Origin of the sequence: Umezawaea beigongshangensis, assembly GCF_016464305.1 — a bacterium.
Taxonomy (GTDB): domain Bacteria; phylum Actinomycetota; class Actinomycetes; order Mycobacteriales; family Pseudonocardiaceae; genus Umezawaea_A; species Umezawaea_A beigongshangensis.
In genome coordinates this window covers 91660-149330 of sequence record NZ_JAEIOJ010000012.1, presented here as the reverse complement: position 1 = coordinate 149330, position 57671 = coordinate 91660, and the positions used below count along the sequence as shown (strand labels likewise).

The following is a 57671-nucleotide window of genomic DNA, read 5'->3' as shown; positions in this document are numbered from 1 at the left end:
GTGCTGCCGAACGAGCAGGAGGTGCTCGACCCCGCGCTGCTGAGCGGCCTGATCAGGACGAAGTCGGTCACCCACGTCGACGGCGTGCCGTCGCAGTACGCGGTGCTGCTGGAGTCGCACCCGGAGGCGCACGAGTCGGTGCGCACGACCGTGCTGGCGGGCGAGCTGCTGCCGCCCGGCCTCGTGGCCGAGCACTTCCGCCGCGCGCCGAACTCGGCGCTGTTCAACGAGTACGGCCCGACCGAGGCGACCGTGTGGGCCTCCGTGCACCGGGTGACCGGTGCGGACGCGGAGGCGAGCAGGGTGCCGATCGGCCACCCGATCCCCAACACGCAGATCCGCTTGCTGGACAAGCAGTTCAACCCGGTGCCGCCCGGCGTTCCCGGTGAGCTCTGCATCAGTGGTGGCGGCGTCGCCCGCGGCTACGTCAACCGGCCGGCGGCCACGGCGGAGCGCTTCCTCCCCGACCCGTTCTCCGACACGCCCGGCGCCCGCCTGTACCGCACCGGCGACCTGGCGAAGTACCGGCCGGACGGCGCGATCGAGTTCCTCGGCCGCGCGGACACCCAGGTCAAGATCCGCGGTTTCCGCATCGAGCTGTCGGAGATCGAGAACGTGCTGCTGCGCCACCAGCTCGTGGCCGAAGCGGTCGTGACGGTGCGCGAGGACCAGCCGGGCGGACCGCGACTGGTCGGCTACGTGGTGCCGGTCGTCGGCCGGGTGCTGGCTCAGGAGACGCTGATCAAGCACATGCTGGGTCAGGTTCCCGACTACATGGTGCCGAGCGCGTTCGTCACGCTGGAGCGGATGCCGCTCACCCGGCACGGCAAGATCGACACGGCGGCGCTGCCGGCCCCGGAGGTGCTCGCCGCGGGCGAGTTCGTCGAGCCGCAGACCCAGCTCGAAGCGGAGATCGCGGAGACGTTCGCCGACCTGCTCGGCATTCCCAAGGTCAGCGCCACCGGCGACTTCTTCGCGCTGGGCGGCAACTCGCTGCTCGTCGCCCGTCTCAGCGCGCAGCTCTCGCGGCAGCAGGACGTCTCGCTGCCGGTGGAGCAGATCTTCCGCGTGCCGACGGTGGCCGGTGTGGCGCAGGCCATCGAGGAGAGCAGGCGCCAGCAGGACAACGTGGACAGCGAGGTCCTCTACGCGCAGCAGCTCGCGGAACTGCACGCCGAGCTCACGCTGCCGGAGGAGATCACGCCGGGCGACCTGCCGCGCGCGGACTTCCTGGCACCGCACGACGTGCTCGTCACGGGCGCGACCGGTTACCTCGGCGCGTTCCTGGCCGTGGAGCTGGTGAAGCGCACCGACGCGACCGTGCACTGCCTGGTGCGCGGGGAGAGCGAGGACGCGGCATGGGAGCGGCTGGAGGAGACGCTGCGCGGCTACCAGGCGTGGGACGAGTCCTACCGCTCGCGGATGAAGATCCTCCTCGGTGACCTGGCCCAGCCGAGGTTCGGGCTCTCCGACGAGGAGTGGGACACCTGCGCCGGGCTCCTGGACTCCGTCTACCACAGCGGCGCGGTCGTCAACTTCACCTTCCCGTACGAGGCCGCGCGGCCGGCGAACGTCGAGGGGACCAAGGAGGTGCTGCGCCTCGCCACGACGAAGACGCTGAAGGCGGTCCACTTCATCTCCAGCGTGGACGTCTTCATGGGCACCGGCGCCGAGCGGCCGTTCACCGAGGAGGACCTCGACGAGCGGCCCATCCGGATCCCGACCGGCTACCCGCGCAGCAAGTGGATCGCGGAGAAGCTCGTCCACATCGCGCGGGACCGCGGCGTGCCCACGACCGTGCACCGCCCGTGGATGATCACCGGTCACGCCGACACCGGCGCGTCGCACCACACCGACTACCTCTACGTCTACCTCAAGGGCTTCCTGGACCTCGGTGTCCTGCCGTACTACGACGACGTCATCAACGCGGTGCCGGTGGACTTCACGGTGCAGGCCTGCGTCTACACGTCGCTGCGGGAGGAGAACTTCGGCAAGACCTTCAACGTCACGAACAAGGAACCGACGACGATGCAGCAGTGCTACAAGTGGCTGCGCTCGTTCGGCTACGACCTCAACGTCGTGGACGAGGAGGACGCCCGTCAGCAGGCGCTCGCGGTGGACGAGGACCACGTCCTGTTCCCGATGACCCCGCTGCTGCGCGTCGCCACGATGCGGCACGCGGCGCTGGACCCCGAGCTGCAGAAGCGGGTCAACCCGTTGGACGAGTGCCGCGTGCTCACCGAGGCTCTCGAGGGTTCCGGCATCGAGTGCCCGCCGGTGAACGAGCAGTGGGCGCACTCGTCCTTCCGCTTCCTCGTCGACAACGGGCACCTTCCCGCCCCCGAGGACGTGGTGCCGCAAGGCACCTCCGCGTGATTCGACCGGATCGAGGATGGCATCCATGAACTCCAGGACGCGAACGAGGAACGAACAGGCGGTGGTCCGGCACGTGCGGCTCAGCCCCGAGGACGGGGCGACGCTGGACGCGCTGAGCAGGGACCTGCTGTCCGCACACGGGTCGAGCACGGCGCCGGACCTGATCGCGACGGCGCTCGAACAGACCCACCGGCTGCCGACCACCCTGGTCGAGGAGCTGCGAACCCTGCGCCTGCACGAGACGGTGCCCGCCCTGGTCGTCCACGGGCTGCCCGTGGACGACAAGCGCATCGGCCCGACCCCGCTGGACTGGCAGGACCGCAAGGAGCACGACGAGTCCGAGGTGCACGAGGTCTTCCTCGTGCTCGTCGCCGGGCTGCTCGGCGACATCTTCGGGTGGTCGACGTTGCAGAACGGCAGGCTCGTGCACGACGTGCTGCCGATGCCGACGCAGGAGAAGGAGCAGAGCGGTCACGGCACCGTCGAGCTGGCCTGGCACACCGAGGACGGGTTCCACCCGTACCGGTGCGACTACCTGCTGCTCCTCGGTCTGCGCAACCACGACGCGGTGCCCACCGTCGTCGCGGGCATCGACGGGGTGCAGCTGGACCAGAAGCACCGGTCGGTGCTGACGCAGCCGCGGTTCCTCATCCGGCCGGACAACGAGCACCTCAACCAGGCACGCGTGCTGGTCGAGGGCTCCGGCGAGGTGCACCCGATGCAGCACATGCAGGACTCCCCCGAGCCCTGCGCGGTGCTGTTCGGTCATCCCGACCAGCCCTACCTGCGCATCGACCCGGTCTTCATGTCCGCGATGCCGGGTGACGCCGAGGCGGCCGCGGCGCTCGACGCGCTGACCGGAGAGCTGCAACGGCACCTGGTCGAGGTGGCGCTCGACCCGGGTGACCTGCTGGTGGTCGACAACTACAAGGCCGTCCACGGGCGCAGCGCGTTCAGCGCCCGGTTCGACGGCACCGACCGCTGGCTGAAGAAGGCCGTCGTCACCAGGGACCTGCGTCGCTCTCGCGCCCACCGCGGCGCGGCGCACGAGCGCGTCCTGCTCTGACGGCGGTCGCTCCGAGAACGGAGGACCGGAAGGAGGGATGGCACGTGTCCGACGAGGACCACCTGGTCGAAGGTCTCTGGCTGGTGCACGGCGAGCTGGACGTCGACTCGCTGCGTGCTCGCGTGGCCGAGGAGCGGCCGCCGCTGCGGCTGGTCACGCAGGACGTGGCGCCCGGTGGCACCGAGTCGGACTGGAGCCATCTGCTGCGGCACGAGGTCGCGGCCGCCCGCGCGGACACCACGTCCGCGCGGGTGCTCCTGGCCCGCGTCGCCGAGGACCGCTTCCTCGTGGGGGTCGTCACCGCGCCGACCCTCGCGCCCGACGCGGTGCTGCGGTGGCTGCTCGACCCGACGGCGTCGTTCCCGGCCGGGGACGACGGCTGGACCGGCGCGGACGTGCCGGCCCCGCCGGTGGTCGACGTGCCCGCCGCGCTGGAGCGCGGACCGTCGTCGTCCGGATCGTCGGCCTCCGTGCACCGGCTGGCCGCAGCGGTGGTCTCCCGCCTGCGGTCGGCCGGTCTCCAGGAGACCGCCGTGCTGGCGGCCGGGGTCGCGCTGCTGCTGCACCGCTGCGGCGGGCCCGCGGCGAACGACCTGGTCGTGACCGGCCCCGAGCCGGTCGCGATCGGGTTGCGGGTGGCGGAACGGGAGCGCGGCGGCGAGTTCGTGCGCCGGGCGGAGAAGGCGATCGCGGACGGCGTGCCCGTCCACCCGCTCACGCGGGCGGTGATCGCCGTCGGCCGTTCCGCGCCGGTGGAACCCGAGCTGATCGGCGCGCATCGCGTCTCGCCCGTCCGGGTGCCAGGAGGCGGCGCGCTCCACGAACTCGTCGTGCTCCTCGACGGCGACCGGCTCCGCATCGACCACGACGCCGGGCGGTACGGGCAGGAAGCGGTCGAGACCTTCGCGGACCGGCTGGTGACCGTCCTCGACGCCCTCCTCGACGACGTGCCGGTCCGGGCGGTGACCGGGCTCACCGAGCGCGAGCGGACCGACGTGGACCGGTGGTCGCGCGGTGCGACGCACCCGGTCGAGGACACCTGCCTGCACTCGCTCGTGGCGCGGTGGTCGGCGCGGACACCCGACGCACCGGCCGTGCTGTGCGGTGACACCGTGCTGACCTACCGCGAGCTGGACGCGGGCGCCGAGCGGCTGGCGGGCGTGCTGCGCGCCCGCGGTGTGCTGCCGGGCGACCGCGTCGGGCTGCTGGCCGAGCGTGCCGCGGACTCGGTCACGGCGATGCTCGGGGTGCTCAAGGCGGGCGCGGCGTTCGTGCCGATCGATCCGGCGTTCCCACCGGACCGGGTCCGGCACGTCCTGCTCGACTCCGGTGCCGGGGTGCTGCTCGCGCACCGGCGCCCCGACCCGGTGCCGCCGGTGCCCGTGCTGAGCCTCGCGGACCAGACCGGCGCGACGGGCGTCGCGGCGGACGTGCCCACCTTCCCCGACGACACCGCCTACGTCGTCTACACCTCCGGGTCGACGGGCACGCCGAAGGGGATCGCCGTGCACCACCGGGCGATCGTCGCCTCGACGTCGGCCCGGCAGGCCGGGACCTCACCGCCGGAACGCGACCTCGTGCTGCCCGCGCTGTGCTTCGACGGCGCGTTCGGCGGCCTGTTCTGGACGCTGACCACCGGCGGCACCGCGGTGCTCCCCACCGAAGCGGAGGCCCACGATCCCGGCGCGCTCGCCGCGCTGCTCGACCGCGCGCACGTCACGCACGTCCACGCCGTGCCCTCCCAGTACGACCTGCTGCTGCGGGTCGCCGCGCCGGAGGCGCTCGCGCGACTGCGAGCGGTGTCGCTCGGCGGTGAGCCGCTACCACCGCGCCTGGTCGCCCGGCACCTGCTCGACTGCCCGGACAGCGCGCTGTTCAACGACTACGGACCCACCGAGTGCGCGGTGTGGGCGACGACGCAGCGGTGCGGTCTGGCCGAGGTCACGAGCGGCGACGTCCCCGTCGGCGGTCCCGTGGCCGGCTACCGCGCCCACGTGCTCGACCCGCTGCTGCGTCCGGTGCCCCCCGGTGTGACCGGCGAGATCTACCTCGGCGGTCCGGGCGTGGCACTGGGCTACCACGGCAACCCCTCCCTGACCGCGGAGCGGTTCCTGCCGGATCCCCTGGAGCCCGGCGCGCGCCTCTACCGCACCGGGGACCGGGGCCGGTGGTCTCCGGACGGACGGCTGCGGATCACCGGACGCGTGGACGACCAGGTGAAGGTGCGCGGGTTCCGGATCGAACTGCGCGAGGTGGCGGCCGCGGTGCGCGCCCACCCCTCGGTCGCCGACTGCGCGGTCCTGCTGCGCGGCGACGCCGGGACCGAGCAGCTCGACGCCTTCGTGGAGCCCTGCGCCGAGGTCACCGAGGCCGACCTGCGCCGCGCCGTGGCCGCGGTGCTGCCCGGCTACATGCGTCCGGACCGGTTCACCCTGCTTCCCGCGTTGCCGCGCACCCCCGGCGGCAAGCTCGACGTGCGGGCGCTGCGGGAGATCGGCTCTGGCCGGACCGGGCGTTGATACCGGAGTGAGAATCGGCTGCGCTACCTTGCGTAGCGCCGCGCGCCGCTTCCCGCAGCGACAGCCGCGGCCACAATATGCGGACACGCCACCGAGCGCACGCGAATCCGCCGGAGCAGCGCCGCTCCGATCACCACGGCACACCACACCACACAGTTGATCAAATGCCCGTTCGGGCACGCCGGGGACATCTTTCGCGACAGAACCACTCCCGAAGCGGGCACCGGTTTCTCGAAGCACAGTCGACCCGCCCCGGTCATCACCCGAGGAAGTCGGAAGCCCTCGAATCCGATGTGTCGCGGTGCGACACGAAACAGACCGGGCACTTTCAGTACTGGAGTCGCTTGTGACGACTCCACGACGAGTGCTAACGGAGAGCTATGACAGCATGACAGAGGGTCGCCCAGATGGGCGCTGTTAACCCTTGTGACGGTATGGTTGCATTCATAATTACTGCGCCTTCCGACCGAGGGACGTTCAATTGTCGTATTTTACGCCGCCCACCACGCGCTTACAGTCCACGGACACGCTCGCAACAGCACACGAAAACAGAGAGCATGACCGAGACGTATTCTTTCGCATCCTGGGACCGTTGCAGGCGACCATACGCGGCAAAATCCTCCGAATTGGCAGGAACCGGCAGCTGATCATCCTCGCCGTACTGCTCATCAACGGGAACAAAGTCGTTCCCGTGAGCACCCTGATCGACGCGGTCTGGAGCGCGGAGCCACCCGCCACCGCCGACAAGCAGATCCAGACCTGCGTGTGGCGCCTGCGCAACGCCTTCGCGTCCGCGGGCGCCCCGGCCGACCTCGTGGAGACCGAACAGGGCGGCTACCGCATCCGTCTCTCCGACGACGACCTCGACGCGCACCTGTTCGAGCGGGCGGTCCAGCGCGCGCGGGACCTGGTCGCCGCGAACGACCTGGTGGCCGCCAGCGCGGAGTACGACAAGGCGCTGTCGATGTTCCACGGACAGCCGTTCGCCGACCTCCCCAGTCCGATCGTGCAGGCCGTCGCGGCGCGGTGGAAGGAACGCAGCTTCTCGGTGCTGGAGGAACGGCTCGACGTGCAACTGGCACTCGGGCACCACGCGGAGCTGATCAGCGAGCTCAAGCCGCTGGTCGCCGAGTACCCGCTGCGAGAACGGCTCCACGCGCAGCTCATGACCGCGCTGTACCTGTCGCAACGCCGCGCCGAGGCGCTCGCGGTGTACCGCAACAGCCGGTTGGCACTGGTCAACAACCTCGGCCTGGAGCCGGGCGCCCGGCTGCAGGACCTCCACCGGCGGATCATCGCGGGCGAACCGCTCGCGCAGTCCCAGCACCACCGCGTGCGGCAGGTCTCGGCCAAGACGCCCGAGCAACTGCCCGCGGACGTCGCGGACTTCACCGGCCGGTACGAGCTGCTCGACCGGATCGGCTGGGAGCTCCGTTCCGGGGAGGGGCGCCGGGTGGTCGCGCTGGTCGGCGCCGGCGGCATCGGCAAGACCACCCTCGCCGTGCACGTGGGCCACCAGGTCCGCGAGCACTTCCCGGACGGCCAGTTGTACGCGGACCTCCGCGGCAGCACCGCCCCCGTGCCACCGGAGGAGGTCCTGTACTGGTTCCTCGACGCGCTCGGCGTGCCGGAGCAGCGGGTGCCGGACGCGCGCGCGGGCCGGGCCGCGCTGTTCCGCAGCCTCATCGCGAACAAGCGCCTGCTGATCGTGCTCGACGACGTGCCCGACGTGGCCTCGTACGAGGCGCTGCTGCCGAACGGGGAGAGCGCCGTGCTGTGCACCGCGCGGACGAGCATCCTGGAGATCCCCGGTGTTCGCGAGCACCGCGTCGGCGGTTTGGCTCCCGCGGAGGGGGTGGAGCTGCTCACGTCGCTCATCGGCGCGGAACGCGTCTCACGGGAACCGGTCTGCGCGAAGCGGATCGTCGAGCTGTGCGGCTGCTTCCCGCTCGCGATCCGGGCCTCCGCCGCTCGCCTGCGCGCGCGCCCGGCGCAGAGCCTGGCGCGCTTCCTGGACCGCCTCCGCGACGAGCGGGAGCGGGTCGCGGAGCTGTCGATCGGCGCGCTGGACCAGGGTGCGCGGCTCGCGTCGACCATCGAACAGCTGTCCCCGGCCGGCCGTGAGCTGTGGCTCGGGCTGAGCCTGTGCGACCTGCGGGTCGTCCCGGAGTTCGTCGCGTCCGCCGTCTGCCGCTCCGGCCAGGACCACCAGCGGCTGCTCGACGAACTCGTCAACCACCAGGTGATCGACGTCTGCCGCGCCGACGAGCCGACCGACGGTCTCGGGTACGTGTTCAACCCGCTGGTGCGCGTCTACGCCCGGCAGCGCGCCGCCGCCGAACTCGGCACAGCGGCGTGCGCGTGGATCGCGGACCGGATCACGCGGACCGTGCTGGGCATGGACGTGACGTGCTCGGCGCCGCGCCCCAGAACGGCACCCGACCACGTGAGGCACGCGGGACACGCGATGCCTCCCACGTCGTGAACCCGTCGGCCGAGCGGCCGGACGGTGGCGGGCCCGGAGCACGGGACCGCGGCGGGTCCGTGCCGTCCCACCTGCACCGGGAGCCGACGGCGGAGAAGCGCGGACCGCTGACCGTCGTCGCCCTCGCGCTCGCGGTGCTGTGCCTGACCGCGGTGTGGTGGACCGAGCGCCTGCCCCCGGCCGCCGGCCGGGACGCTCCGGCGGAGACGTTCTCAGCGGCACGGGCGGTCGAGCACGTGGCGCGGATCGCCGAGCGGCCCCGCCCGAGCGGCTCCGCCGCGCACGCCGAGACCAGGGAGCACCTGGTCTCGGTCCTGCGCGGACTGGGGCTGGAGACCAGGGTGCAGGACACGGCCGCCGCGACCAGCGCCCCCGAGCTCTCCCCCACCGGCACCGGTGCCGGCTACGCGGATTTGGGCCTGCACAACGTGGTGGCGCGCGTCCCCGGCACGACGAGCACGCGCCCCGTCGTGCTGGTCACCCACTACGACTCGGTGGCCACGAGTCCCGGCGCGAACGACGCGGGCGTGCCGGTCTCGGTGCTGCTGGAGACCGCCAGGGCACTGCGGTCGGGACCGGCACCGCGCAACGACGTGCTGTTCGTGTTCACCGACGCCGAGGAGAGCGGGTTGCTGGGTGCGCGGGCGCTGGTCCGCTCCCCCGAGTTCCTCCCCCGCGACGCGGTGGTGCTGAACTTCGAGGCGCGGGGCTCTCGCGGACCCAGCCTGATGTTCGAGACCGGCGGCGACGACGGGTGGTTGATCGAAGCGCTCGCCGAGCACGTCCCGCAGGCGCGCACCAGTTCGCTGTTCAACGCCGCCTACCGCTACCTGCCCAACCGCACCGACTTCACGGTGCTGAAGGAGGCGGGGCACGAGGGGATGAACATCGCCTACCTCGGCGGCTACACCCACTACCACGGGTCGAACGACACGGTCTCGCACGTCGACCCGGCGACCGTGCAGCACCAGGGCGAGTACGCGCTCGGCCTCGCGCGGTCGCTCGGAGCGGCCGATCTGGCGGACACCCCCGGCGGGAACCGCGTCTACTTCGTGGCCGCGGGTCTGCTGCTGTCCTATCCGGTGTCCGCCGCGCTGCCCGCCGCCCTAGCGGTGGCCGCGCTCGCCGCCGCCGTGTTCCTGCGGCTGCGCGGGCGAGGCGTGCTCACCGGGCGCGGGAGCGCGCGAGGACTCCTCGCCGCCCTCTGCCACCCGCTGCTCGCCGCGGGCGCCGCGTTCGGACTCGCGCCCCTCCTCGGGGCCGCGCACCCCGAGTTCGCCGACTACTACGACATCGCGGACCACGGCCCGGCACTGGCGGGGTTCGTGCTGCTCGCGATCGCGATCGGGCTCGTGCTCACGCGCGTCACCCACCGGTTCGCCGACACGCGACACCAGATCGCGGGCGCGGTCGCCCTGTGGGTGGTGCTGGCGTGCGTGACGGCGGCGCTGATCCCCGCTGGCAGTCACGTGTTCACCTGGCCCGCGGCGGGGCTCCTGCTGGCAGCCGCCGTGCTCGCCTCCGGCGTGCGGAGCCCGGTGGCGCGGGTGGCAGCGGTGGCCGCCGCCGTGGTGCCGCTGGGGCTCCTCGTCGTGCCGCTCGTCACGCTGCTGACCGATGCGCTCGGCATCGGGCTGGTCGCCGTGCCCGTGGTGCTGGTCGGTCTGATCACGCCGCTGCTGCCCGCCGTGCTCCCGACGCCGCGCCGGCGCGCGGTGCGCGTGGGAGGCGTCGGCGCCGTCGCCGCCGTCGCGGTGGGGGTGCTGGCCGCGGCGGTGCTCGCACCGTCGCCTCGCGAGCCCGGCCGACGAGCCGACGTCATGTACGTGCTCGACGCCGCGTCGCGGCAGGCCGTGTGGATGAGCGGGTCCGAGCCGGACGCGTGGAGCCGCCGGTTCATCCCGGACGACGTGGACCCGGGGGACGTCGCGGACGTGTGGCCGGGGTGGCGCGTCCCGGTCCGGCGCGGCCCGGCCTCCGCTGTGCCGCTGGAGGGCCCCGAGGTCACCACGACCACCGTGCACGACGACGGCGCGGACGGCAGGCGCGTCGCGATCACCGCCGCGTCACGGCGCGACGCGGACGAGCTGGTCTTCGTCGTGACCGGCCCGGCCGTGCGGCGGTTCGCCGTCGACGGTGTGCCGGGCGGTGCCGTGGAGGTCGCACCGGCCGGTGAGCCGTGGGAGCTGTGGGTGCGCGAGGTGCCCTCCGGCGGTGTGACCGTGGTCGTCGACCTGGCGCCGGGAGCGGGCGAGGTGCGCGTGCTCGACCGCACACCGGGACTGCCGCCACAGCTCGCGCCCGCGCCCTCGGTGCCGGGTCCGCCCGCGCTGGGGATCGCGAGCGTGAGCGACGCGACGCTGGTCGTCACCCGCCGGCCGATCAGCTGAGATCCGCTGTCACCACGACACCGCGGGAGCCGCTGACCGGCCGGCGGAACTACCCCTCGGCGCCGAGCCCGTCCGCCACCCGCTCGGCGATCGGTTCCAGCTCGGAGCACGTCTGCTGGGTCATCGCGTTGTTGCGGACGAGGCTGAGCACCACGCTCGACCCGTCGCCGGCGTCGAGGAAGACCTGGCACTCGCCGGAGTTGATGTCGCCGAGCAGCATCACGGCGTCGCGCCCGCCGAGGGTCAGGTCGGTGCGCTTGCCGTGCCCGGACACGGACTCCGACAGCGCCCGCTCGTCCAGCGTCACGGTGAACGTCACGTACTTGCGGTGGTCCGCGTCGCGGCTGCCCGCGGTGCACCGCTCGCGGTCGTCGAGCGTGCTGACCGCGGGTTGCCCGAGTTCGAGGTCGCGCGCGATCGGCCGCAGCAGTTCGCACGCGCCGTTGTCCGTCGGCACCTCCTTCTCCGGCACGGAGACGCAGCTCGTGAGGCCGAGCGCGAGCACGGAGCAGGTGAGAGCGGTGGCGGCGCGGCGGTGCGTGCGGTGACGGGTCATCGGTTCACTCCATCGTCGTCAGCTGGTGATGTCCTTGCGGGAGAAGCGGAACGCGGCGAGGGTCCCGAACACGCACGCGTACGCGATCGAGACCAGCACGCCGTCGGCGAGCGACCGCAGATCGGGCTCGGGTGACAGCAGCTCCATCCACGTCCACGTGTAGTGGCTGGGCAGGAACTCCCGCAGCGAGCCGAGCGCGGTGACCTGGTCGAGGATCTGACCGAACATCGAGGCGAGCACCGCGCCGCCGACCGCTCCGAGCGGCACGTCCGTCGACGCCGTCAGCAGCAGCGAGAGCCCGGCGAGCCAGGACAGCTGCACGACCACGTACAGCTCCGCGAGCGCCAGCACCACGAGGGCCTCGCCGAACGGGAGCGTGTAGCCGGTGGGCGTGGTCATGTTCCCCGCGCCGATCGACAGCGCACCGGCCGCCACCGCCACCAGCGGCACCAGGGTGACCACGACCGCCGAGAGCAGCGCCGACACCGCGGCCTTGCGCCACAGCAGTCGCAGCCGGGGAACCGGGATCGCCAGCAGGTACTTCAGGTTCGCGTACGCCGCTTCGCTCGCGACGCCGTCCGCGACGAGCAGGGCCACCAGCACGCCGTTGAGGTAGGTGCCCGCGACGAACATCACGTACATCACGAAGTTCGGCGTGCTCTCCGCGGCGAGCGCCTCGTAGTCCGGTGTCGGGCCCTTCGCGGGAGGGTCGCCGACGCCGAACGACACGATCAGCACCACCGGCAGGAGCACCGCGCACGCCGCGACCAGCGCCGTGCGCCCGCGCAGCAGCTGCCTGCGCAGCTCCACCGAGATCCGCAGGGACCGGGACGGCCGGAAACCGGGGGCGGCGCCGTCGCCCGTCTCCTCCGGCCGTCCGCCGGAGCCACGCACCACGGTCATCGCACCTCACCGACCAGTCGCAGGAACGCGTCTTCGAGCCGTCGTCGCGGCACCGCGTGCCGCACCGAGATCCCGGCGCGCACCAGCTCGGCGAGCGCCGTCGCGGCACCGATCCCCGCCAGATCGGCGTGCACCAGGCCGTCCCGGACGTCCACGTCGGACACACCGGTCAGCGCGCGGAGCACCGCACCCGCCTCCTCCGGCCGGTCCACGGCGAAGGTGAGCTCGTCACCGGACGCCGCCAGTTCGACCACCGGGCCGTCCGCGACGAGCACGCCGCGGTGCACGATCGCGATGTGGGTGCAGGTGGCCTCGACCTCGGCGAGCAGGTGGCTGGAGACCAGGACCGCGCGGCCGGTCGCCGCGTAGCGGCGCAGCACCTCGCGCAGGCGGCGGATCTGCGGCGGGTCGAGCCCGTTGGTGGGTTCGTCGAGCACCAGCAGGTCCGGCAGGCCCAGCATCGCCCTGGCGATGGCGAGCCGCTGCCGCATGCCCTGGCTGTAGGTCCGCACGGGCCGGTCCACGGCGTCGCCCAGGGCGGCGATCTCCAGCGCCTCCGCCAGGTGCGCGTCGGCGGCCGGACGGCCGGTGGCCGCCCAGTGCAGCTCCAGGTTGGTCCGCCCGGTCAGGTGCGGCAGGAAGCCCGCGGCCTCGACGAAGCACCCGACGCGCGACAGCACCGGTGCGCCGGGGGTCACCCGCACGCCGAACACGCGGATCTCCCCCCCGTCCGGGGTGATCAACCCCATCAACATGCGCAGCGTCGTGGTCTTGCCCGCGCCGTTGGGGCCGAGCAGGCCGAAGACCTGACCCCGTTCCACCCGCAACGACAAGCCGTCCACCGCGGTCGTGCCGTCCGGCAGCACGCGCACCAGCCCGTCGACGACGAGCGGCGTGTCCCGCAGAGACGGATCGACGTCCCGGCCGCGTCGCTGCCGTGCCGCCAGCAGCGCGAGGAGCGCCGCGGCGACCGCCGGCACGAGCACGATGCCGAGCAGCTGGCCGATCGGCCACGCCGAGGCCGTCGGCACGGCGGGGACGCTCGGCACGGACAGCGCGCCGACGACGCCGACCCGGTAGACGGCGGGGTCCGCCACCGTCGCGCGGAAGCCCTGGTCGGTGGTGCCGACGACGAGTCGCAGCCGGTGCCCGGACTCGACCGGGTGCACCACACCGGGCAGCGCCACCACGACCTCCACCGGCGTGCCGTCCTCGGGCAGCGGCGGCAGCCGGACCGGTGCGACCGCGCTGCCGGGCAACGTCTTCGTGCCGTCCGGACCCACGTCGTACAGCTTCGCGAACAGCACGCCGTCCCCCGGCGCGCCCACCGAGGACACCCGCAACCGGACCGTCGTGGCACCGGTGACGAGCAGCTGGTCGGAGAGCGGGGCGGAGTCGAAGGCGGCCGACTGCCCGGCCGGGTCCAGGCTCTCGGGCGGCAGCAGCGCGGTCGCGCCGCTCACGAGCGCGTTCAGCCCGGGGATGCCGCTGATCGCGGCGGGCAGACCACCGGGGGGCTTGGCGATCACCCGCTCGCTCCCGGACAGCGGGACCTCCCGGCGTGACACGCGGTCGGTGCGCAGGCCGGGGTAGTCCGCGGCGCGGACGGTCCGCACCGACACCGCGCCCTCCGGCCGGACCGCGCCCTGCACGTCGTACTCGAACGCGCCGAACGGGTTCTCCTCCGCGCCCGTGAGCCGGAACCGCAGCCACCGCGAGATCGTGGCGCGCAGGTCGGGTCCGGGCATCCCGGCGTCGTGGCCGCCCGCGAACCAGACGACCTGGACGTCGCCACCCGCCGAGGCGATCCGCCGGGCGGTCGCGTCGGCCTGGTCCAGCCCGAACAGCGTGTCCTGCTCGCCCTGGACCAGCAGCGTCGGCGCGGTGATCGACCCGGCGACCGACGCCGGCGACAGGCGGTGCAGCAGCGCCGCCGTCGCTGCGGTCGTCGTCCCGGTGGTCACCACGTCGACGTAGATCCGGCAGACCTCTTCGGTGAAGCGGCCGCACACCGCCTCCACGTCCTCGTCGAGACCGCCGCTCGTCCCGCTGTAGGAACCGGGGTCCGCGGACAGCCTGTGGTCGAGCCCGGCGGAGAAGAACAGCCCGGACCACCCGCTCTTGAACACGCCGGTGCCACCGGACCCCGCGGCCGGGGTCCGCGCCTCGGCGTCACCGCCGCGCGCCGCGTTCGGGACGAGGCTCTCGCCGAGGTCGTGGTAGGTGGCGACGGGCACGACGGCGTCGACCCTGCGGTCGGTGCCCGCGAGCATCAGCGACAGCGCCCCGCCGTAGGAGGCTCCGACCGCGGCCACCCTCGGGTCGCCGTCGCCGTCGAGCCGCACCTCCGGCCGCGCGGCCAGCCGGTCGAGCAGGTGGCGCGCGTCGGCCACCTCCCGGTCGGGGTCGTTCAGCCCGATCCGGCCGGAGCTGCCGCCGAAACCGCGCGGGGAGAACGTCTGCACGACGAAGCCGTCGGCCGCCAGCTCGCGCGCCTGCTCGTCGACGCTGTCCTTGTCCGCGCCGAACCCCGGTGCGAGCAGCACCGCCGGGGCGGGGGTGCGCAGCGGCAGGTACAGGCTGGTGTCGATGTCGACCTGCTCGGCCGATCCGGGCCGTTCCGGGACCCGGTGGGTGTGCTCCTCCACCCTCGTCCCGGGTGTGCTCTCCGTCGTCACGAACGCGACGCTCGCTCCGGCGAGCAGCACGACCGCCGCCAGCGCGGCGGACCGGACCCCGCGCCGGGCCAGGACCGTCCGTGTTCGTCCTTGCGCAACCATGTGGTCACCGCGTCCCGTCGCCGTTTCCCGTGGTGCCGTCAGTTCTGGAGGATCGCGCAGGCCCAGTGCATCCCCCGGCCGTTGGCCGCGAGCGCCACGAGGTCACCGGGCGCGAGTTCGCCGGACTCGTGCAGCTCGGCGAGGCACAGCAGGTGGTCCGCCGCGCCGAAGTGCCCGTGCCGCGCCGCCGTGCGCGCGTTGGTCCGCTCCAGCGGGACACCGATCAGCTCCGCCTGCTGGGCGAGCACCCTGGCGTTGTCGTTGAGCAGCACCAGCCGCGCCAGGTCCTCCTCCACGCAGCCCGCGTACCGGCAGGCGCGGTGCACGGCGCGTGCGGTGCGGTCGTCGATCTCCTCGGAGTACGCGGTGACCCGCTCCGCGTCGTGGTCGAAGTGGGCGACGACGTCCCACGCGTCCCGGACCGAGGGCGCCGCGGCCCCCGGCGTGAACGGGTGCCGCGCGCCCCCGGCGTCCATCCGGAAGAAGTCGGCGTAGCGGCCGTCGGTCTCGGCGTAGGACGCCCGCCAGCGCAACGACTGCGCACCGCGGACCGCGACCGCGGCCGCGGCCCCGTCGGAGAACAGCAACGAGTGCGTCGCCAGCCGGTTCCAGTAGGCGTCGACGGTCCGGTTGGCGCCGATCACGAGCGCGACGTCGTAGTCGGGGTGGGTGGCGAACCGCCCGGCCAGCGTGTCCAGCGCGGAGACCCCGCCGACGCAGCCCTGGTCCACCAGCACCGCCTCCGCACGACCGAGGCCCAGTGCCCGCTGCACCCACGCGGCCGCGTCCCAGTACAGGTAGTCGGGCAGGTCGGTGATCGCGAGCACGAGCAGGTCGACCTCGTGCGGGGAGATCCCGACGAGCGCCTTCGTCCCCGCCTCCACGGCGAGGTCGGCCACGCTCACGTCGCGCGCCGCCCGGTGCACGCGCTCGTAGCCGTAGCCGAGCACGCGCTCGACGTCCTCGGTGTACTCGGTGACGACGTCCGCCACCGCCACCGCGTCGCCGACGGCGACACCGAAACCGGTCAATCCGTAGTCCACTGGTGCTCCTCGCGGTCAGTCGCGGTGGTCGTGATCGGCTGGCGTCACTCGGAGGAGGTCGTCGAGCTGGTGCGGGTCGCACAGGCTGTCCGCGACCGCGCGCAGGAACGCGACGGCCTCCCTGCCGTTGACCACGCGGTGGTCGTGGGCCAGGCCCAGCGTGACGACCGTGGTGACCACCGGTGCGCCGTCCACCGGCAGCACGCGGGCAATCGGGCCGCTCACCGAGACCATGCACAGCTGCGGCCACAGCACGATCGGCGAGACGACGAGCACGCCGGGTTCGAGGTTGAGCGAGACGCCGATCGTTCCGCCGTCGAGTTCGCGCGCGGTGAACTCGCCGCGCAACGCCTTGAGCCGGAAGTCCATCAGGTCGTCGGCGAGTTCCTCGACGGACCGGTTCGCGCAGTCGCGCAGGACCGGGGTGTAGAGGCCGGTGCCGGTGTCCACCGTGACGGCGACGTCCGCGGTGTCGGCCAGCGCGACCGTCCGTTCGTCGACGAGCGTGCCGAACAGCGTCGGGAACGCCGGACGCGCCGCCGCGACCGCCTTCACCACCGCCTCGGCCAGACCGATCTCGCCCCCGGTCTCCTCCGACAGCGCGCGCAGGCGCTCGATCGCGTGGTCGACCCCGACCTCCAGCGCGGCGAACGCGGCGGGCACCTCGCGGTGGGCGCGGGTGACGACGGCGGCGATGCCCTGCTGCACGCGGTCGAGGACCCTGGTCCTGCTCCGCTCCGCCACCGGAGCCGGGGCCGGAGCAGGTGCCGTCTGCGCGGCGGGGGGCACCGGAGCCGCGGGGGGCGCGGCGGTGGCCGCCGGGGCGGTGGGCACGAGGTGGGCCAGCACCGCGCCCACCGGGACCTCCGTGCCCGCGGCGACGCTCGCGCGCACGTACCCGGACGCGGGGGCGGCGATCTCCTCGACCGCCTTGGAGGTCTCCAGCTCCACCAGGGGCGCGCCCTCCGCGACCCGCTCCCCCTCCGCCACCAGCCACTCCAGCAGCACGTACGTCTCGTCGTTGTTGTTGAGCTTGGGTGCGGTGACCGGCACGCCGACCGCTTCCGCCTCGGGGGCCGCGTCGGGAACGGCGCCGGGAACGACGTCGGGGACCGCGTCGGAGACGACGCCGGGGACCGTGCCGACCGCCGCCGCGACCTCCTCGGCGATCCGCTGCGCCCCGAGCAGCACGCGAGCCTCCAGGTGCGGCGCGGTGGGCACGATCGAGTCCGCCGACGACAGCATCAGCACCGGCGCCCGCAGGTCCTGCCAGCACGAGCGGTGCACGTGGGCGGCGACCTCCGCGCCCCACGTGCCGCCCTCCGTGCTCTCCTCCGCCACCGCGACCAGGCGCGCGCCCGCGATCAGCGGCAGCACCTCGTCCAGGTCGAGCGGGTAGAGCCTGCCGGGCACCAGGAGGTGGACCGCGATCCCGCGGTCCCGCAACAGGCCGGCCGCTTCGACCGCGCGGTGCGCGACGCCGCCGGGGCACAGCAGCACCACGTCCGCGGGTGAGCCGTCGGCCGGGGCCACGTGCGCCCAGCCGGGTGCGGCGCCCACGACGGTGTACCGGAGGTGCTCGTCCACGACGCCGTCGGTGAACGACCGCCGCGTGTAGAGCACCTTGTCCTCGAACAGCACCGACGGGCCGTGGTCCAGCGCGTGCGACAGCAGGAGGTACGGGTCGTGGAAGGGCGTGGTCTCGTACAGCGACAGGTTCGGGATGCCGACGAAGTGCTTCTGCACGCTCTGGCTGTGCGTCGGCCCGTAGCCGCGCCCGCCGCCGACCGGGCAGCGCACCACCACGGGCATCGGCACGCGGTGGCCGTACATGGTCACCGACTTCGAGACCAGGTTGAGCAGCTGGTCGAACGCGAGCGCGGCGAAGTCGCCGAACATCATCTCGACGACGACCTGATCACCGGACAGCGCGAGCCCCGCGGCCACCCCCGTGATGCCCGCCTCGCTCAGCGGGGTGGTCAGCACCCGGTCGGGGTGGGCCGTCGACAGTCCCCTGGTCACCTTGAACGCGCCGCCGTAGGGGTCCAGCACGTCCTCACCGAGCAGGTGCAGCGCTGGCCGCTCCGCGAACAGCCGGTGCAACGCCCCGTTGAGCCCCTCCACGACCCTCGGTGCAAGCGCTCTCACGACGTCAGCCCCTTCTCCGCCAGCACTTCCCGCAGCGCGCGCACCGACCGGCACGTCCGCGCCTCTCCGGCGGTCAGCCTGATCCCGTACGTCCGCTCCACTCCCGCGACGATCTGCAGGTGCCGCAGACTGGTCCACTGCGCGGACGTCGCGGTGCCGGTGTCGTCGCCGACGTCCGAGACGGGCACCTGCAGGACCGCGGCCACCAGCTCCACCAGCTCGCCCCGCGGCGACGGCTCACCCACCGGACACCACCGGCCGGGGCAGTCGTCCACCCGCTGGCTCCCACTCCGCCGGGGGTCGCGCGTCGACCTCCTCGGCCACGCGCTGCACCTCCGCGCGCACCCGCTCGTCGAGTCGCGAGAACTCCTCCCCCATGCGGGCGGACAGCTCGGCGTGCCAGTCGAGCGCCCACAGCGGCTCGACCTCCTCGGCGGTCCTGGTGTCGTCGCCCTTGCTGTGCGGGCCGAGCCGCCGCGTCGTGAACTGCAGCACGGCCGGGCGGTGCTCCTCGCGCACCCGCCGCACCACGGGAGCGGCCAGCTCCCGGATCTCCGTCAGGTCGTGCCCGGTGATCTCCAGGAAGTCGACGCCGAACGCGGCGGCGCGATCGGCGATCGAACCGGCCATCTGCAGGCGGGTCGGCGTGGACTGGGCGATCCCGTTGTGCTCGACCACCACCAGCACCGGCACCCGCCACAGCGCGGCCATGTTCAGCGCCTCGTACACCGCGCCCTCGCCCCAGGTGCCGTCGCCGACGTAGGCGACCGCGATGCGGCCGGAGCCGGTTCGCTTGTGGTGCAGGCCGATGCCGACCGCGACCGGCAAGCTCTGTCCCTGGACGCCGGTGGAGAGGAACCCGTCCCGGTGCAGGTGCTGGCTGCCGCCGACGCCCGAGCACACCGCGCCCGCGCGCCCCATGATCTCGGCGAGCAGTCCGGCCGGGTCGCGGAACCGGGCGAGGTAGTGACCGTGACCGCGGTGGTTGCTGAGCACGAAGTCGTCGGCGATCAGGGGTTCGAGCGCGACGGGAACGTACTCCTGACCGAGGCACGTGTGCGTCGTCCCGTTCAAGCGCCCCTCGCCGAACATGCGCAGGAGGAGGGTCTCGAAGTGGCGGATGGTCAGCAGCACCTCCACGTCCGAGGTCTCCGGCGGCGCGTTCGTGTCCCCTTGTACGGCTGTCATCGCGTCTGCTCCACGGTCATGACGTCACGACTCCTGACGGGCGTGGTGTGCACTCCCGAGTCACGTTAGGACGAAGCGCTACCAAGTCGATCGCCGTACCGGTATCAGCGGAGCGTCCTCCCTCTCCCCCGGCTCTCGCCCCGATCTCACGGGCTTGCCCCGGCGTCGACCGGGCCGTTCACTCGTGCGGGGCGCCCCTTCCGGTCGAGTTCGAGGGATGTCCACGTCCTCACCGCACCGAATTCGGTCCTCGGCGCGCGGCACCACCGTTCAGGGCGCCGCCGCGAGCCGCCGAGCCGAGCTGATCCGAGGAAGTGATGACATGTCGCCGTCTCCGCAGGTGCTCGTCGTGGGCGCGGGTCCCGCCGGTCTCTCGCTCGCGGCCGAACTGGCCGAATTCGGCATCTCCTGTCGCGTGGTGGAGAAGCGGACCCAGCGGCAGACCCTGTCCAGGGCGTGCACCGTCGAGCCCCGCACCCTGGAGCTGCTCGACATGCGGGGACGGGCCGCGGGAGTGCTCGCCAGGGGCCGCCGCTGCCAGCACCCCCCGCTCGGCAACGACCGCACCCTCGACTACGGGCTCCTCGACACCCCGTTCCCGTTCAGCCTGTCGATCCCCCAGGCCTGGACGGTGGACGCCCTGCGGGTGTCCGCCGAGGCGGCGGGCGCGGTGATCAGCCCCGGTGTCGAGATGACCGCGCTGCGACAGGACGAGTCGGGCGTGGACGTCGACCTGCGCGGGCCGGACGGTTCGAGCACCGTCCGCGTTCAGTACGTGGTCGGCTGCGACGGCGTGAACAGCGCGGTGCGGGACGCCGTGGGCGTCGACTTCGACGGCTGGAACTACGACGACTCGCTGATGATGGGCGACGTGAGGCTGGCGAACCCGCCGGGCGACGCGGAGTACGCGCGGATCACCCGGCGCGGCATGGTCGGCGTGTTCCCGTTCCAGGACGGCACGTGCCGGGTGATCGTGCTCGACCGGGAGAAGTTCCGCGTCCCCGCGGACACGCCGCTGACGCTCGACGACCTGAGCGAGAGCAGCGCCGCGATCCTCGGCACGGACATCGGCATCCAGGACCCGGTGTGGCTGTCCCGCTTCCGCAGTTCGCAACGTCACGCCAAGCGGTACCGCGTCGGACGGGTGCTGCTGGCGGGGGACGCGGCCCACACGCACATCCCGTCGGGTGGTCAGGGACTCCAGACCGCCGTCCAGGACGCGTTCAACCTCGGCTGGAAGCTGCGTGCGGTGCTCGCCGGGTGGGCGCCCGACGGTCTGCTCGACACCTACGAGGCCGAGCGGTACCCGATCGCGCGGGAGACCCTCCGCAAGACCGACCTCGCGTTCCGGTTCGAGACCTCCGACAGCCTGCCCGCCCGGCTGGTGCGCAAGGTCGTGATGGGGTCCATGCGGATCACGCCGCTGCACCGGCTCAACCTGGAGCACCTGTCCGGGATCACGCTGCGCTACCCCGCAGACGGCGGCGGCAGGTGGACCGGTCGCCGGGTGCCCGACCGCCCGCTGGTGGCCGGCGGGAGTGGTGCCACCCGGCTGTACGAGCTGTTCCGCGACGGCGGCTTCGTCCTGCTGGGCCCCGGCCCCGAGCCCGCGCACGCGGCGGCCTGGTCCAGCAGGCTGCGCACCGGCACGCTCGCCGAGCCGATCGGCAGGGGCTGGCCGCCCCACGTGCTGGTGCGCCCGGACGGCTACGTGGCCTGGGCGGGCACCGCGGTCGACGACGGTCTCACCGAGGCGCTGCACCGCTGGTGCGGAGAACCGGACCAGGTCGCGCGCTGAGCCCCGCGCGGCCCGCTCGGTGAGACGCCGAGCGGGCCGCGCGAGCGGTCATCCGGCGACCGGCTCGCCCAGCAGCGGCTCCCCGGCGGCGTACCTGCGGAAGTACGTGGCGGTCGGCGTGTCCGCGGCGGCCACGTCGTCCGGGCTGCCCTCCGCCACCACCGAACCGCCGTGGCGGCCCGCGCCGGGTCCGAGGTCGACGACCCAGTCCGCGGTCGCGGCGACCGGGACGTCGTGCTCGGAGATCACGACGGTGTTGCCGGAGTCGAGCAGCACGTCGAACGCGTCCACCATCCGCTGGATGTCCGAGGGGTGCAGGCCGGACACCGGCTCGTCGAGGATCACCAGGCCGGTCTTGCGGCTGCCGGTGCCCCGCTGGATCGCCGCGGCGAGCTTGAGCCGCTGCGCCTCGCCGCCGGACAGCTCGGTCGCGCTCTGACCGAGCTTCAGGTAGCCCAGCCCGACGCGGTCGAGCGCCGCGAACGTCGCGGCCAACTGCTTCGGCTCGGAGAACCGCTCCACCGCCTCGGCGACGGTCAGTTCGAGCACCTGGTCGATCGACAGGCCGTCGTGGGTGATGTCGAGGACCTCCGGCTTGTACCGCCTGCCGTCGCACTGGTCGCAGACCACCCACACGTCCGGCATGAAGTGCATGTCGACGAGCTTGCGGCCGTGCCCGCCGCACTCCTCGCACCGGCCGCCCGCGGTGTTGAACGAGAACCACGACGCGGTGAGGCCGCGTTCGCGGGCCACGGCGGTGTCGGCGAACAGTCCTCGGACGATGTCGAACGCCTTGCTGTAGGTGGCCGGGTTGGACCGCGGCGTCCGCCCGATCGGCTCCTGGTCGACGATCGAGACCCAGCTGAACGCGTCCACACCGCTCACCCGCTCGACCTGCTCGGCCGCGGTGCCCGCCAGCACCGCCTCCACACCGGTGCCGAGCGCGCTGAGCAGACTGCTCTTGCCGCTGCCGCTCACCCCGGTGATGCACGTCAGGCGCCCGACCGGGAACCGGACCTCGGACGCGGTCACGTTGTGCGCGCGCACCCCGTGCAGCGTCAACCAGCCGGAACCCCGTCCGACCGGACGACGAGCCCGTCGCACGCGTGGACCACTGCCCGCCAGGTACTTGCCGGTGAGCGAGTCCGGGTGCGCGGCGACGTCGGCGGGCTTGCCGGTGACGACCACCTCGCCGCCGTCCCGCCCGGCCCCCGGCCCCATGTCGACCACCCAGTCGGCCCTGGCGATCAGCTCCGGGTCGTGCTCGACCAGCAGCACCGTGTTCCCGGCCGCGCGCAGCTCCAGCGCGATGTCGAGCAGGTGCGCCTTGTCCGCCGGGTGCAGCCCGGTGCCCGGTTCGTCCAGGACGAAGGTGATCCCGCTGAGCTCGGTGGTCAGCTGCGCCGCGAGGCGCGTGCGCTGCAACTCTCCGCCGGACAGCGACGTGGCGGGGCGGGAGAACTGGATGTGCGCGAGACCGAGCCGGTCGAGCAGCGTCAGCTTGCGGTTCAGGTCCAGCAGCAGCGGCTCACCCACTTCGCGCTGCGCGTCGCCCAGCTCGCCGAGCACGACGTCCACCCAGGAACGCACCTCGTGGATGTCGAGCTCGACCAGCTCGGGATAGGTCCGGCCGCCGAGCGCGATGGTCCGCGCGGCCTCGCCGTAGCCGGTCCCGCCGCAGCTGCGGCACGGCGACTTGCGCATGTAGGGCAGGTAGCGCTGCTTCGCGCTCGGGGTGCTCGCGTTGGCGAACACCCGTTCCACCTCGGCCAGCGCGCCGCGAAGCGGTTCGGAGTTGGTGTAGGTCCAGGTCGCGGACTCGTTCTTGTTGGGCATGTCGATCGTGGCCTCGATCGCCTCGTCGCCCGTCCCGTAGAACACCTCGTGCCGGAACTGCTCGGGCAGTTCCCGCCACGGCTTGGAGAGGTCGACGCCCCGCTTCTCGGCGAGCGCCGGCACGAACGCGTGCTCGCCGGAGCGCCACTTGCTGTACCAGGGAGACGCGCCGCCGAACAGCGGCAGCGCGGGGTCGACGACGACGAGGTCCTCCTGCGCCTGCCAGCGTCCGCCGACGCCGTGGCACACCGGGCAGTGTCCCTCGGGCGAGTCGCGGTCGAAGTGCGCCGTGCTGAGGTGCTGGTTCTGCGCGTGGTCGGCCGCGAGACCGGGCAGGCGCGAGAACAGCAGCCCGAGGTGCCCGTCGACGCCGGTGACCGTCGCGACGGTGGAGCGCGGGTTGCGGTTGAGCCGCCGCTGGTCCACCGCGAGCGTCGGACCGAGCCCGAGGACCCGGTCGACCTTCGGCCGGTTCCTCTGCGGGATGTACTGCCGGACGAACGGCGACAGGCCCTCCAGGTACCGCAACTGGGCTTCGCTGTGGATGGTGTCGATCGCCAGCGACGTCTTCCCGCTCCCGCTCACCCCCGTGAAGGCGACGACGTGCCCCTTGGGAATCCGGACGGAGACGTTCCGCAGGTTGTTCGTCCGGGCCCCGTGCACCTCGATCTCCGAAGCGTCGCCTGTCAAGGTCGTCATCACTCCTCACAAAGTCGAAAACTGGTGTTGTCGCGCGTGCTCCGACGCCCGCGGGCCACGACCCTCGGCAGACCGCGGCGACGGGGCCTCCGACCAGGAGGCACCGTCGCCGGTCCGACGTCCCCTCTCCTCGCGGAGCGCGCACGGGACGCCCCGTGCGGCGGTCCGGCCAGGATCAGGAGCGGGCTGCCGCGCCCAGGGTCGCGGTGAGCACGAGGTAGCCGTTGTCCGGGCTGGCCGCGGCGCGGCGCATGAGGTCGATGTACTGGTCGACCGGTTCCGGACCGCTCAACCGCGACAGCTCGTCGCGCCGCGCCGCCACGGCGTCGGCCATGATCACGCCGGTGCGCGCCACCCTGTCGCTGATGTCGCGGATCTCGACGTCGACGAAACCGTTGGCGGCCAGCAGTTCGGAGTACTCGTCGGCGGTGGCGAACGCGCTCACGTGGTAGGCCGCGCAGATCTCGTCGAGGACCCGGCGGCCCTCGGGACCGACCGGTGGGATCTCGACGGTGTCGGCGATCGCCAGCCGGCCGCCGGGACGCAGCACCCTGGCCGCTTCGGCGATCGCCTTGCCGCGGTCCGGCATGTGGAGCATCGACTCGATCGCGTAAGCGGCGTCGAACGAGTCGTCGGCGAACGGCATCGCCATCGCGTCGGCGTACTGGAAGACCGCCACGTCCGCCCGGCCTGCTTCGGCGGCGCGCTGGGCGGCCTGCTCCACCTCGACCTCGCTGATGGCGATGCCGGTGACGCGCACGGACCTGGTCGCGACGAGCTGGAGGGCCGGCTTGCCCACGCCGCAACCGATGTCGAGCACCTCGGCGCCGGGCGCCGGGTCGAGCGCGGTGATCAGCAGGTCGGTCAGCCGGGCCGTGGCGGTCTCGACGGTGCTGTCGTCGGCGTCGTCCTCCCAGTAGCCGTAGTGCAGGTTCTCCCCCCACGCCTTGTTGAGGACCTGGCCGAGACCTTCGTAGAACCCCGCAACGTCGTTCGTGCCGGAGGCCTGCTCGGTAGCCATCACGTCTCCCTGTCAGATGTCCGCGGCCACCCGCGACCCCGGTCCTCGAGACCGGCCCGGACCACCAGGATCATCCACTGTGGACAACACAGGAACATCGAGCCCAGATGGTTCCGGGGTGAAGCGCCGGGCCGGACGGTGGTCACAATCTTGGTCAACTTTTTTCTATCGGCGACCGGCTGGAGTGTCAAGGGGCCGGGCACGGACCCCCCGAACAGCGGAACGGCGACGTCCGATCGGAGCCGTGCACCCTACCACGTCGCACTGGAACGCCCGCACGAACGACCGCGACCCCACCACCACCGTCCTCACAGGACCGTCCGACGGACCCGTCGCAGGTCAGACCGACAGGATGATCATCTGAAAGCCCCTCACGCCCGACCACGACCGGTCCTGGCTAGAGTTGCCCGATGCGCGAGACCCCCGAAGAACTCCACCAGCTCCAGGCTCTGCTCGACGCTTCCCTGTCCAGCTCCAACTCCCACCTCCGCTCCCTGCTCACCGAGCGCACGATGACCGCGGAGCAGCTCACCGGGGTCCTGGACGGCATGTGCACGCTCGCCCTGTCCACCGTGACGGCGAAGGGCGAGCCACGCATCAGCGGTGTGGACGGGCACTTCCTGCACGGCACGTGGTACTTCGGCACGGCGCGCGACGCCGGCAAGGCCCGCCACCTCGCCGCTCGCCCGGCCGCCAGTGCCGCGCACATGCGCGGTGAGGACCTGGGCGTGTTCACGCACGGCACAGCGGTCCCCCTCAACCCCGAGGGCGCAGAGCCGGACGCGGACTGGCCAGAACTGCTCGCGTACCTCAAGGACCACTACGGCGAGAACGCCTTCGAGTGGGACACGGACGTGATCTACTACCGGCTGCGCCCGCACTGGATGACGGTCTTCGCCCCCGACGTCGCGAAGCTCGTCGCCGGATGACCGTCGGCTCGTCGCGCGGCTGACGTCACCGTCCGAGTCGGAGGCCGTGACCGGCGCCGTCGACCCGCACGCGCCCACCGGCGTCGAGCACCGGCTCGTGAGGTTCTGCCCGTCCGGACGGGCACCGGTGCACCGAACCCCCCTCTGATCGCCCGATCTCCTGCTGCGGTCGAGTGGTGACGGACTTCGAGCTCCCGCTGTACGGGCCGACACCGAACGCGGCGACCTCGCTCCCCGAGTCGCCTTCTCGGGTCAGCGTCCCGTCCGTTCGCCGTCACCTGCTCTTCCGGGAGCACCGTCGTGTCCGGTGGCCACGACACCGGGCCTGAGCGCTGTCGAGCTTGCGCACCTGCACGCCTCGTTCCCGGACACCGCGAGCAGGGCCGGGCTGCTCGCCGAGATCGACCCGCTCGCCCGCGACGGCCGCACAGCGTTCGACGTGCTCACGATCCAGTTCCTCGGCCACCAGACGCTCCGCCGGAGGAGCAGCGAGGACCAGGCAGTCGTGCACCTGTGCGAGACCTCGCGCGAACTCCTCCGGTACCACCAGGCGCATCGTGGGGACCTGCTCTCGCTCGGGGGGCGTCGGACAAGGTGCGGACCGGGCCGGTCCGCGTGCTGTTCGAGCTGCGGCCGATCTCGGCCGTGTCCGGGCTCCGGCTGACCGGCGGGCGGGCGTCGTGGTCGCGGAGCGGGAGGACGACCGCCTGGTCGCGTCGCGTGTCGCCGCGCGGCGGTCAGCAGGGCTGCGCTGACCGGTCCGCCGTCGCCCGGTCAGCGCAGCTGATCGGCGATCTGCTCCATGCCCCGCCTGATCAGCTGTCCGTACGCGTCGTCGCCCAGCGCGCCGATCGTGGCCCGCGCCCGGTCGAGGTGCTCACGCGCTCGGTCGAGGTCGCCCAGCTCGCGGTAGCACTCGCTCAGGTTCAGGTGCAGCGACGGGTACAGGCCGGCCACCAGGGGCGTCACCCCGGCCTGCGCCATCCGCGCATCGGTCAGCAGATCGGCGGCCGCCAGTGCTCGCTGGTCCCAGACCAGCTCGCCCCCCACGTCGTCCTGCAGGTCGGCCATCGCGTGCGCGAGCGTGCACCGGTGCAGGGGATCCCCCCGCTCGCCGCCGATCTCGTCCCAGATCTCCGCGAGCAGGAGGCGAGCGGCTTCCCGATCGCCTCCGTGGCCGAGCTGCACCGCTCCGCCTATCCGGACGATCGTCGGATCTGCGATCATCGCCAGCTCCTTCCCCACCCCGACCGTACGCCGTTCCTCTCCGAGGAGGACGTCGTCGATCCGAGCGCCGAGCGGAGGGCACGCCGTGCGGTGCGCGGACCTCGCTCCCCGGTCGTCACCGTTGGTGTGAACCCCCGATCCGGCCGTCACGTTCACCGGCCTCCGGACGATCGTGCAGGTGCAACCCCGGAGAGGAAGGGTCGGCGTCATGAGTCGAACCGGTGCGGACGTGCACGAGCCCAGCAGCGACGCCCCACCGGTGGTCGCCGAGGTCGACCGGATCGCGGCGCACGCCGACCCCGTCGTCCGCAACCTGCAGATCACCCACTGCTACCACCGGCTGTCGCGGGCGCTGGCCGCTCGCACCGGCGGGGCCTCGAACTGGTGCACCTTCGCGGTGTGGGCGTCCAAGCAGGTGGGGCAGACCATCCGCCAGGAGGACCTGGCACGCGCGGTGGGGCGCCTGCTGAAGTCCTCGCCCGAGGCGGCCGCCGGGATCGACCTGGTGGTGCGCAGCCTGCGGCGGGCCGTTCCCCGGAAGACCCTGGACAGCGCTCACCAGCTGGTGCGCCAGGCCGTGGTGACGACCGCGCGGCTCGACGACGTCAGCGCCGCGTCGGCACGGGGCAACCTCAAGGTCTTCGAGGAGATCGCGCGCGAGTTCGCCCGCTTCCTCGCCGAGTTCGCCGACGACCCGGCCGCCGACGACCAACGACGGATCGAGGAGTTCTGCGACGCGCTGCGACCCGGTGAGCCGCCCGAGGGCCAGCGCTACCTCCGGCAGGCCTTCCCCCGGTACCACCGGGCGATGACCACCGCCGACCCCGAGCGGCGCGCCGAACTGCTGCTCCTGGCGAACGTCGAGATCGGCCTGCACGAGCAGACCCGGCTGCAACCCGAGATCACCGCCGCGCTGGAGGCCCCGGTGGTCGACCCCCGCGAACTCGAACGCCGGCTGTTCGAGCTGATCCTGCCGGGCAACCGGGTGGTCCGGTCGCTGCGCCTGGCGCTGCTGACCGTGCTGGGCAGGCGAACCGCCGTGCGCATCGCCGGCGAGCAGCTGGCCGACCACGCGCGCGTGCTGGTCCGGCGTGCGGTCACCGAGCACCTGATGACCCTGGCGCTGCCCGGTGGTGAACTGCTCGACCTGGGCGACGACCTGCCCGCGACGTTCCCACCGCTGCTCGCGGAGCTGTCCGACCCGGAACTGCTGGCACTGCTCGCGATCGTCGATCCGACCGGGAACAGCGTGCTCGGCACGGCCGCGCGCGACTGGGCCGACCTGCCCGACCGGATGCACTACATCGCGGACATGTTCCGCTGCCACGCCCAGCGCGGCGACCTGCTCGATCCGCCGTTCACCCCCGAGCAGGTCGAGGCGCTGGTCGACGGGCGCCGCCCGACCGGCGAACTCTGACCCGGAGACCCCTCTCTGGTCCCAAAGGACCAGTGCGGTCCCGACCTTCGGTGGTGGCGCGGCGACCGCGTTCGCCGTGAGGCTCGTCCTCCCGTCCCCACACGCGAGGAGTGTCATGCGCCGATCCACCACGACGGGCGTGGTGACGACGTTGTTGCTGTCCGTCCTCACCACTCCCGGCACAGCGCTCGCCGAGCCCGCCGGGAACCCGCTCGATCCCTACCTGGGTCAGCAGCTCAGCTGGGGCGAGTGCCTGTTCACCCAGTCCCCGGACGCGCGGCCCGCGCAGTGCGCGCTGGTGCGCGTGCCGCGCGACTGGGCCGATCCGGCCTCCGGCACGGACCTGCAGGTCTCCATCAGCCGGGTCCCGGCCACCGGTGAGCGCACCGGCGTGCTGCTGACCAACCCCGGCGGTCCCGGCGGCCAGGGCACCTCCCTGGCCGGAGCCCTGGCCGCGCTGCAACCCGCCCTCAACGAGCAGTACGACATCATCGGCATGGACCCCCGCGGCACCGGCCAGGAAGGCGGCACCACCCCCCAACAGCTCGGCCTGATCTGCTCGGTGCCCACCAGCGAACTCACCACCAGGACCGACCTCGACGCGCGCGACCGGTCCGCCGACAGCATCGCCGAACACCAGAAGAACCCCCGCGCCATCGCCGAGGCCTGCCAGAGCGACGCGCTGACCCCGTTCATCACCACCTGGCAGACCGCCCACGACATGGACCTCGTCCGCCACCTGCTCGGCCAGGAGAAGCTGCACTACCTCGGCTACTCCTACGGCAGCTGGCTCGGCGCCAAGTACGCCTCGCTGTTCCCGGAGAACACCGGGAAGGTCGTGCTCGACTCCAGCGTGAACTGGCAGGGCAGGCTCCAGGCGGCCTTCGAGGACTTCCCTCGCATCGGCCAGCGGCAGTTCGAGGACGTGTTCCTCCCCTGGGCGGTCCGGCAGTACCCCGATCTCCTCGGCCCCACCGCGGAACGGGCGGCGGAGCTGTGGGAGCAGAGCCGCGTCTACTTCCGCGACAACGGTGTCGCACCCGACACCTGGGACTCGCTGTTCGTCGGCATGGGCAGCGAGTTCCGCTTCCTGCTGGCGGGTGGTTTCTTCGCCGCGGCGGTGCGCGAGATGAACGGCGTGCCGGAGGCGGCGGCCGCGTCGCCGGAGGTGCGGGAGCGGACGGACGCCGTCTCCCGCGAGGTCTTCGGGGTTCCCGTCGCAGACCTGACCGCGGCGCGAGTCGGCACGGCTCTCGCGGAGGACCACACGAAGGTGGCCGGCACCAGGCTCGCCGTCGCGTGCGGGGACCAGCGGACCCGGCCGGCCGCGTGGTACCGCGCCCTCAGCGAGACCCAGGGCCGCCGCTACCCGTTGTTCGGCTGGCTGTACGGACTCAGCGAACCCTGCGGGTTCTGGTCCGACGCACCGCGCCAGCACCTGCCGAACCTGCCCGCGGAGATCGCCGGACAGGTCCTGGTCGTGCAGGGCGAGTTCGACCCGCAGACCGGCTACGAATCGGCTCGCTCGGCCGTGCGGGCCGCGCCGGGAGTGTCGCTGGTGGCCGTGGACGACGCGGCGTTCCACGGTCAGTACGCCCTGGAGGGCAATCCGTGCGTCGACGGCGCGGTGAACGTGTTCCTGCTGCGCAACTCCAGGCCGGGCGACATCACCTGCCCCGGCACGCCGCTGCTGGGTGAGGACGTCGTCCACCCGGTGGACGGTCCCGTGCGCGGTCAGCAGACCATGAGCACCGCCGAGGTCCAGCCGTCGTCCCCGCTGCGCGAGGCGGTCCGGAACAGGATCGTCGAGGCCAACGCGCGCTGAGCGCGGGCCGCCGGGGACGGGCCGGGGCAGCATCCCGGTCCGTCCCCGGCGGCGTGGTGGCCCGTCGTCGCCGGTGCCGTGCGGGCCGCAACTACCACCGAATGTTTCGTTGAAGTTTCGTCCGGTGACAGTTACGCTGACGACTGGCCTGGGAGCGCTCCCAGGTTCCGCCGCCGCTCAACGATCTGAAGAGTGGAGGTTCACCCATGCGCATGCGCAGCACCTCCGGGTCCGTCACCACACGACGGGGCCTCATCGCGCTGGTCGTCAGCGTGTTGGCCAGCATGTTCGTCCTGGTCCCGACGGCTTCGGCGCACGGCACCATCGTCAGTCCCGCCACCCGCGCCTACCAGTGCTGGCAGTCCTGGGGCAGTCAGCACACGAACCCCGCGATGCAGCAGCAGGACCCCATGTGCTGGCAGGCCTTCCAGGCCAACGCCGACACCATGTGGAACTGGATGAGCGCGCTGCGGGACGGCCTGGGCGGGAACTTCCAGGGAGCGACCCCCGACGGGCAGCTCTGCAGCAACGCCCTCTCGCGCAACAACTCCCTGAACACCCCCGGCAAGTGGAGGACCACCAACGTCGGCAGCAACTTCTCCATCCAGCTGCACGACCAGGCCAGCCACGGCGCTGACTACTTCCGGGTCTACATCAGCAAGAACGGGTTCGACCCGGCCACCCAGCGCCTGGGTTGGGGCAACCTCGACTTCATCACGCAGACCGGCAGGTACGCCCCGGCCAAGGACATCACGTTCAACGTCCAGACCAACGGCTCCTACAGGGGACACCACGTCCTGTTCACCATCTGGCAGGCCTCGCACCTGGACCAGGCGTACATGTGGTGCAGCGACGTGAACTTCGGCTAGAAATCCGATCGACCCGAATCCGCGAGCGCATCGGCCCGGCGCCAGCACCGGCGCCGGGCCGATGCGCGGCGGGAGACCGCGATCGACACCGGAGAGCCACGACCAGCCCGGCGTCCGCACATCGCGACCTGGGCCAGCTCCACCACGACGACGGTGGCGCGGTGATCCCGGCCGAACGGCGCCAGAGATTCGGGCACGGCGCCGAGATCGGCGGTCCGCCCCTCGCCGGACCTGCGAGCGGCACCGGCGAACCAGCCCGCTGACGCGGCCACCCTGCTGTCCGCCGGGGAGCGCCACACCGTGCGCCTGCCCGCCCGTGCTCCAGCCGACGACGACCGCGTCGGAGACGCCGAGCTCCCGCACGAAGCCGGTGAGCACGGCCGCGTGTCCCGGCAACGAGTGGTCGGCCGGGTCCGTCGATCTGCACGCTCAACTGCTTCACGCAACGCCCCTCGGTTCCGCCGACTGTTCCCCCGGCCGCCACCCGGACGCGGCCTGCGGGCTCCCATCTGCACCAGGTGCGCCGATCCCGGCCCACGACGCGCGCCGAGCGCGTCCGAACTCCGGCCGGTCGCGGCACGGCTGGACCGACCGGCCCGCCGGTCGCGCAGCGCCGCGCGGTCGAGCTTTCCGCTGGCGGTGAGCGGAAGCGCGTCGAGCGCCGTGACGATCGCCGGAACGGGGTGCGCGGGCAGCCGTTCGGCGAGCGCGGGTCGCGGGTTCACCGCCCGAGGTGCACGTCCGCGCACCCGTGCTCACGACCGGCATCACCCGGCGGACGGTCCGGTCCACCGCTGGACGTCGCCGTCGGAGCGGCGCCGCTCGCGGTAGCGTCCCGGTGAGGTGCCGTGCTCCCGCTTGAAGGCGTTGGCGAAGGCGAACGGCGAGGAGTAGCCGCAGCGCTCGGCGATCGACGCCAGCGGCAGCTCCGTCTCCCGCAGGAGCCCGGTGCCGAGGGTGAGTCGCCAGCGGGTCAGGTAGGTCAGCGGCGGCTGCCCCACCAGCGCGGTGAACCTGCGGGAGAAGGCGGCCCTGGACAGCCCGGCCCGCGCCCCCAGCTCCTCGACCGTCCACCGCCGGGCCGGGTCCTCGTGCACGCAGCGCAGGGCGGTGCCGACCACCGGGTCCGCGAGCGCGGCGCACCAGCCCGGCGCACCGCTGTCGGCCTGAGCCGTCAGGTGCTCCCGCAGCAGGAACAGCAGGAGCACGTCCAGCAGCGCCGGGACGGCGGCGTCCGCGCCGAGGCCGGGGTCGTGCAGCTCACCGCCGAGCAGGGAGACCACACCGGCCAGCGCCGGGTGTCCGCACAGACGCACCGACAGGTGGATCACCTCCGGCAGCTCTGCCAGCAGCGGGTGCGTGTGACCTCCGCCGAGCTGGTACGCCCCGCACAGCAGTTCCACGGGCCGGTCCGCGTCCCCGTCGAGGTCGGTGAGCGCGTGCCCGGCGCCGCGCGGCGTGAGCACCACGTCACCGGGCCCGAGGACGAACGGGGCGGCACCGGGCACGACCACCCGGCAGCCGCCCGCGAGCACCAGGTGGAAGCCGATCCCGGAGAACGCCGCGAACTCGGTGCGCCAGGTGCCGCGCCGGTCCTCCCTGTTGGCGAACGGTCGGCCGACGCGGAGAGCGCTGACCACGTCGCTGAGCACGTCCATGCCACAACCGTACCTCCAGCGAGACGATCGATTATCCATCGAGCACGATCGACCATCGAACGTGCTCGTGAAGCGGCATAACGTGCAGGACATGGAAACGATGACCCTGGGCGAGGTGGAGATCACCCGCGTCCTGGAGTGGGCTGGTCCGATCGCGCCGATGTCCGTGCTGTTCCCCGACCTGGACCAGCACCCCTGGCGCGAGAGCGACGAGCGGCCGGGACCGCAGTTCTGGCACCGGGCCACCGACGACTACCTGGCGGCGGTGCAGACGTGGGTGCTGCGCAGCGAGGGCAAGGTCGTCCTCGTCGACACCGGCGTGGGCAACAACAAGGAGCGGTCCTACATGCCGGCGTGGACACACCGCGACGGCGACTTCCTGGACCAGCTGGCCGCGGCGGGGGTGCGTCCCGAGGACGTCGACCTCGTGATCAACACCCACGCCCACGCCGACCACGTCGGCTGGAACACCCGCCTCGTCGACCGCACCTGGGTGCCGACCTTCCCCAACGCCACCTACCTGATCGCCGAACCCGACTTCACCTACTGGAACCCCCGCAACAACATCCCCAAGCGCGGGTCCGTCAACGGCGTCAGCGCGCACCTGGCCAACGGCTCCCTCTTCGAGGACAGCATCGACCCCGTGCACCGGGCGGGCCAGACCCTGCTGTGGACGGGCACCACCCACCGGATCGACCGCAACCTCACCCTCGAACTCGCCCCCGGCCACACCCCCGGCTCCACCGTCGTGCGCCTGGGATCGGGCACCGACCGCGCTCTGTTCGTCGGCGACCTGGTGCACACACCGGCGCAGTTCACCCACCCGTGGTGCGACACCTGTCTCAGCGAGGACCAGGCCGCGGCCACCAGGTCGCGGACGCGCATCCTGGAGGAGGCGGCCGACCGCAGAGCTCTCGTGCTGCCCGCCCACTTCCCCGGTCACGGCGCGGCCGAGATCACCCGCTCCGGCAGCGCCTTCGCCGTGCGCCGCTGGGCGCCGTTCACCGACGTCTCCCCGGAGGTCGACCCCGCAGCGGCTCCGAGCGCGTGAACCGGTGCGGGCGGCCGAGTCGCCGACGCCCCGGCGCGACCCGCGTACCCCTTCCACGACCGCAGGAGGAGCACGAGCCCGAACGGGCGGTCCGCCGGACGGGCGGTGATCGTCACCGGTGACGGTTCGGGCCTCGGGGGCAGCCGCGGCTGCCCCCGAGGGGGTGCGGGTCCGGCGCGGAGACCCGGTCCGCGATCCGGCCGCGAGCGCGGTGCGGACGTCCGCGGACGCGCGCACCGCGCGCTCCCCGTCGTCCGGGTGATCCTGCGCCGCGGCCGGGTCGGAGTCCGCGACGGCGTGGTAGACGTCGTGGATGGTCTTCGACGCGACGGTGCAGGAGATGGTGCGGGCGAACCGGGCGAACTGGGACGCCCGCACCCCCGTGCACGTGGCCAGCGAGTTCTACGGCATCGGCACCCGCGACGCGCGGGAGTGGTTCGCCGACTTCGAGTGGGACGACCTCGGCGAGCTGGCCGGGCGCGACCTCATCCACCTCCAGTGCCACCTCGGGGTCGAGACGATCGCCTTCCCGCGTGCCGGAGCGCGGACGGTCGGGCTGGACTTCTCCGGCGCCGCCGTCACCTGGGCCAGGCGCATCGCGCGCGAGGCCGGGGTCGACGTCGAGTACGTGCAGGCCGACGTGCACGACGCGGTCGAGGCGGTGGACGGCCGCACGTTCGACGTGGTCTACACCGGCAAGGGCGCCCTCTGCTACCTGCCGGACCTCTCCCGCTGGGCGGCGGTGGTCGAGGCCCTGCTCAAGCCCGGCGGCGTCCTCTACCTCTGCGAGTTCCACCCGCTGCTCAACGCCCTCGGCCCCAAGCCCGACGGCGGCGCGGAACTCCTGCTGCGGCACGACTACCTGCCGGGACGCGGACCCGTCGAGCGCGACAGCACCCACACCTACACCGACGGTCCGGCGCTGGCCCGCGACACGACGGCCTACGAGTGGGCCCACGGTCTCGGCGAGGTCGTCACCGCGCTCGTCGGTGCTGGCTTCACCGTCGACCGGCTCACCGAGACCGAGCTGATCCCGTGGCAGCGGTGGCCGCACGCCGTGCGCGCGGACAACGGCTGGTGGCGTCTCCCCGACGACGCGCCCCGCGTCCCCCTGCTCTACGGCCTGCGCGCCACGCGCACCTGACACCGGTCCTCGGCGGGCACGGCGGGACCGATCGCCGGCCCGTTCACACCGGGTCGGCGACCGCGTCCAGCTCGGCTTCCAGCAGCGCGCGGACGGCTCGCGGCGGGAGCCGGTCCCGGAAGGCCGCCGCCTGCAACGTCAGGCCGTCGACGAAGACGTGCAGGCGACCGGCCCGCCGTTCCAGCAGCGGGTCCTGGAGCTCGTCGCCGATCGCCCCCGGCGGTGCGACCCCGCAGCGGTGGGCCACGGCGAGACGGCAGACGTGGCGCTCGCCCGACCACGCGGTCCGGCGCACCTCCGCCAGCGTGCCGTCCACGCGGGAGCGCATCAGGCAGGCGAGCCAGACGTCGACCTCCACGCGGCGTTCCGCGTCCAGCGGCAGCAGTTCCTCCAGCAGGCGCTGAGCCCGCTCGGGACCGGGCAGGTCGGCTTCGAGGTGGGCGGTGAGGCGGGCGGTCACGGCGGAGGCCACCTCCTGCGCGGCGAACAGGACGAGTCCGCGCTGGCTGTCGAAGTAGTGGCGCAGCCCGCCGACCGACACCCCGGCCTCGTCGGCCACCCGCCGGACCGTGGCGCCCTCGATGCCCTCCCGGTCGATCACGGCCCAGACCGCGCGCGCCAGTGCCGCGCGCCGCTGGGCGTGGTCCACGAGCTTCGGCACGGACTTTTTATAGCACGGACGTGCGGTTTCTATTACAGTACAACTGTGCTGAATAAGATGGGTGGACCGGGGATCGGTGTGCTCGCCGCGGGAGCGACGATCATCGCCGGATCGGTGCTGCTGCTGGTGCTGACCGGGAACACCTCCGTCAGGTACTCCGCCGACCACGGCGACACCGTCGCGGTGTGGACGCGGTGGGTGCCCGCCCTCGTCGGCGTCCTGGCCGTCCGGCTCGTCCCGGCCCGGTCCCCCGCCACCGTTCCGGCGACCCGCGGGATCCGGGTCGAGGCCGGCGTTCTCCTCGTGGCCGCGCTGGTGTTCGCGCTGACGCTGCGCCTGGCGGGCGGCGGCGAACCGGCACACGTGCTGCTGAAGGCGTCGCTGCTGCTGGCGGTGCCGCTCGTGCTGTTCCGGGTCCGGCGCGGATCGCCCGCGATCGCGCTCGACGGCCACGCGCAGCTGGCTCCGGTCGTTCCCGTGGCGGCGTGGCTGCTGCTGAGCTGCGCAGGGCCGTTCGCCCTGCGGCCGAGCGACTACGCGGACACCGTCGACGCCGCCACGCTGATCGCGACCGTGGTCGTGGTGTTCCTGGTGAACGCCCTGCTGGAGGAGGTGTTCTACCGGCGGTGGTCGCAGACGCGGTGGGAGGCGGTCCTGGGCCGCTGGCCCGCGATCGTGCTCGCGTCGCTGCTGTGGGCGGCGTGGCACGTCGCGATCCAGGGCGTCGGCGATCTGCCGGTGGACCTCGCGTCGGCGTTCGCGAACCAGGGCGTCCAGGGGCTGTTCCTCGGCTACCTGTGGAGCCGGTACCGGCTGATGTGGCCGCTCCTCGTCGTCCACGGGGCGATCAACGCCCTTCCGCTCTTCCTCTGAGCCCCGCACGAGGGCGCGCGACGGCGTGCCCGCCGCGCACTACCCTGCGTGGATGCCGGGTGTGATCGATCGGCCGCGGTCCCGCTCGCGGTGGCCGCAGGCCGCGCTCTGGGTGGCGTTGACGGTTCCTCTCGCACTGGAGGCGGCGCGACTCGACCACGCGGCCGTCCGCTGGGCGGAGCTGGTCGGCGGCGGTCTGGTGCTGGGCGCGGCCGTGGTGTTCTTCGACCGGTTCCCGGTCGCGACGCTGTGCCTGCTCGTCGCGGCGGCGGCGGTACCGGCGCTGGTGCTGACGCCGACGGTCACCGATCCGGCCGGGGTGTGGCCCTTCCTCGCGGCCGCGGTCTTCGGGTTCCGCGCCGGGCGGCGGCTGGACGACACGCGCTCGGTGCTGTCCTCGCTGGCCGCGGTGGTGCTGGCCGGACTGCCGGTCAGCGTGCTGGTGGACGGTTCGGCGCGGGGTGGCTTCGGGCTGCTGTTCGGTCTCTACGACTGGTTCCTGCTGGTGCTGGTCCTGCTGATCGTGGTCCTGGTGCCGTGGCTGGTCGGGCGGTACCGGCGGCAGCGGGCCGAGCTCGCCGCGGCCGGGTGGGAGCGCGCCGCACTGCTGGAACGCCAGCAGCGGCTGGAGGTCGAGCGAGCGCGACTGCGGGAACGGGCCAGGATCGCGCGGGACGTGCACGACTCGCTCGGCCACGAGTGGGGGCTCATCGCGCTGCGCGCTGCCGCGTTCGAGGTGAGCGCGGACCTGCCGGAGCGGCACCGTGCGGCGGCGGGTGAGCTGCGTGCCGGTGTGGCGGAGGCGACCGAGCGGTTGCGGGAGTTCATCGGGGTGCTGCACCCCGACGGCGAGCCCTCGCCGCGGGAGCGGACCGACGTCGCCGGTCTGGTCGAGCGCGCCGCTGGCGCGGGCGTGGACGTCGTGCTGGAACCGTCGGAACCACCGGTGGAGCCGTTGCCCGCGCCGGTGGAGCGGGCGGCGCACCGGGTGGTCCAGGAGGGCCTGACCAACGCCGCCAGGCACGCTCCCGGCGCGGCGGTCACCGTCCGGCTCGAACACCGGACGGGCAGCACGGTGGTGACCGTCGCGAACGGACCGGCGAGCGAGCGGCCGGGTGCCGCCACCGGTGGTGGCCACGGGCTGGTGGGACTGGCCGAGCGCGTCCGGCTGCTCGGCGGCGCGCTGGAGGCCGGTCCGCGAGACGGCGGGTTCGCCCTGGTCGCCACGCTCCCGCACGACGCTCCCCCGGCCGACCCGCCAGCGGACCCGAACGGGAGCGGTGGCGAGTCGGACCGCGCCCGTGCCCGCACTCGCGGCGAGGCGCGGCACCGTCTCGCCCGCGCGGTGCGGGCGCCAGCGCTGGCGGGTCTCGTGGTCGCCGTGCTCACGACGGCGCTCTACGCCCTGGTCGGTGCGAACAACAGCCTCGCCCCGGCGGTGTTCGAGCGGATCCCGGTCGGCGCGTCCCGCACGGAGGTCGAGGCGCAGCTGCCCCCGTTCCAGATCCTGGGTGATCCGGAACGTATGCTCCCCGCGCCGCCGCGTGGCGCGCGGTGCCGGTACCACTGGTCCGACGTGCAGAGCGACGAGCAGCTCTTCTTCCGGCTGTGCTTCGCGGCCGACCGGTTGGTGGTCAAGGAGATCGTCCCGCGCAGCGCGATCTCGGCCGGGGCCGAGTGAGGGGGATCCGTGATCCGTGTGGTGCTGGCCGACGACGAGCCGCTGATCAGGGCCGGTGTCCGGGCCGTGCTCGCCGCGGAGCCGGACTTCGACGTGGTCGCCGAGGCCTGCGACGGGCACGAGGTGGTGGCACTGACCCGTGCGCACCGGCCCGACGTCGTGCTGCTGGACATCGTGATGCCCCGGCTGGACGGACTGTCGGCGGCCGCCGAGATCCACCGCACCGTGCCGGGCACCGGCCTGATCGTGCTGACGACGTTCTCGGAGGACGAGCACATCGTGCGCGCGTTCGACGGTGGCGCCAGCGGCTACCTGCTCAAGACCGGTGATCCGCAGGAGCTGTTCACCGCCATCAGGGCCGTGGCCGGTGGCGCGGCGTACCTGTCGCCGAAGATCGCGCAGTGGGCCATCCGGCGGCTCGACACCGGCGTCGGCCGGACGTCCGGCGCGGCGCGGGCCCGCGAACTGGTCGACGGTCTCACCGCCCGCGAGCGCGAGGTGCTGGCGCTGGTCGGCAGCGGGTTGTCCAACGCGGAGATAGCGAGGCGGCTGCACGTGGTCGAGGGCACCGTGAAGACGTTCGTCAGCTCGATCCTGCGTGGACTGGCGGTGCCGAACCGGGTGCGGGCGGCGATCATCGCCCACGAGGCGGGCCTGGTCGAGCGCGGCTGAGGCGACCACGACCTTCGTCTGGTCCGTCTGGTGTCGTTCGACAGATGTGCGGCGCGGTCGCGATCACGATCCTGGTGGCATGACGCAGAAGAACTGGCGCAGAGCCCTCGTCCCGGCACTGTGCGCGGGAGTGCTGGCGGTGACCGCCCCGGCGGGCACCGCCGCCGCGAACCCGGCCTCGCACCCGTCCTTGCCCGTCGAACTCGGCCTGCCCCGGCCGACCGGACCCCACCCGGTGGGCACGACCGACCTGCACCTCGTCGACCACGACCGCACCGACCCCTGGGCGTCACCACCGGGCCGACCGCGCGAGCTGATGATCTCCCTGTGGTACCCCGCGCGACCGACGTCCCACCGACCCGCCCGGCACCTCACCCCGGGGACGGCGGCGTTCTACGACCGGGCCTCCGGATCGGTCGGCCTGAACCCCGGCGTCGCCGACTTCGCCGGTACGCGGACCTCCGCCAGGAGCCGTGCCGCCGCGCTGCCCGGCGCGCGGCCGGTGGTGCTCTACTCACCGGGCGGCGGGCAGTCGCGGGCGTTCGGCACCACGCTCGTGGAGGACCTGGCCAGCCGCGGCTTCGTCGTGGTCACCGTGGACCACACCTTCGCCGGTCCGGTGGAGTTCCCCGACCGGGTGGAACTTCCGGCCAGCGGCGTCGACATGGCGCAGATGATGCGAGAACGGGTGCGGGACACCGCTTTCGTGCTCGACCAGCTCGGCGTGATCGCCGCCGGTGGCGATCCGGACGCGGCCGGTCGGCCCCTCCCCGCCGGGATCGGGTCCGGGCTCGACCTGTCGCGGGTCGGGATGTTCGGTCACTCCATGGGCGGCTTCACCACCGCCGAGGCCGTGCTGAGCGACCGCCGGATCGACGCGGGCGCCAACCTCGACGGCAGCATGGACCCCCGGTACGGCCGGGCGAGCACCCGCGGAGCCGACCGCCCCTTCCTCCTCGTGGGAGGTGGGACCAGCGGGGCCGAGGCCCGTCCCCACGACCACCTGCACGCGCCGGACTGGGCCTCGTTCTGGGCCAACTCCACCGCCTGGAAGCGGGACCTCCACCTGCCCGCCGCCGAACACGCGAGCTTCACCGACGCGCAGGTGCTGCTGCCGCAGATCGACCGGGTGGAACCGCTGCCAGCCGAGAAGGTGGCGGCGGCGATCGGGACCGTGGACCCCGGTCGAAGCCTGGCCGCGCAGCGGGACCACCTCGCCGCGTTCTTCGGACTGCACCTGCTCGGACGGCAGACGGACCTGTTCGACGGCAGCTCCCCGGCGCACCCCGACGTGCGACTCGTCCCGTGACCACCCGAGGAGCCCGGCCCGTCGAGCGCGGCCGAACTGGCCGCGCCCGGCTGGCCCGTCGACGGCGGCGGCCGGGCGGGTCGGCCGGGATCAGCGCGCCGGACCCCGGTAGGCGACGGCGAGCCGGCCCGCGTCGTCGCGGCCGACGTCGGCGTCCACCTCGAACACCTCCCGCAGCAGCACGGGGGTCAGCACGCGGTCGGCCGGGCCGTCCGCGACGACGGCACCGCGCTGGAGCAGCACGAGGCGGTCGCAGTAGCGCGCAGCCAGGGCGAGGTCGTGCAGGGCGACGACCACGGTCTGCTGCGTGGTGGCGACCAGTTCCAGCAGTTCGAGCTGGTGCCGCACGTCGAGGTGGTTGGTGGGCTCGTCGAGCAGCAGGCCCCACGTGCGCTGGGCCAGCGCACGTGCCAGGTGCGTGCGCTGGCGTTCACCGCCGGAGAGCTGCTTCCACGGCCGGTCGGCCAGCAGTGCCAGGTCGAGCCGGTCGAGCGCGGCGGCGACGATCGCGCGGTCGGTGGCCGTCGGGCCCCGCCACGGTGAACCGTGGGCGGTCCGGCCGAGCGCGACCACCTCGCCGACGGTGAGGTCGCTGTCGGTGTCGGCGGTCTGCTCGACGAACGCCACGTGCCGCGCCCTGGCGCGGGCCGACCACCGGGCGACGTCGGCGTCGTCGTAGCGGACCTCTCCCCCGGTCGGCGCGCGCAACCCCGCCAGGCACCGCAGCAGCGAGGACTTGCCCGATCCGTTGGGGCCGATGAGACCGACCGTCTCACCGGGCTCGACCACCAGGTCCACCTCGCGCACGATCGCGCGGTCCGGCACGCCCCAGGACAGGCGCCGCGCTTCGATCCTCACAGCTCTCCCCGCTTGCGCAGGATCACCAGGAACAGCGGGACGCCGAGCAGCGCGGTGAACACGCCGACCGGCACCTCCAGCGGTGCGAACGCCACGCGGGCCAGGGCGTCGGTCCACACCAGGAACGTCGCGCCCACCACCGCCGAGAGCGGCAGCAGGACCCGGTGCAGCGGGCCGACGAGGAGCCGCACGCCGTGCGGCACGATGAGTCCCACGAAGCCGATGGCGCCCACCGCCGCGACCGCGACCGCGGTCAGCAGGGACGTGGTGACCAGCAGGACCGTCCGCACGGTGCGCACGTCGATGCCGAGCGAGGTGGCCGTGTCGGCGCCGAAGGCGAGCCCGTCGAGCGCCGAGGAGCACAGCCAGACGACCAGCAGGCCGGCGGCGGCGGAGATCCCGCACAGCACGACCGACTGCCAGCGGGCCGGCGCCATCGAGCCGAGCAGCCAGTGCGTCAGCGCGCGGGTGCTGTCGGCGTCCCCGGAGGACATCAGGATCAGCGAGGTCAGCGCGGTGAAGAGCTGTCCCACGACGACTCCGGTCAGCACGATGCGCACCGAGTCCAGGCCGCGGCGGCGCAGCAGGAGCACCAGCAGCGCGAGGGACACGAGCGCGCCGAGGAACGCTCCGCCGGTCATCCCCAGCTGGGAGCCCGCGAACCCGAGGAGCACCACGACCACCGCGCCGGTGGACGCGCCGGAGGACACGCCCAGCAGGTAGGGATCGGCCAGCGCGTTGCGCGTCACGCTCTGCAGGGCCGCGCCGCAGACCGCCAGGGCGGCCCCGACCAGCGCGGCCAGCAGCACCCTGGGCACGCGCAGGTCCCAGATCAGCGAGTCGGTCAGCCGGGGCAGCGGCTGCACGGGCAGGCCGAGCCGCGCGCCGACCGAGCGGCCGATCTCGTCCCACCCCGTGCCGCCGCCGAGGCCGACGCGCACGGCGGCGACCAGCGACGCCACCAGGACGAGCAGGCACAGCAGCAGCACGACCACGCGGCGTCCGCCGCCGGGACGCGGCGGAGCGGAGGAGGACGGCGCGACGACGGGGTCGACCGCCGGGTCGAGGAGCGCGGTCGGATCAGCCACGGGCGGTGAGTTCGTCGAGCTCGCTCGCGAAGGTGCGCAGGGCGTTCACCGTGCGCACGGAGGGGTCCATCTCGATGCCGGACAGCTCGACGACCTTCCCGTCGCGCAGCGCCGCGAGCTGCGACACCGCCGGGTGCTCGCGCATCATCGCCAGCTTCTCCGCCGCGCTGTCACCGGGGTTGCCGCGCTCGGACAGGTCGCCGACCACGACGACGTCCGGCTCGCGCGCGGCGACCTCGTCCCACGACACCTCCGGCCACTCCTGCTCCACGTCGTCGAAGACGTTGACCACACCGGTCAGTTCGCTCATGTGGCTGGGCATCCCGCCCCTGCCCGCCACGTACGGGACGCCGTTGAAGACGGAGTACACCCAGACGACCTTCAGCCCCTCCGGACGCTTCTCCCCGGCGGCGCGCACCTCCTCCACGACCGCGCGCTGCTCGGACACCAGCTGGTCGGCGCGCTCGGCGACGCCCAGCACCTCGCCCAGGTCCTCGAAGTCGCGGAACATCCGGTCGAAGGGCTCGGTCCTGCCGTCGGGGCAGTTGACCGCGCTGACGAACGTGGGCACGCCGAGCTGCTCCAGCTCGTCGCGCGTACCGGCCCGGTCGGCGGTGAACAGCTCCTTGAACGAGGCCACCACCAGGTCGGGGTTGGCGGCGCGCAGCGGTTCGGCGGTGAGGACCTTCGGCGAGAGCACCGGGATCTTCGCGTACGCCTCGGCGTACTGCGGCGAGACCTTCGTCTTGAGGTTGGCCGTGCCCACCACCCGGTCCCCCGCACCCAGCGCCAGCAGGGTCTCGGTGGACGACTGGTCCAGTGCTACCACCCGTTGCGGCACGCCGTCGAAGGTCAGTCGCTTGCCGCAGCTGTCGACGGCGACCGCGCCGGGCGGGACGGCCGCGCTCGTGGTGTTCCGCGCCGGGGCGCACGCGGCGGCCAGGACCACCGCGACGACCACCGACACCAGACGGGTAGTACGCGGCATGGCCCCTCCACTGCTCGACGACGCCATCGCTACCCTAAACGACAATCATTACCGATGAAAGACGCTCTTGCGACGAGGAGTCCACGTGGTGCACGACGTCGTGCTGGCCGAGCAGCAGTCGGCATCGGTCTTCCGAGACCCCGCCTTCCTCCGGCTCTGGACGGGTACCACCGCGTCGGGCATCGCCACCTGGGCGTTGCCGTTCGTCCTGGGCCTGGCGGTGCTCGAACGGTCGATCACCCCGGTCGAGCTGGGCGTCGTGCTGGCCGCCCGCACCGTCGGCTTCCTCGCCGCCGTGCCCGTGGCCGGGGTCCTGGCCGACCGGCACGACCGGCGCCGGGTCGTGCTGTGGGCGGGGCTGGTGGCCGGGGCCGCGGCACCGGTGATCGCCCTGGGCGTGGGCCGGTCGGTCGTGGTGATGGCCGCCGCCGCCGCGGTCGTCGGCGCCGGGCAGGGCGCGTGCCGACCAGCGTTCCAGGCGCTGACCGCCGAGGTCGTGGCCGAGGACCAGCGGCAGCAGGCCAACGCGGCGCTGACCCTCGCCGTGCGGGTCACCACCCTCGTGGCTCCCGGCCTCACCGCGCTGCTCGCCGTCGTCGTGGACACCCCGGCACTGCTGATCGCCACCGGTGCGCTGTGGCTGGTCGCCGCACTCGTCCCGCCGCCCGGAGCCAGCAGGGGCCCGGTGGCGAGCGGCACCGGAGCGCACTTCGCCGCGGACTTCGTCGACGGCGTCCGGGAGGCGCGCAGGCACCCGTGGTTCCTCGCCGGTCTCGGCGCGCTCACCGCGGTGATCGCCACCGGCTACTCCGCCACCGGCGTGGTCCTGCCCCTGGTCAGCCGGGACCGCTACGGCACCGAGGCGGTGCTCGCCGCCGCCCTCACCGCCTACACCGTCGGCGCGCTCGCCGGGGCCGTCCTCGTCGCCCGCTGGAAGCCCCGCGCGCAGGGGTGGGCCGCGTTCGCCGGTCTGGCCTGCTACGGGTTCGCACCGCTGAGCCTGCTGCTGCCCGTACCGGCCGCGGCGGTGGTGGCCGCCTACGTCCTGGCGGGCGTGGGCATCGAGCTGTTCAACGTCCCGTGGTTCACGGCCACCCAGCGCGAGGTGGACCCCCGGATGCTGGCACGGGTCTCCTCGCTGGACTTCCTGCTGTCCTACGGCCTCGCCCCGGTCGGCCTGGCCGTGATCGCCCCGGCGATCTCGCACTTCGGCCCGGAACCGGTGCTGGCCGCGTGCGCGCTCGTCTGCTTCGCCGCGCCGGCCGCCGCCGCGCTCGTGCCGTCCTCGCGCGAGTTCCGGGCCGCCCGGTGACCGGCATCGTCCCCGAGCGCGTCGCCGCCACCGACCCCGCCGCCCGGCGAGCGCTGACCGACACCGGCGCGGTGGTGCTCACGGGCCTGCCCGCCGTGCCCGACTCGCTCGCGGTGGCCGCCGCCCTGCTGTTCGGCTCGGGACTGCGGGAGCTGTACCCGCACCGGACGAGACGCTCGACGGACGGGGGCCTGGTACCGCTGCACGCCGACAGCTTCGACGTCGTGGTCGACGTCGCGGGCACCCCCACCCGGCGCCGTCACCCCGACGAGGACCACGTCCTGATCGGGCTCGCCCAGCAGGCGCCCACGGGTGGCGAGTCGTTCGCCCTCGACGCCCACGAGTTCACCGACTCCCTGCCCGCGGACCTGAGGGCGTTCCTGTCCGGCACGGACGTGGACCTCTACGGGCGGTGGGCCGGAACCCGCGGGCTGCCGGCCGCGCCCAGGGTCGGCAGGCACGTCGAGCACACCCGCAGCGGCAGGCGCATCACCCGTCGCACCGACGGCGCCGTTCCGCTGCACCGGGACCCCGACACCGAGCACATCACCGCCATGCTGTCCCGCTTCGACGACGAGATCGCCCGCGTCCACCCCGTCCTGCCCAGGTTCGCGCTGGACGTGGGCGACGTCCTGGTGCTGGACAACTACCGCTGCTGGCACGGCAGGGACCCCCACAGCGGTGAGCGCACCGTCCACATCCAGACCCTGCGCACGGCCGACGCGGGCTGATCGAGCACCCGGAGGCGTCGCGAGCGCGAGCACCGCTCGCGGGAACCAGGCGGCGACAGCGGCCCCTCGCCGGGCTCGTCGGCGCCAGGCTCGTCAGCGCCGGGCTCGTCGGCGCCGGACTCGTCAGCGCGGAACACCCGCGGACAGGGTGCGGGAGGACGGGTGCAGTGCGGCCGCGGCGGGGGCGGCGAAGCAGACCAGCGCGCACGTCAGCAGCACGGCCGGCGCCCCGAACCACTCGATGGCCGGAGCCATCACCGCCAGACCGAGCGGAGCGAGACCGTAGGACGACAGGAAGTCCAGGGACGACACGCGAGCGATCTTGTCCGGCGCCACCTCGCGCTGGATCGCGGTGAACCACGGCACGTTGAACACCTCGATGCCGACACCCGCCACCGCGTAGGCCGCGACGACCACGGCGGGAGAGGTGGGGAGCACCAGGCTCAGCGGCGCCACCCCGTAGGCGGCCAGGCCCGCCAGCGCCGCCCACCCCTGCGCCGCGGGCGTCCAGCGGCTCATCAGCAACGCCCCGGCCAGCGCACCCACGGTGTAGCCGGTGGTGGCCGCCGCGAGCACGAACTCCGAGCCGTAGTCGTCCCGGCTGATCAGCGGCAGGGCCACACCGGTCGCCGAGTAGCCGGTGGCGATCACCGCGGTGAGCGCGCCCAGTCCCGCGAGGAACCACGGGTGCCTGCTCGCCTCGCGCAGCCCGTCGCGGAAGTCCCCCACGAGGTCGAGACGGGTCTCGCCGCGCGGTGGTGAGGCACGGCCCGCCGGGGGCAGGAGCCCGGCGATCAGCCACAGCGCCCCGGTGCCGATCAGCAGGGCCCACACCCCCGTCAGCACGACCAGCAGGGCGGTGATGCCCGGTGCCACCAGCGAGGTGACGCGCACGGCCACCGTCATCGCCGCGTTGGCCCGCTGCCGGTCGGAGATCGCGACGACCTCGGCGGTGAGCGCCTGGAAGGCCGGGCGGCACGCGCCCTGGCCCGCGCCGACGACGACGGCCGCGGCCGCCATCACCGCGGTGGAGCGTCCCAGTCCCAGTGCGATCACCGGCGCAGCGCCCGCAGCCGCGAGACCGGCCCAGAACACGACCCCGCGCCGGGAGAAGCGGTCGGCCAGCACGCCCGCCGCGGGCACGGCCAGCAGGAACCCGACGGTGCGGGCGGCCAGGACCACACCGAGCCCGGCCGGGGTGAGCGTGCGCTCCAGGACGGCGAGTCCCAGGACGAACGGCAGGCTCCACGTGGCGAGCCCGGACGCGGTGGCACCGCACCACAGCCGCAGGAACCGGCCGTCCAGCAGCAGGGACCGCCGCGGCGGAGCGGTCCCGGTCGGGTTCTCGGTCTCGGACGCCGTCACGTCGGCTCCTCGTGGGTCGCGGTGCACCAGCAGTGGACCGGACCACACTCTAGCGAAAACGGTTGTCGTTACGCGCTCGCACGTCCGAGCGCTTCTCCACCTCGACCGGTCACCGTCGGTCAACAACGACGAGGAGCGCGATAGCCCGATCGGAGGTACGGGGAAATGATTTTCATTGTTTAGTGTGGCTGTGCGGAGGGTGGTCCTCCGCGGTACGAAGCGCAGGAGAACACGTGGACACCACCTCGACCGGCGCCGATCTGCTCCGGGAACTGCCCGACCTGCTACCAGCAGAGCACATCGTCAGCATCAACACGCCCAAGGAGGACATCCGCTCCACCCGCGCCTACGAGTGGAACGGATGGCGGTTCCGCGTTCCTCCGGGGGTGTTCACCCCCGGGGCCACCAGCAGGATGGTCCACGAACGACTGCTCGACAACAGGATCGCCGTGCGCGGCCTGACCTACGCCGCGATGGGGGTCGGACTGGGCGCGGAGGTCGTGGCGGCGGGCGTCGCGGGCGCGGCCCGGATCTACGCCTTGGACGTCCACGAGCCCAGCGTCCGCGCGGCGCGGCAGCACTTCGAGGAGTTCGTCGGCACCGACGGGGTGCTCGTCCCCGTCGTGGGCGACCTGTTCGACGGACTCCCCGACGACACCCGCGTGGACGTGGTCACCTTCAACCCCCCGGCCGTGAGCCAGCGGGTCAGCGACGACCCCGACGTCGTGCGCAACATCTGCGAAGGAGCGGGGATCGTCACCCGGTTCTTCGACCAGATCGTCGACCGCGACCTGCTCTCCCCCGGTGGCAGGGTCTACGTCGCACTGTCCAACACCGCCGACCTGCGCGGGATCGTCGCCCACGCCATCGACCGCGGGCTGCTGCCGGCCGTCGAGCACCGCCACGACTGGCACGACGGCGTGGTCACCCACGTCTTCCGCTTCACCGGGGGGAACCCCGCATGAGCGTCGCCCCCGCGCCCGTCCGCACCGTCGACGACCTCGTCGCGCAGGTCCTGAGCGGTCACCGCGGTCCCGACCCCGCGACGCTCACCGCCACCAGCGTGTTCTGGGTCCACCACGGCACCCGTCTGGCGGGCGGGAACACCACCTACCGCAACCAGTACCTGCTGGTGCGGGTCGGCTCCGCGTTCGGCGCCTGCGCGTTCGAACACGGCGAGTTCACGCCGGAGGTGTGCGCCGAGGCGTCGGGCCAGCCGCTGAAGCGACTGCTGGAGGACTCCCGCCTGCCGCTGCGCGTCGCGGCGCTCGACGCCTACCTCGGTTCCACCGCTCCGCACCGCGACTCCACCGCGGAAGCGGTCGCGCTGCCCACCGGCACTCCCGAGGTCCGGGCGCGAGCCAGGGACGCCGCCATCGCGGGCCTGCTCGACGTGCCGGCCGGGGCGAAGGTCGCGCTGATCGGCGTGGTCAACCCGCTGGTCGCCGCCATCCGCGACCGCGGGGCCGAGTGCCTGCCCTGCGACTACAACCTGACCGCCACGCAGTGGGGCGATCCGGTGACCCGCGCCATGGACGAGGTGCTCGACGTCGCCGACGCCGTCGTGGCCACCGGGATGACCCTGAGCAACGGCACCTTCGACGAGATCCTGCGCCGGTGCCGGGAGAGGGACGTCCCGCTGGTGGTCTACGCCCAGACCGGCAGCGCGGTCGCCAGGGAGTTCCTCGGCGGCGGCGTCACCGCGCTCTCGGCGGAACCCTTCCCCTTCTCGCAGTTCAGCGCGGAGCCCACCTTCCTCTACCGGTACCGGGCGAACCCGGTCCGATGAGGACGACACCACTCACGCGGGAGTTCACGACGATCGTGCACGACCGACCGCCGCTCGCCGGTGATCCCCTGCCGGTCGTGGGCAGGGGGCGCGCGTCCTGTCACCACGGCGAACTGCTCCAGGGCTGCTTCCCCGACGGCGGGGGCGGACGCCGCAACGGTCTGGTCACCCTCCCCGTCGCCGAGCCCGCCACCCTGGCCGAGTTCCGGTGCGACCCCTCGCTGGAGCCCTTCGACGTCCGCGTGACGCCGCCGGACCGCGTCAACACCGCGCGCGCGGCGGCGCTCGCCGTCGCCGAGTGCGCCCACCGGACGGGACGGCGGCCGGTGGGGGGCCGGGTCCTGCTGCGCGGCGGAGCCCCGGTCGGTGTCGGCATGGGCTCCTCCACCAGCGATCTCATCGCGGCGGTGCGCGCGGTCGCCGACAGCTACGGCACCACCCTGTCCCCGCGGACCATCGCGGACGTCGCGGTCCGGGTGGAGACCGCCAGCGACCCCCTCATGCTCGACGACCGCCCCCTGCTGTTCGCCCAGCGCGAGGGAGCCGTCATCGAGGTGCTCGGCGACCGGTTGCCGCCGATGGTGGTGGTGGGGTGCTCGACCGGGGGCGGCGCACCGGTCGACACGGCCTCGCTGCCCGCCGACGACTACGACGACGAGGAGCTGGCGGCGTTCGCACGGCTGCGCGAGGACGTCCGGCACGCGATCGGGCGTCGCGACCCCGTGCTGCTCGGCCGGGTCTGCACCCGCAGCGCCCTGCTCAACCAGCGACGCCTGCCGAAGACCGAACTGCCCCTGCTCGTCGAGGTGGCCGAGCGCACCGGCGCGGTCGGCGTGCAGATCGCCCACAGCGGCAACGTCGCCGGCGTGCTCTTCGCCGCCGACCGCGCCGGGGCAGAGCAGCGAGCCGAGATCTGCGCCCGCCTGCTGAGCAGCGCCGGCATCCCGATCACCAGCGCGTTCACCACCCCGGACCGCTGACCGACCACCACAGCGCGCGGAGGAGGAGAACCGTGTACGACCACGTATCGGCGGCCGTGGGAGCCCCCGACCTGATCGCGGTGGACGAGGGCGTGGTGTGCCTGAGGTTCGAGACGATGAAGGTCGTCTCGGCGCTCGCCGCGGTCGAGCACCTGCTCGACCGCGGTCTCGTGCGGCCCGGCGACACCCTGGTGGACAGCTCCAGCGGGATCTACGCCTACGCCCTCGCCCTGGCCTGCCACCGGTTCGGCATGAGGTGCCACATCGTCGGCTCCACCACGGTGGACGCCACGCTGCGGAGCCAGCTGGCGATCCTGGGCGCGGAGCTGGAGCAGATGGCACCGTCTGCCAACCTGAAGCTCGACCAGGACCGCAGGGTGCGCCGCATCGGTGAGATCCTCGCCGAGCACCCCGAGTACCACTGGATGCGGCAGTACCACGACGACATCCACTACCTGGGCTACCGACCGATCGCCGACCGCATCGCCGCGGAGCTGGGCGGCGGGATCACCCTCGTGGGCGGGGTCGGGTCTGGCGCGTCCACCGGGGCGCTGGCCACCTACCTGCGCCGCGCCGCGCCGGACACCGCGCTGGTGGGGGTGCAGCCCTTCGGCAGCATCACCTTCGGCAGCGAGCACGTGCACGACCCCGAGATCATCATCGCGGGCATCGGCAGTTCCATCGTCTTCGACAACGTCGCTCACGAGCTGTACGACACGGTCCACTGGACCTCCTTCGACACCGCCATGTCGGGCACGGTCGACCTGCTGCGGCGGCACGCCCTGTTCGCGGGTCTGTCCACCGGCGCGGCCTACGCCTGCGCCCGCTGGGAACGGGCGCTCGATCCCACGCGGACGGTGGTCTTCATCGCGCCGGACACCGGGCACCGCTACGCGGAGTCGGTCTTCGCCCGGCACTCGCGGGCCGCGCCGCTGGAATCGCTGGAGCCGATCCAGGTCTCCACGACCGACGAGCTGGCACTGCCGTGGTGCCGGATGGACTGGAAGCGCGCTCCCGCCCCCACCGGCCGCCGTTAGCGGAGGGTCGGCGAGAGGTCCGTGCGCGGTTCCCCTGCGAACCGCACACGGACCTCCGCGTGCTCAGCGCGGCAGGCCGCGCAGGTACTCGGCGAACCCCTCCAGGCCGTCGACGTTGCGCGGGCCGCTGATGCCCTCGTTGTAGTCCAGCACGTAGAACCGGTCGTTCACCACGGCGGGCAGCGTCGCGGTGGTGGGCGAGGACTTCAAGAAGTCGATCTTCTCCTGGGCGGGCCGGTCACCGTAGTCGAGGATCACCACCACCTCCGGCTCCCGCTCCACGACCGCCTCCCAGCCGACCTTGCTCCAGCGCGCGTCGAGGTCGGCGAAGATGTTGCGCCCACCGGCGAAGGCGATGATGTCGTTGGGAGGGACCTGGCTGCCCGCGGTGAAGGGCTGGTCGGTGCCGGAGTCGTAGAGGAAGACCCGCAGCGGCTCTCCTCGCGGTGCCCGCTCCTTCACCGCCTGCACCCTGGCCCTGAGCCCGTCGACGACCTCGGCGGCCCGGTCCTCGACGCGGAAGATCTTCCCCAGCCGTTCCAGGTCGGTGTAGAGCGCCTCGAAGGGCGTCTTGCGCTCGGGGAAGTTCGGGTAGTTGAAGCAGGACTCGGTGTGCATGAAGCTCTGCACGCCCAGGCCGTCGAGGATCTCCGGCGTGATGCCGCGCTGGTCGCTGAAGCCGGAGTTCCAGCCCGCGACCACGAAGTCGGACTTCGCGTCGACGACGAGCTCGCGGTTGAGCAGGTCGTCGCTGAGGAACTCGACCTTCGCGTACTCGGCCGCCCACGGCGACTCGGTGACCGGCGGGTTGGCCGGCGGCATGACGTAGCCGTGCACGTGCTCGGTCAGGCCGAGGGAGAACAGCTTGTCGGCGCTGCCGCCCTCGTAGGCCACGGCCCGTCGCGGTACGCGGTACTCGATCCGCTCGCCGCAGCGGTCGACCACGGCGGTGTCCGTCTGCTCCCGGGAGCCGGTGACCTGCGCGCCGCAGCTGGACAGCAGCACCGCCACGGCCGCGACCGCGACCGCGGTGGTGGGCCGCCGGCCGGAAGTCGGTGATCTCATCGTGCGTCTTCCCCCTCGACGTGGTCCGTGAGCGTGTACAAGATCTGCGGCACCCCGTCCAGCGGGTGCTCGACGACCGAGGCGCGGACGCCGAAGACGTCGCGCAGCAGGTCTTCGGTCAGCACCTCGGCCGGTGTCCCCGAGGCCACCAGCGCGCCGTGCGAGAGCACGCAGAGCTGGTCGCAGGCGGCCGCGGCCAGGTTGAGGTCGTGCAGCACCACCAGGACGGTCAGTCCCGAGTTCCGCAGCAACCGCAGCAGGTCGACCTGGTGGCGCACGTCGAGGTGGTTGGTGGGCTCGTCGAGCACCAGCACCGCGGGTTCCTGCGCCAGGGCCCTGGCGATGAGCACGCGCTGCCGCTCACCGCCCGACAGCGACAGCACGCTGCGGTGCGCCAGGTGCGCCACACCGACCTGGCCCATGGCGCGGTCGCACAGCGCGACCTCCCGCGCGCTCAGCGGCGAGTTCCCCCTCAGGTGCGGGGAGCGCCCGAGCGCGACGACCTCCGCCACGGTGAAGTCCAGCTCACCGGAGCTGTTCTGGGTGAGCGCGGCCACCAGGCGCGCGCTCTCGCGCGCCGACATCGGCCCGAGGTCCGCGCCGCCGACCCGCACCACGCCGGCGCGGGGGCGCAGCGCCCGGTAGACGCACCGCAGCACGGTGGACTTGCCGGAACCGTTGGGCCCCACCAGTCCGACCACCGTGCCGGTGCCCGCCCGCAGCGAGACCCGCTCGACGATCGCGCGTCCCGCCAGCTCCACCGACAGCCCGTCGACCTCCAGCTCCACGGTCACCGCCCCCCGAACAGGTAGCCGCGGCGGCGCATCAGCGTGATGAACACCGGGACGCCGACCAGTGCGGTGATCACTCCGAGGGGGAGTTCTCGCGGCGCGACCACGACCCGCGACACCAGGTCGACCCAGACCACGAACACCGCGCCGAACAGCGGCGCGATCACCAGAACCCTCGCGTGACCCGCGCCCACCACGATGCGCACCAGGTGCGGCACGACCAGGCCGACGAACCCGATCGCGCCACTGGTGGCCACCATCGCCCCGGTCGCCACGGCGGTGATCACGAACAACCGCCCGCGCAGCCGATCGGCGTCCACACCCAGGCTCGCGGCGCTCTCGTCGCCGAAGGACAGCACGTCCAGCCCGCGCGCGGTCCACCGCAGCGCCACCACGGCCAGGACCACCACCGCGGTCACCACCGGCAGCGAGCCCCAGGTCGCCGCGCCGAAGCTGCCCATGGTCCAGTACAGGACGGTGCTGGTGGCCTCGCTGTCGGGAGCGAAGTACACGATGACGCTCATCAGCGCCTCGAAGCCGAACGCCAGCGCCACACCGGTCAGCACCAGTCGCAGCGGGGTGACCCCGTTCGCCGAGCGAGCCGCGAGGTAGACCAGGGCCGACGCGACGAGCGCGCCGGCGAAGGCGCCGACCGACACCGCGTAGACGCCGAAGCCCGCCAGGCCGCCGAACACGGTGACCGACACCGCGCCGACCGACGCGCCCGAGGACACGCCGAGGATGAAGGGGTCGGCCAGGGCGTTGCGCACCATGGCCTGCACCGCGACGCCGACCGCGCTCAGCCCGGCGCCGACGACGGCCGCCAGCACGACCCTGGGCGTGCGCACCTGCCACACGATCTGGTATTGCGTCACCTCCTCGACGGAGATGGTTCCTCCGGTCAGGGCCGCCCAGAGGAACCGCGCGGTGGCGCTGAAGGGGATGACCGCCGAACCGAGGCTGATCGCGGCCAGCACCGAGACCAGCAGCGCCACCACCAGGAACGCGGTGGCGGCGGCGATCACCGGGCGGCCGTGCGCGGTCCTCCGTCGCCGGGACGCGTCGTCGGGGACCGGCGCGGGCGGAACCGACCGAGCCCCACCGGAAACGGCATCGGTTTTCATTGGCAAGAACTTAGCACGATCGAGTGGCACTGCGGCCGGACGATCACACGGCCCGAACCGCTGTCCGAGAAGGTGTCCGGCGGCGAGCACCGGGGCTGGACGCCCGCCGTGCCGTGGCGGCGGCGCACCGGACCGCGACCACCGGCAACGGCCCGACCACCCGGTCGCGGCCGGGCACCGCAACGACCTCGCCCGGTCCGGCCACGTCGTCGACCCCCGGTGCGGCAGGACGTCCCCGCCGAGGTGGACCGCCGCGCGGGCAGCGGAGTCCGCGTGCGGATCGCGGGGCCGTCCACACCTCCGCGCGGATCGACTCGCGGACACCGGCGGACCGCGGCAGGCCCGAGCCCGCCGGAACCGGTGAGACCGTCAGAACCGCTGCCGGGCAGCGCTCACCGGCGTCCGGTCACCCGGCCCGCTCGACGTCCGCGTCGACGCGGGCCGGTCACTTCGGCGACGCGGGCCCTCGGCGGTGCCGCGGGGCCCGCGACCGCGGAGCCGTTCCCCGGACGGCTCCGGCGCGGTCGCGGCGGGCGTCGAGCAGCCACCCCGCCGGGGTGGCTCAGTGCTCGTCGTAGTGCTCGTCGTGGACGGCGTGCCGGTGACCGTCGTGCACGTAGTCGACGTGGTCACCGTGCGGGACCGCCACGTGGCCGCACCCCTCGCCGTGCGCGTGACCGTGCTCGTCGTGGGCACCGTGACCGGCGGGCTCGCACTCGTCGAAGTGCCCGTCGTGCGCCCGGTGCAGGTGACCGTCGTGCACGTAGTCGACGTGCTCCTCGTGCGGGAAGGCCACGTGGCCGCACCCCTCGCCGTGCACGTGCTCGTGGACGTCGTGCTCGAGATGTGCAGTGGTCATGGACGAACCGCCTTTCGGTGTCTCCGGGACCTGGTCGGCACCGGATGCGCAGCGCCCGTGTCCGAGCGCACCAACATATTAGCTCATGCGCATGTATGACACCCATCGGGCGCTCACCCGAACGGATGCCCACCCTCCACCGGTCGCGGATGTGCGCGGATCGACGAGGACGACCACCACCGGACCCGGCCGCGAACGCACGAGGGCCCCGCCGACGTGATCGTCGGCGGGGCCCCGGTGGACCTGCGGGTCAGTGGTGGGCGCGCTTGCCCCTGCTCGTGACCAGGTGGTAGATGCCGAGCACGATCAGGGCGCCGAGGATGGCCAGCAGCCACGTGCTCAGGTCGAAGAAGGTGCCGATGTCGGTGCCGAAGATCGCACGACCGATGAACCCGCCCAGCACGGCGCCCACGATGCCCAGCAGGATCGTGACGATGATGCCGCCGGGGTCCTTGCCCGGCATGATCGCCTTCGCGATGGCGCCGGCGATGAGGCCCAGAACGATCCAACCCAGAATGCCCACGGGGCTTCCTCTCCTCGTGTCGCACCGGCCCTCCCGGCGCGACGATGTTCGCTCAACACCGGGATGCCCATCTCCGGTTGATCTCACACCTGTCTCACAAAAATTTTGCTATGAGCGCCCCCACACCTCGTCGGCCGGGAACGATCGGCGGAGGAAGCCCTGCTGGAGAAGGCGGGCGGGATGCCGGACCCTGGGTTGGAGGAGCCCCGCACCCCGCCCGGACCGGTGGTGCGAGGAAGGGCCACGCACGGCCGGTCAGCTGCGACGAACCGCAGCTTCACCCTCCACCCTAGGGAACCGGCAGGTTCCACGCACGGCGACCGAGATCGGCACGAACCGGACCCGATCACCGTCGCCGGGTGCGCTCCTGCGCCGAGCGCACCGAGCGCACCCGGCGTTCCGGCTATCCGCTGACCGAGGCCGAGAAGTTCTGGACCGCCAGGCCCGTACCGCCGTTCCACGGCTCGAACCCGGCCTGCACGCTGGTCAGGTACCAGGAGTTGGTGATCGCTCCGCGGGCGATCACGTCGTTGACGAAGTCGAGCACGTTGAACGACCACGACGTGATGGGCGAGGGCGCGACGTAGGAGATCACGTTGTTGCCCCCGTTGTTGCCGCGCCAGACCTCCCAGGTCCGGCCCCCGACCGTGGTGGTGCCCACGGCGCTGCCGATGGGCTGGATCGGCCCCTGGCGGTTGAACCAGATCATGATCTCCATCTGGTTCACGCCGTTGGTCTTCGGCGTGGGGTCGAGCCAGATGTCGTAGGAGGCGTTGTAGGTGCCGCCGACGTACTGGTAGGTGATCGACGACGTCGCGCTGCGGATCCGACTGACCTGCATCGGCAGGGTGCTGCCGGGTGAGCAGTTGGAGTAGTGACAGCCGAGGAACACCGACGGGTACGACAGGGGTGCGCCGTTGGTGGGCGCCGATCCCTGCTGCGTGGCGATCCGGAAGCCGGTCGAGGTGACGTCGATGCACTGGGCCGCCGAGGACCCCCACCTGTTGTTCTGGACCACGTAACGGCCCTGGACGGTGGTCGATCCGTACTGCTCGCAGATCGTCGCATCGGCGTGGGCCTGGCCCGCTGAACCGACGAGCGATCCGGCGGCCAGCAGTGCCGCTGACGCGATGGCACGAACGGTGCTGTGCATGGAACTCCTCTCACAGGGTCCACGGCGGCGGACGTACATCTGGGAGCGCTCCCAGTATCGCGGTGGTACCCGCTCGCCGTCCACGCCACACCCGGAAGTTCCCCACCGGGCCGCGCGACGTCCCGCCGTCGGCGCGGACAGCGGGGACGAGGGGCGGTCCGCGTCCGGACCGGCTGGTCACGTTCCCCCGGCCGGGACGTGTTCCGCCCCGCCCGTGATCACCCCGCGGTCCGGGAGGTCACCCGCCGTCCCGCCACGACGCCGCGCGCGATCTCCAGCACGCCCTCGCGCACTCGCGCAGCGCCCTGACCGCAGCGGTGCACGAGGTGGTGCAGCACGTCGCCGCGCAGCTGGGCGAGCAGCACGTGGGCCAGGAAGTCGGCGTCCGGGCCCGCCCCGGCCTCCACCAGCAGCGCCGCGAGCGTGGCGTGCGAGTCGAGGTAGCCCGAGTCGCACGACGTGGCGTTCGCCGACTCGCGCTCCAGGGCGACGATCAGCGGCAGCGACGACATCACGTGGTCGAACAGCGTGCCCACGAAGGTGACCACCCGCTCCCCCGCCGGCAGGTGGTCGGCCTCGGCGAGTTCGCGGGACTCCTCCCGCCACAGCACCGCGCCCTGTTCGGCGACCGCGCGGACCAGGCCCTCGCGATCGCCGAACCTGCGGAAGACCGTGCCCTTGCCGACTCCGGCCTCCGCGGCGACCTCGTCCATCGCGAAGTCGAGGCCGCGCTCGGTGATCAGCCGAGCGGCGACGGCCAGGATCGCGGCGTGGTTCCGCGCGGCGTCCTTGCGCATCCCCGACCTCCTCGTTTGACAAAAACGGACTGACGGTCCGTATATTAGCGCACAGCAAACGGACCGTCAGTCCGTTTCTTCCCCTGGAGGTTGTCGTGCGTGCAGTGCGGTTCCACGAGTTCGGCCCGGCGGACGTGCTGAAGGTCGAAGAGGTCCCGGAGCCGGTGGCGGGACCGGGCCAGGTGCTGGTCCGGGTCACGGCGGTCGGCGTGAACTACGGCGAGACCACCATCCGCTCCGGCGCGATCCAGCGGGTCACGCCCTGGAACAGCTTCCCGCCCGGCGTGCTCGGCGGCGAGGTCGTCGGCGTGACCGAGGACGGCCGACGACTGATCGGGTTCGCCCTGGCCGAGGGCTACGCCGAGCGCGCCGCGCTCCCCGAGGACTCCCCCGAGGTGCCCGAGCACCTGTCCGACCACGAGGCGCTCGCCCTGTTCCTCCAGGGCACCAGCGCCGTCGCGGCCCTCGCCACGTCCCGGCTCGTGCAGGGCGAACGGGTCCTCGTCGAGGCCGCGACCGGCGGGGTGGGCAACCTGCTGGTCCAGCTCGCCGCGCAGCGCGGCGCGACCGTCGTGGCCGCGACGCGCGGCGAGGCGAAGCTGGCCGTGGCGAAGGAGCTGGGCGCGCACGAGGTCGTGGACTACGGAACGCCCGGCTGGTCCGCCGGGGTCGACCCGGTCGACGTGGTGTTCTCGTCGGTGGGCGGCTCGGTGACCGAGGAGTCGTTCGAGCTGCTGCGCGACCGGGTCGGCCGGTTCGTGATCTTCGGCTTCGCCAGCGGCGAGCCGGTCGGCATCACCGCCGCCGACGTGTTCCGCAAGGCGGTGACCGTGTCGGGCTACGGCGTCCCGGTCTCCCCGGAGAACATCCGGACCGCGTTCACCTCGGGCTTGCGTCCGGTCCTGGGCCCCGTCCTCCCCCTGACGGAGGCCGCCCGCGCCCACGAACTGCTGGAGTCCCGCACCACCACGGGCAAGCTGATCCTGGTGCCGTGAGGCCGTCGCGTCGCCGGCCCCCGCCCGCCCGGGGACCCCGCCCGGGACGCGCGCCGCCGATCGGCCGGCCCCCCAGGGACCCCACCCGGGCG

At 73.0% G+C, this 57671-nt stretch carries 46 protein-coding genes (1 of these 46 running past the window's edge); 23 read left to right on the top strand and 23 right to left on the bottom strand.

From position 1 onward, the window contains the following. From IMZ35_RS25360 to IMZ35_RS25340, 5 genes are all read left to right on the top strand, one after another. Nucleotides 1-2376: the 3' portion of a non-ribosomal peptide synthetase family protein gene (locus tag IMZ35_RS25360; RefSeq protein ID WP_199443697.1), read on the top strand. It extends 2082 nt beyond the left edge of the window; 2376 of the gene's 4458 nt are visible here — the last part of the coding sequence; its start codon lies beyond the left edge, outside the window; its stop codon occupies nt 2374-2376. A gap of 25 nt (nt 2377-2401) precedes the next feature. After that, nucleotides 2402-3442, top strand: coding sequence for a guanitoxin biosynthesis L-enduracididine beta-hydroxylase GntD (gntD, locus tag IMZ35_RS25355; protein WP_199443696.1), 1041 nt, complete (start codon nt 2402-2404; stop codon nt 3440-3442). A 44-nt stretch (nt 3443-3486) separates the two neighbouring features. Further along, nucleotides 3487-5961, top strand: coding sequence for an amino acid adenylation domain-containing protein (locus tag IMZ35_RS25350; RefSeq protein ID WP_199443695.1), 2475 nt, complete (start codon nt 3487-3489; stop codon nt 5959-5961). Between the two features lie 481 nt (nt 5962-6442). Continuing rightward, a complete protein-coding gene (locus IMZ35_RS25345; RefSeq protein WP_307868755.1) occupies nt 6443-8446 on the top strand; it encodes an AfsR/SARP family transcriptional regulator in 2004 nt (667 codons plus the stop codon). Nucleotides 8447-8505: 59 nt separating this feature from the next. Continuing rightward, nucleotides 8506-10836 (top strand): M28 family peptidase, encoded by a 2331-nt coding sequence (locus tag IMZ35_RS25340; RefSeq protein WP_199443693.1) that lies wholly within the window; start codon nt 8506-8508, stop codon nt 10834-10836. Between the two features lie 49 nt (nt 10837-10885). On the opposite strand, the gene IMZ35_RS25335 is transcribed toward IMZ35_RS25340, so the two are convergent. The 7 genes from IMZ35_RS25335 to IMZ35_RS25305 are packed head-to-tail and all read right to left on the bottom strand — an operon-like array spanning nt 10886 to nt 19454. Next, entirely contained in the window at nt 10886-11392 is a 507-nt protein-coding gene (locus IMZ35_RS25335) for a hypothetical protein (protein WP_199443692.1), read from the bottom strand. Between the two features lie 18 nt (nt 11393-11410). Beyond that, on the bottom strand, nt 11411-12295 hold the full coding sequence (locus IMZ35_RS25330; RefSeq protein ID WP_199443691.1) for an ABC transporter permease: 885 nt from the start codon (nt 12293-12295) through the stop codon (nt 11411-11413). Beyond that, nucleotides 12292-15075, bottom strand: coding sequence for an alpha/beta fold hydrolase (locus IMZ35_RS25325; protein ID WP_199443690.1), 2784 nt, complete (start codon nt 15073-15075; stop codon nt 12292-12294). The genes IMZ35_RS25330 and IMZ35_RS25325 overlap by 4 nt, the downstream gene beginning before the upstream one ends. Nucleotides 15076-15113: 38 nt before the next feature. Beyond that, a complete protein-coding gene (locus IMZ35_RS25320; RefSeq protein ID WP_199443689.1) occupies nt 15114-16118 on the bottom strand; it encodes a 3-oxoacyl-ACP synthase III family protein in 1005 nt (334 codons plus the stop codon). A gap of 15 nt (nt 16119-16133) precedes the next feature. Further along, on the bottom strand, nt 16134-18266 hold the full coding sequence (locus tag IMZ35_RS31955; RefSeq protein ID WP_199443688.1) for a 2-oxo acid dehydrogenase subunit E2: 2133 nt from the start codon (nt 18264-18266) through the stop codon (nt 16134-16136). Then, nucleotides 18263-18511, bottom strand: coding sequence for an acyl carrier protein (locus IMZ35_RS25310; RefSeq protein WP_199443687.1), 249 nt, complete (start codon nt 18509-18511; stop codon nt 18263-18265). Before IMZ35_RS25310 ends, IMZ35_RS31955 begins: the two co-directional genes overlap by 4 nt. Further along, the gene (locus IMZ35_RS25305) at nt 18504-19454 is read right to left on the bottom strand and encodes a thiamine pyrophosphate-dependent dehydrogenase E1 component subunit alpha (RefSeq protein WP_199443686.1); all 951 of its coding nucleotides are present in this window, start codon (nt 19452-19454) and stop codon (nt 18504-18506) included. Before IMZ35_RS25305 ends, IMZ35_RS25310 begins: the two co-directional genes overlap by 8 nt. Nucleotides 19455-19776: 322 nt before the next feature. Between IMZ35_RS25305 and IMZ35_RS25300 the strand changes: the two genes are divergently transcribed. Next, nucleotides 19777-21252, top strand: a complete 1476-nt coding sequence (locus tag IMZ35_RS25300; protein ID WP_199443685.1) for an FAD-dependent monooxygenase — start codon at nt 19777-19779, stop codon at nt 21250-21252. Nucleotides 21253-21300: 48 nt separating this feature from the next. Here IMZ35_RS25300 and IMZ35_RS25295 read toward each other — a convergent pair whose 3' ends face one another. Next, nucleotides 21301-23787: an excinuclease ABC subunit UvrA gene (locus tag IMZ35_RS25295; protein WP_199443684.1), complete on the bottom strand. Its 2487-nt coding sequence runs from the start codon at nt 23785-23787 to the stop codon at nt 21301-21303. Nucleotides 23788-23962: 175 nt separating this feature from the next. After that, nucleotides 23963-24808 (bottom strand): methyltransferase domain-containing protein, encoded by an 846-nt coding sequence (locus tag IMZ35_RS25290; RefSeq protein WP_199443683.1) that lies wholly within the window; start codon nt 24806-24808, stop codon nt 23963-23965. 410 nt (nt 24809-25218) lie between these two features. Here IMZ35_RS25290 and IMZ35_RS25285 point away from each other — a divergent pair, with 410 nt between their 5' ends. Further along, a complete protein-coding gene (locus IMZ35_RS25285; RefSeq protein ID WP_199443682.1) occupies nt 25219-25737 on the top strand; it encodes a pyridoxamine 5'-phosphate oxidase family protein in 519 nt (172 codons plus the stop codon). A gap of 774 nt (nt 25738-26511) precedes the next feature. On the opposite strand, the gene IMZ35_RS25280 is transcribed toward IMZ35_RS25285, so the two are convergent. Beyond that, the gene (locus IMZ35_RS25280; RefSeq protein WP_199443681.1) at nt 26512-26964 is read right to left on the bottom strand and encodes a hypothetical protein; all 453 of its coding nucleotides are present in this window, start codon (nt 26962-26964) and stop codon (nt 26512-26514) included. 208 nt (nt 26965-27172) lie between these two features. On the opposite strand from IMZ35_RS25280, the gene IMZ35_RS25275 reads away from it, so the two are divergent. The 3 genes from IMZ35_RS25275 to IMZ35_RS25265 all read left to right on the top strand — a co-directional run bounded on the left by IMZ35_RS25275 (nt 27173) and on the right by IMZ35_RS25265 (nt 31075). After that, complete coding sequence (locus tag IMZ35_RS25275; protein WP_199443680.1) at nt 27173-28381, top strand: hypothetical protein; 1209 nt, start codon at nt 27173-27175, stop codon at nt 28379-28381. Between the two features lie 115 nt (nt 28382-28496). Next, a complete protein-coding gene (locus IMZ35_RS25270) occupies nt 28497-30206 on the top strand; it encodes an alpha/beta hydrolase (protein ID WP_199443679.1) in 1710 nt (569 codons plus the stop codon). Nucleotides 30207-30412: 206 nt separating this feature from the next. Next, the gene (locus IMZ35_RS25265; RefSeq protein WP_199443678.1) at nt 30413-31075 is read left to right on the top strand and encodes a lytic polysaccharide monooxygenase auxiliary activity family 9 protein; all 663 of its coding nucleotides are present in this window, start codon (nt 30413-30415) and stop codon (nt 31073-31075) included. 767 nt (nt 31076-31842) lie between these two features. On the opposite strand, the gene IMZ35_RS25260 is transcribed toward IMZ35_RS25265, so the two are convergent. Continuing rightward, nucleotides 31843-32733, bottom strand: a complete 891-nt coding sequence (locus tag IMZ35_RS25260) for an AraC family transcriptional regulator (protein ID WP_199443677.1) — start codon at nt 32731-32733, stop codon at nt 31843-31845. 91 nt (nt 32734-32824) lie between these two features. Here IMZ35_RS25260 and IMZ35_RS25255 point away from each other — a divergent pair, with 91 nt between their 5' ends. Further along, a complete protein-coding gene (locus IMZ35_RS25255; protein WP_199443676.1) occupies nt 32825-33784 on the top strand; it encodes an MBL fold metallo-hydrolase in 960 nt (319 codons plus the stop codon). A 313-nt stretch (nt 33785-34097) separates the two neighbouring features. Then, on the top strand, nt 34098-34928 hold the full coding sequence (locus tag IMZ35_RS25250; RefSeq protein ID WP_199443675.1) for a class I SAM-dependent methyltransferase: 831 nt from the start codon (nt 34098-34100) through the stop codon (nt 34926-34928). A gap of 43 nt (nt 34929-34971) precedes the next feature. On the opposite strand, the gene IMZ35_RS25245 is transcribed toward IMZ35_RS25250, so the two are convergent. Beyond that, nucleotides 34972-35589, bottom strand: a complete 618-nt coding sequence (locus tag IMZ35_RS25245; protein ID WP_199443674.1) for a TetR/AcrR family transcriptional regulator — start codon at nt 35587-35589, stop codon at nt 34972-34974. A gap of 45 nt (nt 35590-35634) precedes the next feature. On the opposite strand from IMZ35_RS25245, the gene IMZ35_RS25240 reads away from it, so the two are divergent. The 4 genes from IMZ35_RS25240 to IMZ35_RS25225 all read left to right on the top strand — a co-directional run bounded on the left by IMZ35_RS25240 (nt 35635) and on the right by IMZ35_RS25225 (nt 40124). Then, nucleotides 35635-36462, top strand: a complete 828-nt coding sequence (locus tag IMZ35_RS25240; RefSeq protein ID WP_307868752.1) for a CPBP family intramembrane glutamic endopeptidase — start codon at nt 35635-35637, stop codon at nt 36460-36462. A gap of 52 nt (nt 36463-36514) precedes the next feature. After that, the gene (locus IMZ35_RS25235) at nt 36515-38143 is read left to right on the top strand and encodes a sensor histidine kinase (protein ID WP_199443673.1); all 1629 of its coding nucleotides are present in this window, start codon (nt 36515-36517) and stop codon (nt 38141-38143) included. A gap of 9 nt (nt 38144-38152) precedes the next feature. Further along, complete coding sequence (locus tag IMZ35_RS25230; protein ID WP_199443672.1) at nt 38153-38815, top strand: response regulator; 663 nt, start codon at nt 38153-38155, stop codon at nt 38813-38815. Between the two features lie 79 nt (nt 38816-38894). Further along, a complete protein-coding gene (locus IMZ35_RS25225; RefSeq protein WP_199443671.1) occupies nt 38895-40124 on the top strand; it encodes an alpha/beta hydrolase family protein in 1230 nt (409 codons plus the stop codon). A 90-nt stretch (nt 40125-40214) separates the two neighbouring features. On the opposite strand, the gene IMZ35_RS25220 is transcribed toward IMZ35_RS25225, so the two are convergent. The 3 genes from IMZ35_RS25220 to IMZ35_RS25210 are packed head-to-tail and all read right to left on the bottom strand — an operon-like array spanning nt 40215 to nt 43058. After that, nucleotides 40215-40982 (bottom strand): ABC transporter ATP-binding protein, encoded by a 768-nt coding sequence (locus IMZ35_RS25220; RefSeq protein WP_199443670.1) that lies wholly within the window; start codon nt 40980-40982, stop codon nt 40215-40217. Continuing rightward, entirely contained in the window at nt 40979-42070 is a 1092-nt protein-coding gene (locus IMZ35_RS25215; RefSeq protein WP_199443669.1) for a FecCD family ABC transporter permease, read from the bottom strand. The genes IMZ35_RS25220 and IMZ35_RS25215 overlap by 4 nt, the downstream gene beginning before the upstream one ends. Next, nucleotides 42063-43058 carry an ABC transporter substrate-binding protein gene (locus IMZ35_RS25210; RefSeq protein WP_199443668.1) on the bottom strand — a complete coding sequence of 332 codons (996 nt, stop codon included), beginning with the start codon at nt 43056-43058 and terminating at the stop codon, nt 42063-42065. The genes IMZ35_RS25215 and IMZ35_RS25210 overlap by 8 nt, the downstream gene beginning before the upstream one ends. Before the next feature lie 85 nt (nt 43059-43143). On the opposite strand from IMZ35_RS25210, the gene IMZ35_RS25205 reads away from it, so the two are divergent. After that, nucleotides 43144-44370 (top strand): MFS transporter, encoded by a 1227-nt coding sequence (locus IMZ35_RS25205; protein ID WP_307868750.1) that lies wholly within the window; start codon nt 43144-43146, stop codon nt 44368-44370. Next, nucleotides 44367-45101 (top strand): TauD/TfdA family dioxygenase, encoded by a 735-nt coding sequence (locus IMZ35_RS25200; RefSeq protein WP_199443667.1) that lies wholly within the window; start codon nt 44367-44369, stop codon nt 45099-45101. Before IMZ35_RS25205 ends, IMZ35_RS25200 begins: the two co-directional genes overlap by 4 nt. Nucleotides 45102-45224: 123 nt before the next feature. Here IMZ35_RS25200 and IMZ35_RS25195 read toward each other — a convergent pair whose 3' ends face one another. Beyond that, entirely contained in the window at nt 45225-46412 is a 1188-nt protein-coding gene (locus tag IMZ35_RS25195) for an MFS transporter (protein ID WP_307868764.1), read from the bottom strand. 287 nt (nt 46413-46699) lie between these two features. Between IMZ35_RS25195 and IMZ35_RS25190 the strand changes: the two genes are divergently transcribed. Genes IMZ35_RS25190 through IMZ35_RS25175 form a run of 4 tightly spaced genes read left to right on the top strand, consistent with a single transcriptional unit; the run spans nt 46700 to nt 50272 of the window. Continuing rightward, nucleotides 46700-47431: a class I SAM-dependent methyltransferase gene (locus IMZ35_RS25190; protein ID WP_199443666.1), complete on the top strand. Its 732-nt coding sequence runs from the start codon at nt 46700-46702 to the stop codon at nt 47429-47431. Further along, nucleotides 47428-48255, top strand: a complete 828-nt coding sequence (locus IMZ35_RS25185; protein WP_199443665.1) for a Rossmann-like domain-containing protein — start codon at nt 47428-47430, stop codon at nt 48253-48255. Before IMZ35_RS25190 ends, IMZ35_RS25185 begins: the two co-directional genes overlap by 4 nt. Then, a complete protein-coding gene (locus IMZ35_RS25180) occupies nt 48252-49235 on the top strand; it encodes a GHMP family kinase ATP-binding protein (RefSeq protein ID WP_199443664.1) in 984 nt (327 codons plus the stop codon). Before IMZ35_RS25185 ends, IMZ35_RS25180 begins: the two co-directional genes overlap by 4 nt. Nucleotides 49236-49267: 32 nt before the next feature. Beyond that, nucleotides 49268-50272, top strand: coding sequence for a pyridoxal-phosphate dependent enzyme (locus IMZ35_RS25175; protein ID WP_199443663.1), 1005 nt, complete (start codon nt 49268-49270; stop codon nt 50270-50272). A gap of 63 nt (nt 50273-50335) precedes the next feature. Here the strand turns inward: IMZ35_RS25175 and IMZ35_RS25170 are convergent, their stop codons facing one another. The 7 genes from IMZ35_RS25170 to IMZ35_RS25140 all read right to left on the bottom strand — a co-directional run bounded on the left by IMZ35_RS25170 (nt 50336) and on the right by IMZ35_RS25140 (nt 56584). Then, nucleotides 50336-51337 (bottom strand): ABC transporter substrate-binding protein, encoded by a 1002-nt coding sequence (locus IMZ35_RS25170; protein ID WP_199443662.1) that lies wholly within the window; start codon nt 51335-51337, stop codon nt 50336-50338. Then, nucleotides 51334-52125: an ABC transporter ATP-binding protein gene (locus tag IMZ35_RS25165; protein WP_199443708.1), complete on the bottom strand. Its 792-nt coding sequence runs from the start codon at nt 52123-52125 to the stop codon at nt 51334-51336. Before IMZ35_RS25165 ends, IMZ35_RS25170 begins: the two co-directional genes overlap by 4 nt. Before the next feature lie 2 nt (nt 52126-52127). Then, nucleotides 52128-53153, bottom strand: coding sequence for a FecCD family ABC transporter permease (locus IMZ35_RS25160; protein WP_307868748.1), 1026 nt, complete (start codon nt 53151-53153; stop codon nt 52128-52130). Nucleotides 53154-53814: 661 nt separating this feature from the next. Next, nucleotides 53815-54111 (bottom strand): hypothetical protein, encoded by a 297-nt coding sequence (locus tag IMZ35_RS25155; protein ID WP_199443660.1) that lies wholly within the window; start codon nt 54109-54111, stop codon nt 53815-53817. Between the two features lie 250 nt (nt 54112-54361). Next, nucleotides 54362-54634 (bottom strand): GlsB/YeaQ/YmgE family stress response membrane protein, encoded by a 273-nt coding sequence (locus tag IMZ35_RS25150; protein ID WP_199443659.1) that lies wholly within the window; start codon nt 54632-54634, stop codon nt 54362-54364. A gap of 403 nt (nt 54635-55037) precedes the next feature. Further along, nucleotides 55038-55787: a GH12 family glycosyl hydrolase domain-containing protein gene (locus IMZ35_RS25145; protein ID WP_199443658.1), complete on the bottom strand. Its 750-nt coding sequence runs from the start codon at nt 55785-55787 to the stop codon at nt 55038-55040. A gap of 218 nt (nt 55788-56005) precedes the next feature. Beyond that, nucleotides 56006-56584: a TetR/AcrR family transcriptional regulator gene (locus tag IMZ35_RS25140; protein WP_199443657.1), complete on the bottom strand. Its 579-nt coding sequence runs from the start codon at nt 56582-56584 to the stop codon at nt 56006-56008. Between the two features lie 95 nt (nt 56585-56679). Between IMZ35_RS25140 and IMZ35_RS31950 the strand changes: the two genes are divergently transcribed. Further along, a complete protein-coding gene (locus IMZ35_RS31950; RefSeq protein ID WP_199443656.1) occupies nt 56680-57579 on the top strand; it encodes a quinone oxidoreductase family protein in 900 nt (299 codons plus the stop codon). Nucleotides 57580-57671 lie beyond the last annotated feature (92 nt).

Coding starts and splice junctions, on each gene's coding strand:
- IMZ35_RS25255 (WP_199443676.1), top strand. CDS start 32,825: ATGGAAACGATGACCCTGGGCGAGGTGGAGATCACCCGCGTCCTGGAG.
- IMZ35_RS25185 (WP_199443665.1), top strand. CDS start 47,428: ATGAGCGTCGCCCCCGCGCCCGTCCGCACCGTCGACGACCTCGTCGCG.
- IMZ35_RS25140 (WP_199443657.1), bottom strand. CDS start 56,584: ATGCGCAAGGACGCCGCGCGGAACCACGCCGCGATCCTGGCCGTCGCC.
- IMZ35_RS25280 (WP_199443681.1), bottom strand. CDS start 26,964: ATGATCGCAGATCCGACGATCGTCCGGATAGGCGGAGCGGTGCAGCTC.
- IMZ35_RS25275 (WP_199443680.1), top strand. CDS start 27,173: ATGAGTCGAACCGGTGCGGACGTGCACGAGCCCAGCAGCGACGCCCCA.
- IMZ35_RS25170 (WP_199443662.1), bottom strand. CDS start 51,337: ATGAGATCACCGACTTCCGGCCGGCGGCCCACCACCGCGGTCGCGGTC.
- IMZ35_RS25270 (WP_199443679.1), top strand. CDS start 28,497: ATGCGCCGATCCACCACGACGGGCGTGGTGACGACGTTGTTGCTGTCC.
- gntD (WP_199443696.1), top strand. CDS start 2,402: ATGAACTCCAGGACGCGAACGAGGAACGAACAGGCGGTGGTCCGGCAC.
- IMZ35_RS25225 (WP_199443671.1), top strand. CDS start 38,895: ATGACGCAGAAGAACTGGCGCAGAGCCCTCGTCCCGGCACTGTGCGCG.
- IMZ35_RS25305 (WP_199443686.1), bottom strand. CDS start 19,454: ATGACAGCCGTACAAGGGGACACGAACGCGCCGCCGGAGACCTCGGAC.
- IMZ35_RS25290 (WP_199443683.1), bottom strand. CDS start 24,808: ATGGCTACCGAGCAGGCCTCCGGCACGAACGACGTTGCGGGGTTCTAC.
- IMZ35_RS25335 (WP_199443692.1), bottom strand. CDS start 11,392: ATGACCCGTCACCGCACGCACCGCCGCGCCGCCACCGCTCTCACCTGC.
- IMZ35_RS25145 (WP_199443658.1), bottom strand. CDS start 55,787: ATGCACAGCACCGTTCGTGCCATCGCGTCAGCGGCACTGCTGGCCGCC.
- IMZ35_RS25295 (WP_199443684.1), bottom strand. CDS start 23,787: ATGACGACCTTGACAGGCGACGCTTCGGAGATCGAGGTGCACGGGGCC.
- IMZ35_RS25210 (WP_199443668.1), bottom strand. CDS start 43,058: ATGCCGCGTACTACCCGTCTGGTGTCGGTGGTCGTCGCGGTGGTCCTG.
- IMZ35_RS25260 (WP_199443677.1), bottom strand. CDS start 32,733: ATGGACGTGCTCAGCGACGTGGTCAGCGCTCTCCGCGTCGGCCGACCG.
- IMZ35_RS25300 (WP_199443685.1), top strand. CDS start 19,777: ATGTCGCCGTCTCCGCAGGTGCTCGTCGTGGGCGCGGGTCCCGCCGGT.
- IMZ35_RS25155 (WP_199443660.1), bottom strand. CDS start 54,111: ATGACCACTGCACATCTCGAGCACGACGTCCACGAGCACGTGCACGGC.
- IMZ35_RS25265 (WP_199443678.1), top strand. CDS start 30,413: ATGCGCATGCGCAGCACCTCCGGGTCCGTCACCACACGACGGGGCCTC.
- IMZ35_RS25180 (WP_199443664.1), top strand. CDS start 48,252: ATGAGGACGACACCACTCACGCGGGAGTTCACGACGATCGTGCACGAC.
- IMZ35_RS25325 (WP_199443690.1), bottom strand. CDS start 15,075: ATGGTTGCGCAAGGACGAACACGGACGGTCCTGGCCCGGCGCGGGGTC.
- IMZ35_RS25235 (WP_199443673.1), top strand. CDS start 36,515: ATGCCGGGTGTGATCGATCGGCCGCGGTCCCGCTCGCGGTGGCCGCAG.
- IMZ35_RS25250 (WP_199443675.1), top strand. CDS start 34,098: ATGGTCTTCGACGCGACGGTGCAGGAGATGGTGCGGGCGAACCGGGCG.
- IMZ35_RS25330 (WP_199443691.1), bottom strand. CDS start 12,295: ATGACCGTGGTGCGTGGCTCCGGCGGACGGCCGGAGGAGACGGGCGAC.
- IMZ35_RS25285 (WP_199443682.1), top strand. CDS start 25,219: ATGCGCGAGACCCCCGAAGAACTCCACCAGCTCCAGGCTCTGCTCGAC.